Annotated in this window: 32 protein-coding genes (1 of these 32 only partly in view); 12 read left to right on the forward strand and 20 right to left on the reverse strand. The window is 38.2% G+C overall.

Annotated elements, in window-relative coordinates; all coding sequences use genetic code 11:
• Positions 1–1,758 carry the 5' portion of a WD40 repeat domain-containing protein gene (locus BI291_RS04200; RefSeq protein ID WP_074496493.1) on the reverse strand. 411 nt of this gene lie to the left of the window's left edge, so 1,758 of the gene's 2,169 nt are visible here — the first part of the coding sequence; it begins with the start codon at positions 1,756–1,758; its stop codon lies beyond the left edge, outside the window.
• Between the two features lie 232 nt (positions 1,759–1,990).
• On the opposite strand from BI291_RS04200, the gene BI291_RS04205 reads away from it, so the two are divergent.
• From BI291_RS04205 to BI291_RS04230, 6 genes are all read left to right on the forward strand, one after another.
• Positions 1,991–2,644: a methylamine utilization protein gene (locus BI291_RS04205; protein WP_074496533.1), complete on the forward strand. Its 654-nt coding sequence runs from the start codon at positions 1,991–1,993 to the stop codon at positions 2,642–2,644.
• Positions 2,634–4,964 carry a GGDEF domain-containing phosphodiesterase gene (locus BI291_RS04210; protein WP_074496534.1) on the forward strand — a complete coding sequence of 777 codons (2,331 nt, stop codon included), beginning with the start codon at positions 2,634–2,636 and terminating at the stop codon, positions 4,962–4,964. The genes BI291_RS04205 and BI291_RS04210 overlap by 11 nt, the downstream gene beginning before the upstream one ends.
• Positions 4,948–5,769, forward strand: a complete 822-nt coding sequence (locus BI291_RS04215; RefSeq protein ID WP_254849517.1) for a DUF3034 family protein — start codon at positions 4,948–4,950, stop codon at positions 5,767–5,769. The genes BI291_RS04210 and BI291_RS04215 overlap by 17 nt, the downstream gene beginning before the upstream one ends.
• Entirely contained in the window at positions 5,769–6,206 is a 438-nt protein-coding gene (locus BI291_RS04220; protein WP_074496495.1) for a group 1 truncated hemoglobin, read from the forward strand. The genes BI291_RS04215 and BI291_RS04220 overlap by 1 nt, the downstream gene beginning before the upstream one ends.
• Before the next feature lie 251 nt (positions 6,207–6,457).
• Positions 6,458–7,147: a hypothetical protein gene (locus tag BI291_RS04225; protein ID WP_074496496.1), complete on the forward strand. Its 690-nt coding sequence runs from the start codon at positions 6,458–6,460 to the stop codon at positions 7,145–7,147.
• Positions 7,148–7,161: 14 nt separating this feature from the next.
• Positions 7,162–7,650 (forward strand): hypothetical protein, encoded by a 489-nt coding sequence (locus BI291_RS04230; protein ID WP_139302551.1) that lies wholly within the window; start codon positions 7,162–7,164, stop codon positions 7,648–7,650.
• A 17-nt stretch (positions 7,651–7,667) separates the two neighbouring features.
• Here BI291_RS04230 and BI291_RS04235 read toward each other — a convergent pair whose 3' ends face one another.
• The 4 genes from BI291_RS04235 to BI291_RS04250 are packed head-to-tail and all read right to left on the reverse strand — an operon-like array spanning position 7,668 to position 16,416.
• Positions 7,668–8,108, reverse strand: coding sequence for a response regulator (locus BI291_RS04235; RefSeq protein WP_074496498.1), 441 nt, complete (start codon positions 8,106–8,108; stop codon positions 7,668–7,670).
• On the reverse strand, positions 8,101–10,698 hold the full coding sequence (locus tag BI291_RS04240; protein WP_074496499.1) for an ATP-binding protein: 2,598 nt from the start codon (positions 10,696–10,698) through the stop codon (positions 8,101–8,103). Before BI291_RS04240 ends, BI291_RS04235 begins: the two co-directional genes overlap by 8 nt.
• Positions 10,699–10,746: 48 nt before the next feature.
• Positions 10,747–13,767 (reverse strand): chemotaxis protein CheB, encoded by a 3,021-nt coding sequence (locus BI291_RS04245; protein WP_074496500.1) that lies wholly within the window; start codon positions 13,765–13,767, stop codon positions 10,747–10,749.
• Positions 13,768–13,788: 21 nt separating this feature from the next.
• A complete protein-coding gene (locus BI291_RS04250) occupies positions 13,789–16,416 on the reverse strand; it encodes a bifunctional diguanylate cyclase/phosphodiesterase (RefSeq protein ID WP_074496501.1) in 2,628 nt (875 codons plus the stop codon).
• Positions 16,417–17,154: 738 nt separating this feature from the next.
• Between BI291_RS04250 and BI291_RS04255 the strand changes: the two genes are divergently transcribed.
• Entirely contained in the window at positions 17,155–17,487 is a 333-nt protein-coding gene (locus tag BI291_RS04255) for a DUF3718 domain-containing protein (protein ID WP_074496502.1), read from the forward strand.
• A gap of 103 nt (positions 17,488–17,590) precedes the next feature.
• Here the strand turns inward: BI291_RS04255 and BI291_RS04260 are convergent, their stop codons facing one another.
• From BI291_RS04260 to BI291_RS04305, 10 genes are all read right to left on the reverse strand, one after another.
• Positions 17,591–18,391: a DUF1338 domain-containing protein gene (locus BI291_RS04260; protein WP_074496503.1), complete on the reverse strand. Its 801-nt coding sequence runs from the start codon at positions 18,389–18,391 to the stop codon at positions 17,591–17,593.
• Positions 18,392–18,502: 111 nt separating this feature from the next.
• On the reverse strand, positions 18,503–19,972 hold the full coding sequence (gene astD, locus BI291_RS04265; protein ID WP_074496504.1) for a succinylglutamate-semialdehyde dehydrogenase: 1,470 nt from the start codon (positions 19,970–19,972) through the stop codon (positions 18,503–18,505).
• 54 nt (positions 19,973–20,026) lie between these two features.
• Positions 20,027–21,043, reverse strand: a complete 1,017-nt coding sequence (gene astA / locus BI291_RS04270) for an arginine N-succinyltransferase (RefSeq protein WP_074496505.1) — start codon at positions 21,041–21,043, stop codon at positions 20,027–20,029.
• A gap of 47 nt (positions 21,044–21,090) precedes the next feature.
• Positions 21,091–22,308 (reverse strand): aspartate aminotransferase family protein, encoded by a 1,218-nt coding sequence (locus BI291_RS04275; protein ID WP_074496506.1) that lies wholly within the window; start codon positions 22,306–22,308, stop codon positions 21,091–21,093.
• A gap of 623 nt (positions 22,309–22,931) precedes the next feature.
• On the reverse strand, positions 22,932–24,083 hold the full coding sequence (locus BI291_RS04280; RefSeq protein WP_074496507.1) for an HDOD domain-containing protein: 1,152 nt from the start codon (positions 24,081–24,083) through the stop codon (positions 22,932–22,934).
• A 77-nt stretch (positions 24,084–24,160) separates the two neighbouring features.
• A complete protein-coding gene (locus BI291_RS04285; protein WP_074496508.1) occupies positions 24,161–24,748 on the reverse strand; it encodes an aminodeoxychorismate/anthranilate synthase component II in 588 nt (195 codons plus the stop codon).
• Positions 24,749–24,876: 128 nt separating this feature from the next.
• On the reverse strand, positions 24,877–25,821 hold the full coding sequence (locus BI291_RS04290; protein WP_074496509.1) for a biotin-dependent carboxyltransferase family protein: 945 nt from the start codon (positions 25,819–25,821) through the stop codon (positions 24,877–24,879).
• On the reverse strand, positions 25,818–26,531 hold the full coding sequence (gene pxpB / locus BI291_RS04295; protein ID WP_074496510.1) for a 5-oxoprolinase subunit PxpB: 714 nt from the start codon (positions 26,529–26,531) through the stop codon (positions 25,818–25,820). The genes BI291_RS04290 and pxpB overlap by 4 nt, the downstream gene beginning before the upstream one ends.
• Complete coding sequence (locus BI291_RS04300) at positions 26,518–27,249, reverse strand: 5-oxoprolinase subunit PxpA (RefSeq protein WP_074496511.1); 732 nt, start codon at positions 27,247–27,249, stop codon at positions 26,518–26,520. Before BI291_RS04300 ends, pxpB begins: the two co-directional genes overlap by 14 nt.
• Before the next feature lies 1 nt (position 27,250).
• On the reverse strand, positions 27,251–28,420 hold the full coding sequence (locus tag BI291_RS04305) for a YcbX family protein (protein ID WP_083601897.1): 1,170 nt from the start codon (positions 28,418–28,420) through the stop codon (positions 27,251–27,253).
• Positions 28,421–28,605: 185 nt separating this feature from the next.
• Between BI291_RS04305 and mpl the strand changes: the two genes are divergently transcribed.
• From mpl to hemE, 4 genes are all read left to right on the forward strand, one after another.
• Positions 28,606–29,973: a UDP-N-acetylmuramate:L-alanyl-gamma-D-glutamyl-meso-diaminopimelate ligase gene (mpl, locus tag BI291_RS04310; protein WP_074496512.1), complete on the forward strand. Its 1,368-nt coding sequence runs from the start codon at positions 28,606–28,608 to the stop codon at positions 29,971–29,973.
• An 8-nt stretch (positions 29,974–29,981) separates the two neighbouring features.
• Positions 29,982–30,602 (forward strand): flavin prenyltransferase UbiX, encoded by a 621-nt coding sequence (locus BI291_RS04315; RefSeq protein ID WP_074496513.1) that lies wholly within the window; start codon positions 29,982–29,984, stop codon positions 30,600–30,602.
• Positions 30,603–30,793: 191 nt separating this feature from the next.
• Positions 30,794–34,018 (forward strand): amidohydrolase family protein, encoded by a 3,225-nt coding sequence (locus tag BI291_RS04320; RefSeq protein WP_083601898.1) that lies wholly within the window; start codon positions 30,794–30,796, stop codon positions 34,016–34,018.
• Positions 34,019–34,596: 578 nt separating this feature from the next.
• Positions 34,597–35,664, forward strand: coding sequence for a uroporphyrinogen decarboxylase (hemE, locus tag BI291_RS04325; protein WP_074496537.1), 1,068 nt, complete (start codon positions 34,597–34,599; stop codon positions 35,662–35,664).
• A gap of 85 nt (positions 35,665–35,749) precedes the next feature.
• On the opposite strand, the gene sthA is transcribed toward hemE, so the two are convergent.
• A complete protein-coding gene (gene sthA, locus BI291_RS04330) occupies positions 35,750–37,177 on the reverse strand; it encodes a Si-specific NAD(P)(+) transhydrogenase (RefSeq protein WP_074496514.1) in 1,428 nt (475 codons plus the stop codon).
• Between the two features lie 99 nt (positions 37,178–37,276).
• Positions 37,277–38,395, reverse strand: coding sequence for a fatty acid desaturase (locus tag BI291_RS04335; RefSeq protein ID WP_083601899.1), 1,119 nt, complete (start codon positions 38,393–38,395; stop codon positions 37,277–37,279).
• A 207-nt stretch (positions 38,396–38,602) separates the two neighbouring features.
• Here BI291_RS04335 and fabR point away from each other — a divergent pair, with 207 nt between their 5' ends.
• Positions 38,603–39,235 (forward strand): HTH-type transcriptional repressor FabR, encoded by a 633-nt coding sequence (gene fabR / locus BI291_RS04340; RefSeq protein WP_074496515.1) that lies wholly within the window; start codon positions 38,603–38,605, stop codon positions 39,233–39,235.
• A gap of 1 nt (position 39,236) precedes the next feature.
• Here fabR and trmA read toward each other — a convergent pair whose 3' ends face one another.
• The 3 genes from trmA to BI291_RS18485 all read right to left on the reverse strand — a co-directional run.
• On the reverse strand, positions 39,237–40,331 hold the full coding sequence (gene trmA, locus BI291_RS04345) for a tRNA (uridine(54)-C5)-methyltransferase TrmA (protein WP_074496516.1): 1,095 nt from the start codon (positions 40,329–40,331) through the stop codon (positions 39,237–39,239).
• 370 nt (positions 40,332–40,701) lie between these two features.
• The gene (locus BI291_RS04350) at positions 40,702–41,142 is read right to left on the reverse strand and encodes an RNA-binding protein (protein ID WP_074496517.1); all 441 of its coding nucleotides are present in this window, start codon (positions 41,140–41,142) and stop codon (positions 40,702–40,704) included.
• Between the two features lie 117 nt (positions 41,143–41,259).
• The coding region (locus BI291_RS18485; RefSeq protein WP_217693807.1) for a hypothetical protein at positions 41,260–41,443 on the reverse strand (184 nt) is incomplete at its 5' end.

The following is a 41,443-nucleotide window of genomic DNA, read 5'->3' on the forward strand; positions in this document are numbered from 1 at the left end:
GTATTCATCTTCTTCTAATTCTCTTGCATTATCAGTTGCTTGATTCACTTGTGGGGCAAATGGATAAGCAATGATAAAGTCGTTATAACTGGCGATAGTGCCTCTGTCGTCTGCGAGCTCAAATGCGCGCTTATATAAGGTAAGTAACGCCTCTTGGGTGTGTTCACTTTGCGGGACATGCTTAATATACCACTGATACGACGCGATGTTATCAGCTTCTTTTACGCGTTGATAAACTTTGTTAAATACCGCGTTTGTCACACTTGTATCGTCATTAAATTTATCAGCCAAGGCTAAATAGTCAGTTAACTTTGTTGTATCTGGGTAACGTTCTATGGCATCAAGTAAGCTGTCTCTTTTTATTTGAGCAGGAATATAGTCAGATTCGGCAAGTGCAATTAATCTTTTATAATCATCGTTATTTTTTAAAACGCTATGCAACGATTGATAGGCGAGTACTCGATTTTCTTTGTTACCAAGCAAATCACTGTTAATAAGTGTTTGCAATAGTTGTACATTGCCATTGTTTTTCGCTTGGTTAATGTGCTGCTTGGCAAGTGTGTACCAGTCTGTTTTTAATTGCTCAATCCATTGCCTTCTCTCTGGAAAATAGCGACTTAGTGGTACATCATTTTGCTGATATAACGCGGCTAGTTTGGTTAGTTGCGCTATCCCTGTTAAATGCTTTGCTTTTTCAGTTTCTTCAAGCAGTTGCTCTGTGTATTTGCTAGAGGTAAGCTCGAGGGCATGTTTACGTAATTGATGATAATTATCGCCTGTTTCCCCTATCTTCATTAATCGTTTTTCTTGTTGCCAGTCGGCGATAAATACTTCGTACTTATCACTTTTTAGGAATTCTAGTGGCGAAAATACGGTAACCAAAGGTAAATTACCTTGGTCAATAAAATCTACTTTTGCATAATGCGTATCATTTGGTGATAGTTTTTTTGTTTTAAAGCGTTTAATTAATTGGCCTGTATTAACATCAAGTACAAAAATGCTCCCACTTACCGATAATGCCGTTTTGTTATCTTTGGAAAAGCGTAATTGCCCACTACCATAATTAGTGCCGGAAACCACGAAGCCAGATCGCTTACGAGTATTATGATTATAAAGATGCTTACCGGTTGCTAAATCCCAAGCGACAATACCGTATTCGACAGTCGAAATTAATTTAGTATCATCTGGCGTAATAGCGATTGATAACACTTCACGACTATTGTCGAATTTAGCATTTTCTAACGGTAGACGTTTGCCTGAATCAACGTCAAATACGGCTAAACGATTGTGGTTTTCAAGCACTAATCGTTTACCTGAAGCGGAAAACTCTGCTCTGTCATCCCAGTCTCCACCTTTTATTTTTTGAATGAGTTTTACCGGGTTGGTCTGATAGATATAAAAATAGTCTTCGCTACTGTTCCAGCGTTCAAACCAAAAACCGAAGCGTTCACCATTTGGTGCCATGGTAAAATTATAATATCGCCCCCCTATAGGGCTATAAGGGTTTTGATTATAATCAAGCTTATAAGAGACCTTATTTTCTTGGAAAATAATAGCGCCCGTTTCAAGGTTTTTAACTGTTACACCATTACAAGATGAAGCATGTCTTTTACAGGGCTTACCTGTTATGGCAATTTTTCCTGATTCGTCGGTTTGATTTAACACATTCTGATTGGTAGGTCTTGTAGATGCATCTACAAAGGGAGGTAGTATTGCAATTACCAAAGATAGCACAATGGCGATATTATATTTTTTCATCTTGACCGAATACTCCAATTAGACGTCATGAAAATATAGTTAAATATTTTGGCGGTAAGCTTATGATTTATAAACGTATCAAACTATATAGGAATATATTGTTGAGTACAACGAATTGGTATAATGCGTTGATTTGGCATTACTTATACTGCATTCATTTTCGTCAAAAATAGACACTGGCGCATAGCAAGGTTATGCTGACTTATAATGCTGTTATTTAATGGGTTTACTTATGCATGGTTTAAACATTACAGGTATGGTTGTTTTAGTAACTGTACTGCTTTCAATGTCTATCAAGGCGCAAACTGTACTACATGTTGAAAACCAAGCTAAAGAGCCTTTAAAATCGGCAATTATAGAGGTAAATACAAAAAAGGCATCAGCGCCTTGGACTGCTAACGATAAGACTTTTATCATGGATCAAGTCAATAAGCGATTCTCTCCTGAAGTATTAATTGTACCTAAAAGCAGTAACGTTAGTTTCCCCAACAGTGATGATATTCGTCATCATGTGTATTCATTTTCACCTACCAAACCATTTGAATTAAAATTATATGCAGGTAAACCTAAAGCGCCCATTCCTTTTGAAAAACAAGGTTTGGTTGTATTAGGGTGTAACATTCATGATGGGATGGTTGGTTATATTTATGTTACTGATAATAAAAATACCTTTATCAGTAATGAACGTGGAGAGGTGCACATTGATATACCTGCTGAGCAAATCACCGATATAACTGTTTGGCATGCTAACGCGCAGCAAGGTGTTGATTACCGTCAATCATTTGAAACATTTGAAGTGAAAAAGCAACGCATCACCTTGGCGATAAACACCACAGAACCGGCTAAGACAGATAGCTTTGAAGATGTATTTGGTCATGCTCACTAAATATCGCTTTAAAACCCAAATAACATGGCTATCAACGGGGTTGATATTGCTAACCGTTCTTTCTTTAACGGCAAGTTATTGGTTTCGCATTGCTGATTACGCCGAACAACAAATTAAACAACAGTTTAACTTCGCTGAAAATGTATTAAATCAAAACTTGATCACTCAAGAAAAAATGTTGATTACTGCTGCCAGTGTCTTAGCGGCTGATTTTGGTTTTAAACAGGCGGTAGCTTCGCAAGATAAAAATACCATTGACAGCGTGTTACTTAATCATGGTGAACGTATAAATGCGGACTTAATGATGTTACTTGATTTAACCGGTAATTTAATCACCACGAGTGCATCTAAAACGTTATCATTACAAGCGGTTACAGAAGGTATTCAATCGCTGCCCTTTCGTAATGTTCATGCGCAATTCTTACGGATTGATAATGAGGTTTACCAAGTGATTGTGTTACCGGTAAAAGCACCAAGAGTGATTGCTTATACGGTTATTGGCTTTGAGTTTGGCCAGACGTCGTTGGTTGAGTTAAAAGACATGATTTCGCTTGATATCTCTATTGTTCAACGTGAAAAAATATTGGCTACGACAATGAAAAGTCAGTATTCACCCGAACAAATTATGCAAGAGGCGATAGCACCGCCGTCAAATATTTTACTATCAAGTGCTGATTACTATCACCAAGTTAGACCCTTAGGCAATTCTAAAACTCTATCCGTGCTTTTGTCTGCCTCTTTGGTTCGAATTCATCATGATTTTAATCAACTAATCTCATCTATTTTGTTTATTGCATTGTTTGTTATTGTGATCGCAATAGCATTATCTCGATTATTATCAAATGGTTTGTCTAAACCCCTTAATATTTTGATGAATTTAACCCAACGAGTTGGACGGGGTGATTTAGTCATTCCAAAATTATCAGGGGATTTGCCTCGTGAATTTACTGAGCTATATCAGAGTTTTTCTGTGATGGGCGCAGAAATTGAAAATCGTGAAAAAGCGATAAAATATCAAGCAGAGCGTGACTTACTTACGGGGCTATATAATAGGCAAAAAATGTTGCAATCGTTGGAAGAAACAACCACGTATAGCAAACAGAGCACCTTAGTTGCTTTTAACATCAAAGATTTTAAAACGTTAAATGACACCATTGGTATTTCTAATGGTGATAAAATTCTTCAAGAGCTTGCACATCGAACATTTCATTACCTAGGGCCTTTATCAGCCGGAGATGTTAACGTGATAGGGGTTGCTCGAACGGGCGCTGATGAGTTTCTTGTCGCTATAGATACAATATCTACAGATTATATTGCTAAATTTTTAACGCATTTACAATCAGAATTAGATCGTCCTTATTGGGTGAGTGATATTAAAATCAACCTTTCGCTGTACTTTGGTATTGCTCAGTTTGATGAGCACATCAGCATTGATGCCGAACATATGATTCGTAGAGCTTCAATGGCCGTTTCGGCGGCAATTAATGAACAAGTGACAGTGCGCTATTATCAGCAAGGTGAAGATGAAGCTTATATGTATAAGCTCTCACTTATTGATGAGTTAAAGTCAGCTTTGGAAGCCGAAGATAGTCCCTTATTTATGAATTATCAACCTAAGTTAAACATGGCTACTGGACGAGTTGATAAACTTGAAGCGTTAATTCGTTGGATAAATAAAGAAGGTGATTTTGTGAATCCAGAGTTATTTGTTGGCTTAGCAGAAAAAGCAGGATTGATAGTTACCCTAACGCGCTGGGTAATACTTCATGTGGTTAAACAGATAGAGCATTGGAACCTGCAAGGCTATACGTTTAAAGTGTCTATTAACTTATCCGCGCAAGATATTCAACATGATACGTTTGTTGAATATTTATTAGATACCGTCGCAGCAAAACAAGTAGAACCGCAACAAATAACCTTAGAGTTAACCGAGCGGGATTTAGCTGAAAATGAGAACTTAGTCGCTTCTAGGCTTTCTTATCTTAAATCATTAGGTTTTCAAATATCGGTAGATGATTATGGTATTGGACAGTCGTCGCTGGCAAAACTTAAACATTTACCGGTGGATGAATTAAAAATTGATAAGTGTTTTATTTTAAATTTAGATAAAAATAAACAAGATCAAGATATTGTTATGTCTACCGTATTGCTAGGCCACCGTCTTGGGCTACAAGTCGTTGCAGAAGGTGTTGAAACGGCAGAAAGCTTAGCGTTACTCGATGAATACAAATGCGATTATGCACAAGGGTATTATTTATCAAAGCCGCTATCGGCGGAGAAGTTAATTGAATGGTATGAATGCTATGAAACGACAACTTAGTACATTGTTATTCTGCATGCCTTGCGTATGCTTTGCCAATGGAAAAATTTTAGCAACCCCAGGGGTTTCACAGGTTGAAGGTGCTGGCGGTGGCGGTATTGTTCCTTGGGCACAATTAGCGGGGTACGCTACTGAAGATGAAATAGCAGCATCGGTATTTTGCTCAAAAGCACAAGTACAAGACTTCCGCTTAGATAGCTGTGGTGCACAAGTTAATTTTTATGATCGTGTTGAAGTGTCTTATGCCAAACAGGATTTTGATGTTGAGCCACTTTCACTCACGCTTTCGCAAGAGGTTATTGGCATGAAAGTGCGCTTATACGGTGATTTGGTGTATAGCGATTGGCCGCAGATATCATTAGGCGTACAACATAAAATGTTAGAAACACCAGGCATTGCCTTTGCTTTAGGCGCCAAAGAAGATAAAGGCACTGATGTGTATCTCGCAGCGAGTAAATTACATTTAGGCGCTATTGCCGGTTATAATTTTCTCTGGAATGCCACGTTACGCTATTCATCAGCTAATGAAATGGGGCTTTTAGGTTATGGAGGCGCTGAAGGTAATGGTGCGCTACACCCAGAAATTTCAGCAGCGATTATGTTAAATAACCATCTGGCGCTTGGCACTGAGTATCGGGTTAAGTCTGAAAATCTAGCGGTAAAAGAAAGTAATTGGCATGATGTATTTTTAGCGTGGTTTCCGAATAAACACTTCAATATGACTGTGGCTTATTTAGATTTAGGGACTATTGCAAATATTGATAATCAGCATGGTTGGTATGTTTCAATGTCGGGGCAATTTTAATGTTTTCTTTAAAGCACGCAGAATGGTTAGTTTTACTTAGTCTCAGTGTTGTGTCATGTTCTACACAACAGTCGCTACAGCAGAATAATTTGTATAAAGCATTGGGTGAACGAGAAGGGCTAACGACACTTGTTGACCAGTTCATTGTTGAAATTGTGAAAGACAAAGAAATATTCCCCTATTTTGCGAAATCGAGTGTTAGCCACTTCCGAGAGGGCTTTATTAATCATATGTGTGCAATAAGCCAAGGCCCTTGCGAATATAAAGGTGATTCTATGATAGATATCCATACGGGCATGCACATCACAGAAGGTGACTTTAATCGAGTTGTTGAATTACTCATACGTGCTATGGAGCATACGGGAATTTCTTATCCTGTTCAAAATCGTTTACTGGCACGTTTAGCTCCTATGCGTGAAGAAGTGATTAAACGCTAAACTCCGCTATTAATGCTGAAGTTTAACTGTGAAAAACTGGCAAATTTCAGCATCAGTTCTAAAGTTAATTAATAATCGTTTTTACTCTGTTTAATTTATTCCATCTGTAGCATCAGCAAAGACATGTAAAATGAATAGAGTTTCAACGTTTGTAATCAAAGTGCATTAGTGTGTAACTTGATCATTACAATAATAAAAAACCGTTGAGTTTTGCTGGTGACTTCCCCTTAACGCATAGTAGGTGAACGGACATGACACTGGAAAAATCAATCGCAGTTATTATTATGATGTTGTTTGTTTCGGCTTCAAGCCAAGCAGCTTATATCACCATAAATGAAGAAGAACTAGATAGGATATATTCACAGGATTCGTTCGGTGATTTGCCCATTGATATTCGTATCGGCCAGCCCTCTGAAATTTTAGCCCCTAATTTATTAGATATCACCTCAAGAGAAGAAGTGCGCCAATTATTTAATATGCATTCAGGTGGTTTTAATATCGTTAATTTTTATTTTATCGATACCATTAGTGCCTGTGGCAGCTCTACTGGCACTAATATTGTGGGATGTGGTGAATATTTTGGTAATGATTTTGTTGTGGAATCAAGGTTTGCTGATAGTGGATATGGTAGCGAGTTATTAGCCCATGAGCTTGGACACAACTTAGGCTTACCTCATTTAAATGGCGGATTCCTCATGAATCCTAGTCTCAATAATAGAACGCTACTCACTGAGGCTGAAGTGGCACAAATTCGTCGAAGCCCGCTAGTGCAAAACATTGATAATACCTATTGGATTGATATTAACCCAGTATTGATAGTACGTGAGCTAACTAAAGTTTCAGAGCCGGCTACATTGGTGCTGTTTTTGTTGCTTGTTATTGCATTATTGTATCAACACAACGTGAAGGTAACCTATCAACCTTTGAGTCGTCGGTATTAAAAACGGTGCTGTTATTGAAACGAGGGCAGTTACTTGTCGTATTGCTATCAGGTCTGATGTCGTTAATGTTACAAGCGAAAGAAGGCTTAAGTTCACAATGCCATTCATTTACATTAGTTGATTGGCAGCTTACCTGTCCTAAAGAGGTTTTTTGTTTTAAACATCCTAAGACGTTTCAAACGCAAGACGTGATTGCTATTGATAGTCTTTCTGGCACATTAGAAGAAAAACAATGGGTACTGCAATATGACGTAGGACAATACATTAATGATTATTCGCATGTAAAGGTTATTAACCGGAGGCGATATTCAGTTGCAGCCGGTGAGGGAGAGTTGATAATTATGGTTGATAAAGTCGCTTTTATTATTGATAATATTCTACCTTCAGCGCCATTGCTGTTGGAAATGAGCCATAAACCATTACTATCAGGGAAAGTTAAAGGTAAAGGGGCATTAGATATACCTTTAGCTAAATGTATATTTTCAACAATAACCCAGTCATGAGAGGGCTCTTAAAAATGTTAATTAGCATGTTGTACCGGAGGTTCATTTATCTGTAGGTACTGATTGAGCATTGACCCCAATTCTGAATAGTCATGGTTTAGTGTAGATTTTAAAAAATACCCAGCAATATGGTGTTGATAAGCACTTGTTTTATCTTGTTCTCTATTCGATGTAGTGAGTACATAAACGATGTTATGTGAAAGTTTTGGATCTTCGCGCAATGCTTTAAGCATTGCTAACCCGTTCATTTTGGGCATATTTAAATCAAGTAAGATCACAAAAGGGCGTCCGCTTAATTCACTACGCATTAATTCAAACCCTTGTAAGCCGTCTTTAGCACGGTAAATGGGGTTGTTTGTATTTAACTTTGTTAACGCGCGTTTTACACTCACTGCATCAAGGTCGTCATCTTCAACAAGTAATATAGCCGTTTTATTGTTTTGGTTATGTTTAGTCATCAATTAACCTCTTTAATGTTGCTTCATCTGGCCAAGTAAAAACAAAGCACGTACCAGCATCTCCATTAGAGTCTATGGTAATGTTACAATCATAAGTATCAAGGATCTTTTTAACAATTGCTAAACCCATACCGCTGCCTTCTAACTCATCACGTGGCTTCAAGGTTTTAAAAATACCAAAAATTTGTTGGTGATATTGTGGTTCAATGCCAGGGCCATCATCACACACTGAAAATTGATATCCCTGCTCAATCAGTTTAATTGAGACAGTGATATGACCCGTTTCTTTATCGTGATGTCTAATTGCATTGTTAATTAAATTTCTTAATACTTGTTCAAGTGGCACAGCAATGGTATTGAAAGATACAATATCGCTGTTTATTTCTAGATGAATACTTGCCGGTGGGTTTAAAAGTTGAAAGGTATCAACTATTAATAAGTCCACATTGATCGTGGTAAGTTTTTCTACTTTTTCGGTTAATGTTGCGTATGAAAGCAAGTCATCAAGTAGCTTTTCTAGTCGAGAAGTTCTGCTTTGCATGAGCCGTAAGTATTCAGTTATCTGTGAATTTTTATTTTCATGTAGCTCTTCGTCAATCCAGTTGGATAATTGCATGATCCCTCTTAAGGGTGCTTTAAGGTCGTGAGAAGCAATATAGGCAAATTCAGATAACTCCTTATTACTACGTTCAAGTTCTTTTGTGTATTTAGCGAGTGCTAATTCAGTAGCCTTCTGTTGACTAATATCTCGAATAATCGCTGAAAAAAATTGCTCATCGTCTATAGTCATGTGCGCGATAGATAGATGGATAGGGAACGATTCTTGATTTTTCTTCTTCGCAATCACTTCGCGACCAACGCCAATAATTTTTGGTGTAGTGCCGCGTAAATTGTTAGCTATGTAGTCATCATGTTGGGAATGTTCTGGCTCTGGCATTAACAATCTTATATTTTTGCCAATTATTTCATCTTCGTTATAACCAAAAAGTGCCGTTGTGGCTTGATTGATACTTAAAATTCTTCCTTGATGATCGGCAAGCACAACACTATCTACCATACTTTGAAGTGTAGTTCTTAATCTATTTTCTTCGTAGCTCAATAATGCTTTCGTGTTTTCGTGTTGTGTTATTTCGTGTAATAACTTTTGTGAATGTAATGCGGCATCCCGCCATAGCTTCATAAAGAGTAAACTAATAAAAATAGCGAGCATTCCTGATATTAATATTACGTTAGGCAAACGTGAACGTAACGATATTGCATAGTTTTCGCTGAAGTTGAGTGTAACTTGCCAGTTAATACCATAAAATGATAAAGCCTGTGTGGAAGTGTATTGTTTATCGCTTTCTTTTTCTTGGTGATACTGTGCTATTTTTTGGTTATTTTCGGCGATAGATAACGTAAAATTATTAAGGTGGAAGTTATTCGCTAATACCTCGAGTAGTTCGTCGTAGGTAATGACAGCGACGAAATAACCATTTTTAGCTTGTTCGTTTTTTAAAGGCACTGTGATTAAAAAGCCAGGAGGTCCCTGAACTAAGTTAATTGAAGGTGAAATAGAAGCGCGCATCATTTTTTGAGAGCGCAGTAAAGTTGTATGTCTTTTACTCTCAGATGAAAGATCAAAATTAATCGCTTTTTCGTTTCCTGCTATTGGTACGACCCATTTGACCAACATATTGCTGTTAACCCACTCAATTGCTTTTATGTCTGGGAAGTCATTCACATAATGTAGGCTATCGTTCTCCCACTGTTTTTTAGTTAATGAATCATACACGTACCAGCGATGAGCTAACCTGTTTAAGGCATCAACACGAGTATCGATTAAGGCTTTTAACGCTTGTGTTACGTTTTTTGTGTGGGCGTTTAATTTCTCTTGGAGTTGCTGGTGTTGCCAACTTTCAACTGCCTGCGACAAAGCAAAAGTAAAGACAATTAAGGCAACTGTTAAGGTGCTTTCTTTCCAGTATTGTCCAAAGAGTACTGAAGAATCAGATGATAATGTTGACATCAATGTCAAAGCAATGCCAATTACAATAAAACCAATAGCGGTATGAACTGCCATGGCTGACAGATTGCCTAACCCGTAAGCAGTTTCAATACTGAAAATATAACCAATAAAGGCAACGGCTCCCATTCCACTTACGGCAGGACCAATAATTTTATGTATATGTAAGCGTGGATGAATGTTATGAGCGATAATTGTTGTGCCTGTTAGCATAAAACAAAGCGCTGTACTAATCGCCATACGACCAGGATGAGTTGTATTAGTGGTAATATAATGTTCAATAAATAATTGATCGATGTATAAATCAACTTGAGCAATATATTCGATAAAAGTTGTCGTGCTTATTAACACCACCAAAGATGCATAGCTTGTTGAAAGTTTTTTTTGTTGCAATGAATGAGCAAAAACGCCTATTCCGCAGAGTAAAAAGCATAGAGCAGTGTTAAACTGCATTGCCACAAAAGAGTGATGTATTTGAACTAATAAAGGTGTACGAGAAAACCAACCATAAATTACGATTATGGCTAGCATGGAAACGCAAGCACCGAGGTAACGACTTAATACAATATGATTGATATTAAACATTTTTATCCTTTCATGGTGCCAAGGCACAGGTTTTTTTACATCATTTTACTAGCTACAGGACTGCAAAAATTGGTTGGTTTTTTTATGAATCAAGGTGTAACTAATACTCCTTTGAATCAGTGCCGGTGTGATCTCGTCTTTCGCCAAAACATCATAAACCCCCAAAGCAAAAGCTTTTTCTCTTAGCGCTTGTGTCAGCATGCCTGACAACAGAATAAAAGCACTATTTGAGTTGAGTTGTTGTACCTTTTCAATCAGAACTAAACCATCATCGCCAGCTAAAAGATAATCTATAATGCAAACATCAAATTCTTTTTCGGTGAGCATTGTTAATGCATCAGCAGCATTATTAGCGGTTGATATATTAAAGGTATAATGATCTTCTCGTTCAATGTCTATATTTCTTCGTATAGCATGTAAGTCAACTTCATCGTCATCAACAATTAATAGGTTTATTACGTCTTTATTTTCTAAGAATAGTGATGCGCCTTGAGTTTGCTTTAGTCGCTGCCATGAGTCATGAAGTTGGCTTTTTAAGGTAACAATTTCAGTGATGTCAGTAATATTGATTACGCAACCTAATGCTACGCCATATTGGTCTCGGTATGGCGATATTTTAATTAATCGTTGGCCTTGATTATCAAGTCGATTAACTTGCACACTAATGTCATTATTTGTCTTTAATACTTCCGCTATATCATGAAGTAAATCATCGTAGTCAAGCGCATGAGAAATATGATGGAAAGGACGCCCTATATCACTATCCAATAAATTTACATCATTAACAATTGAAGGAGAAAATTTACGGATCAGTAGTGCTTCATCAAGAAAAATAAAGCCAATATCGGCTGATCTGATTACATTATCAGTATCAAGTTTGCTTTGAAGGGTGAGCTCCATTTTTTCTTGGTATTCACTATTTACAGTATATAACTCCTCATTAACAGACTGTAACTCTTCATTTGTGCTTTGCAATTCTTCATTAGCGGCCATTAACTCTTCATTAGAACTTTGCAGTTCTTCATTGGTTGTTTGCAATTCTTCAACGGTAACCTGTAGATGTTCCTGTTTGGTTCTCAACGCGTCTTCTAAATCAGAAATTATCTGCTTGTTATGATCCTGATTATTATTGTCATCAATGATCATGTTTTCATGATTAAGTTTAGGAGCTATTTTTTCTTGTTCAAAAAGTACGACAAAATAATGACTGGTTAATCTAGGAGAATCTAAATAAAGAACCCTTAGGTTGACACATTGTCTGTCACTATTATCGTCTTGATAATGTATCTTTTCGTAATGCACGTTTGAATTGAGTGACTGCGCTCGATATAACGCTGTAGAAACAGCGACGCTTAAACTTTCAATAATATAGTCTGAAAGTAGCGAGCTAAATTGCCCTGCACTTATTTTTCTAGTGTATGGACTTACATCACCAAAAACGTGAACCACGCTTTGCTCTTCAGATAAAATAATAGCTGGCGGTGAATATTCTTCTATGATTTTTTCTAATACGGGTGAATAATTTGGGCTTTTGGATGATTGCTGGTAGCTTGACAACAGCTGACTAATTGAAGGACTTTTATTGGTCTTCGCATTTTGTTGATCTAGTGGTGGTACTGACTCAATCATCATTTTTGAGTTGTCTATTTTTCGGTAAATACGCTGACGTTCATTCTCAACATGAAAATGCTGTTTCATTTCACCTAATGATTCTGAAGAGCCTAAGAATAAATATCCATCTTTGTTTAGTGAGAAGTGCAACAGAGTAAGGATACGTTTTTGTGCTTTGGGCTGAAAATATATCAATGCATTTCGGCACACGGCTAACTGACAATTAGAGAAAGGAGGATCAGTAAGTAGATTATGTGTAGCAAAAATGACCATTTTACGAATATTAGGTTTGATAACATAGTAGTCATCTTGTATATCAAAGTATTTTTCTAACCGTTCGGAGCTAACGTCATCTTCGATATTTCGCGCAAATCGGCCTAAACCAGCTTCAGCAATGGCATCTGCATCAACATCAGTGGCAAAGACGCGCACCGTCCGGTCAATGTTTTGTTTTGAGAGATATTCATCGATTAAAATAGCGAGACTGTATGCTTCTTCACCGGTTGAGCAGCAGGCACTCCAAATACGCAGAATATCGTCAGGGGATGATTGTTCAATTATGTTTGGGATAACACTGTTTAGAAAGTCATACGCGTCTTCATCTCTGAAAAATCGGGTAACGCCTATTAGCATATCTTTTGCGAGTGTTTGTAATTCTTTAGGGTTTTTTAATAAGTAAGTGTAGTAATCAGTTACACTCTCGACCATATTAATTCCCATTCGCCTTTCTATACGTCTAACGATGGTTTTACCTTTATAGTGGCTGAAGTCAATATCACTTTTGGCTTTTAACAAGCTGTATATATCAGATAACGCATGTTCAATACTTTTGTCGGGTTCAACGACAGGCTTTTCGCCAGAAATCACGGTATGGTTAGTATATTGAGTAATTTTAGTCATCATATTGTCTGCAGTGTCAACTATGTCAGCAAAGCCTGTTTTTACGGCATTAAAAGGCATGCCATCAAAAGTAGCATCGGAGGGCTCTTGAACTATGACTAATCCACCTACTTCTTTGATAGATTTTATGCCTCTTGAGCCGTCGCTGCCTGTACCTGAAAGTATAATAGCAATTGCTTGATTCTGTTGGTCTTCTGCTAGAGAATGAAAAAAAGCATCGATTGGAAAGTTACCTCCTGGCTTTTCCATTTGTTCTACGAGTAATGTATTTCCTTCCGCGAGTATGACATTTTTACGGGGGGGCGCTAAATAGATATGATTGGCTTCGATGAGCGTTCCGTCTTTAAGGTTTTCGATGGGCAAATCAGTATGCTTTGCGAGTAACTCAGGCATCATACTTTTAAAGTTAGGAGATAAATGCTGGATAATAATATAAGCGTGGTTAGTGTCATTAGGAATGGTATTGACAAAAGATCTTAATGCTTCTAGCCCGCCAGCAGAAGCACCAATGCCAATACAGTAATTCGGGGTGATACATGGTGTGTTGTGAACGTCCATTTAGTGATCCTATTTATCTTTCTAAGGCTTATAGTTATCAAATAAGGCTTCGATATCAATTGCGGGTAAGGGTTTGTTATAAAAATAGCCTTGACCTATGACACACTTCATTAGGATAATCTCGTCAAGTATTTCTTTGTTTTCAATGCCTTCAGCTACAACATCAATATTTAATGCATGTGCCATTGCAATCACTGCTTTAGTGATCTCTTGATCACTTTCATCGGTTAAAATATCGCTAATGAAACTGCGATCAATTTTTATTTCTGCAATTGGGTAATTTTTTAAGTGGCTTAAAGAAGAGTAACCTGTGCCAAAATCATCTAACGCTATTTTTATGCCGCAACTAGCAAGTTCTTTTAAAATAAAAGTTACTTCTTTATTATCTTGTAACAAGGTGGTTTCTGTTACTTCGAGTACGAGATTGTTCCCTTGTAACTTATTGTCATCAATGCATTTTAATATAAATTTAATGAGATCAGAGTCTCGAAATTGTTTTGGGCTTAAATTAACCGCCATCGCTACATTTTTAGTTAATTTTCCTGCTGAGATCCAAGCAGCGAGTTGCGTTAATGCTTGCTTAATAACAAATCTTCCGACGGGAATAATTAAACCAATTTCTTCTAATAACGGAATGAATTGTTCAGGCCCAATAAGTAATTCGCCATTTTTTCGCCATCTGAGTAATGCTTCAAGGCCGACAATGGTTTGTTCTGAGTTATTAATTTGTAATTGATAAAAAAGCTCAAACTCTTTCTGACTCACAGCTTTATGCAAGCTATTGCCTAACTCTAAACGATCGCGAGAAATTTTGTCTAAATTCGATGAATAGTACTGAATGGTATTACGACCCATGTCTTTTGCGTGATACATCGCAATATCTGCTTGTTTCATAAGCAGAGAACTTGTAGTTTTTTGTCCTGCAAGGGCGAAACAAATACCGATACTTGATGAGATAAATACTTCCTCAGATTCGATAATGAAGGGTTTATTCATTGCGTTTAAAATTTTGTTAGCAACTGCTGAAGCCACTTCAGAGTCCGCTAATTGTTCGAGTAACACAATGAACTCATCGCCGCCTAACCGCGCGAGAAAGTCTTCCTTACGCAATACCTTTAAAATCCTATTAGCAACAAGCACTAATAACTTATCACCAGCATCGTGTCCCATGGTGTCGTTCACGTTTTTAAAACCGTCTAGGTCTAAACTTAACATGGCCATGGCACCACGGCGTTCTACACGCTCTAGCGAATTGGCGAGCCTATTGGTTAACGCTAATCGATTGGGTAATTTTGTTAAATGGTCAGTCTCGGCTATATCCCTTAAACGTTCTTCAGTATTATGATGAAAAGTGTTGTCGACAATTGAGGCTATAAAGCCAGACAGATTACCTTGCATATCGAATAGCGGTCGAGCTTCAAAGTGGATCCATAATTCTTTTTCATAATTCGTGAAAATACTGCCTTCAAATTCAAAGGTTTGATGACAATTTAACGATTCATATAAGTTGGCTAAAATAGACTCAGCTTGTTCGGTGCTAAATAATTGAGTCCAATTAAGTTTATCAACATCCTGCCGTTCAATACCTAGGGTTTCTAGCCATTTATTGTTTACATATCGCGTATGCCAATTTTCATCCGTTTGAAGAATACCAATAGGTACAAGCTCAGATAACGCTTTGAAGCGTGCCAATTCTAGCTCGTAGCGTTGTTGTACAGAGTGATCTTCGTATTGATCAAGCATTAACACCAGAATGCGAACTTCGCCTGCTTCCATTATTTTTACAATACTACAGGACATATTTAACGGAACATTATCGTGCGTATTTATGGTGATGTGTTGTTTGTTTGCTTGACCAATATGTTGAAAACTTAGCGCGATTCTTAACTTATGCTGATGCTTATGGTGTTCAGGAATAATTTTACTAATGTGCTCATTCACTAATTGACTGTTGTCAAACCCTAATAAGGCCTCTAGGGAAGGGTTTATTCGGGCGATATTTAAATCTTTTTTAAGAATTAAAATTGGGTTAGGTGAAAGCGTCTCTAATAAGGAATAATTTTGCTTGAAACTTGGTTCTAGTTTGGTCAGTTTATGTGCATTAATAGGTGATGCTTTTAGTAAACGTCGCACATGGTTCAGTGCATTAAATAACGGAATATAACGAACAATTTGATTAATATGATAAGGCGATTTAGCGTCAAACAACATAAACATTGCTATAGGCTTTTCTACATCATGAACAGGAAACATTACCGCTTGCCGATTCTCTTCCCCGTGAGGATGAATTTCTGTTAATAGTTCGGCTTCATGCAGTACTGTTGGGCAATTAGCAACATAAGCTTTATAAAGCGGCTTGGTTCTAGTATTAATGGCGAGATGTTGAGTGCAGGGCAATGGTTGAGTACTTAGCGGTGTACTTTCAGCGGCAGCTATTCTTTCAAAATAAGGGGTTCTTTGATCATCAAAAGAAAGTTTAAACGCTAACACATGGCGTGATTCTGATAATTCACATAATAGTTCTGTCACTAATTGAATTAATTGTTTTTCAGATTGTAAATGTTGAAGTTTATTGTGTATGCGATCTACGGCAACCCTTAAGGAGCTATCTTGTCGTCGTGCACTACTTTCAAAGAACTGTATATCCATATTGTGTTCCTACATCATTACTTTACTGCTAATTAAATAATTGGCCGTGTCGCTGTTCCTAACTAAAACAACTGTTCAATATTTAACTATAGTAAAACAAATAGAAAATGGATAATAAAAATTGAATATAACGTTAAAAAACAATTCAAATAAAGTTTTTATAGCCAATAACTTAGCTGAACTTTCTTGATATTAGAACATTCAAACTTCAGAAGATAATCCATTTTATTCCTTAAAGTACCTATTGGCTTATTACGAACTAAAACATCACGGGTTTTCATTGTAGCGAAAAAAAATAATTGTGCGTTTGTACAATTTAAATTAGAAGTATGTAGAAGATGTAGTTATTTATATGGCTATTGTGATCATACTGAGTATAACTTGAACTGAAAGTTGCAATGAAAATATTCAACACTGTTTTAGATTAAATTTACCATCGTTCGTACGACAAAGCAGAAAGTTATCATGACTGTGTTGTTATTGAATAATTAATAGGCTTTACTTGATGAATGTAATCTTTTGTGTTTTTTTATAAGTTGTATAGTCAAGTTTGTTTTTGATAATTAAATCAGCTGGTTGCCATTATATTTTTTACGAATATTCTCGTAAACATTTAATAGTATTGACATGAATTATTACACTCTCAGTGCTTAAATAAACAACTTTATCTGATTTTATTGCCACTATATATACGAACAACATGTGTTGTGTTGTCAGTAATAAAGGGTGGAAGTGACTATGTTTATTAAAAAAGTATTAGTAAGTGCATTAATGATTACAGGTGTTGCCGCGACGGCGCAAGCTGAGAAGTTAACCGCTTCAGATGGCTCAATTGAAACAAGTTTATGTATGGCTGCTGCAAATGGAAATCGCGCGGTGATGCATAACCAGATCAAAGCCTCAGGGTATTCAGCTAAGTTTGTCGCTAAAAATATTGCGTGTAACGGTGAAAATATTTTAGCCTTCGTTGAAAAGCACGGTAAGCGTCCAGAAGTGATGATTCACATGATTGAACGTGGTGAACAACAAGTATCAATTACAGATATTGCTCAACATCAAGCACAAAAATAACAAGGGTAAATACTTTGATATGCTGAAAATTATGCTGAAAATTATGCTGAAAAAGCTCAGTTAGTTGGTTTACGCTAACTGAGCAGCATTCATATTATGTTTATTAAATTTTTGAGTTGGTACTTTCAAATATCTTGTCGGCTGAGGCAGCGACAAATCCCGTATACAATTTACCATTCTCTAAAGGATACCGTTTGGCAAACTCGTAAAAGCATGAGGGAATTTCAACGGTTTGATCAGAAAATTCAACCTTAGCTTTATCCGCCATGGTGGATGATTGTTCTAATTTCACTTCTGCGTTGCCTTTTATCTCACCGCCTGAAGCGTTCAGTGCGTAACCTGCATCTTTCAAGCATTGGTTAACTTGTTCGATGTCATCAAAGTTTTCTAAATAGTTGATGCTAACGGTGAAGTGGTTTGCGCGATACCCCCATGCTGACAACCAAGCGGCATATTCACTTTCTGCTAGCAGGGTTTGGTATTCTTCATAGCTTAACGGCCAGTTTCTACCTGAATACAGTAACTCTGGCGTTGCTACTAATGATGCATCAATATGGTCAACTACTTTATTGATAATAGCTTGAGCTTGCGGAGAAAACTCTTCCACTAATAATTCGCTAATAAACACTTTTGGCAACGTATCATCTTCATGCTCAAAGTGTTTTGCGTATAATTTTTTGGCTTCAAAGTGATACTCCCCACCTTCTTTATAGCCAAGTGCTAATAAATGTTGGGCAAGTTTCTCAATGTTTACTTTTTCGTGGTTAAAGGTGCGATATGCCACATGATCGTTGATCACATCGCTGCCCGAACCTAATAACTGATGAATTTTCTCAGCAGAGGGAGTAACTTGTAAATAATTTTGCCAAATATTATCGAATAATTTTTTTACTTCAACGCTCATGATATCTCTCACTACATTGTATTGGGTGCTAAAAATAACGTGTTTTTAGTATTTAGGGATTAATACGCTTTAACGAAGGCAGTGCTGGCTTCATTAAAGCGTGATCAGTCTTTATTTTATGGTAAGTCCTGGCGATAAGTTTTCAGGTAACGATACGGCGTTAGCTTCTACAGAAGCCACTGGGTATGCACAATAATCTGCTGCATAATAAGCGCTGGCTCTATGGTTGCCACTGTCTCCAATGCCACCAAAAGGTGCGGCGCTACTAGCACCTGTAATTGGCTTGTTCCAGTTAACAATGCCTGCTCTTATACGTGAGAAAAAGTGTTGATAGTCTGCTTCATTGTCTGCAAGTAAACCTGCCGATAAACCAAATGCGGTGTTATTTCCTTCATCAATGGCAGCGTCAAAGTCAGTATAACGATACACTTTTAATAAGGGACCAAAATGTTCTTCATCTGGAATATCTATACCAGTAACATCTAAAATACCTGGTGTTACAAACCCAGTACCTGCCTTTTTATGGGTTAATTCAACTAATGATTTAGCACCAAGTTTGATGAGTTTATCTTGAGCGCTTACTAATCCTAATGCGGCTTTTTCAGAAATCATTGAACCAATAAATGGTTGCTGTTCATCATCATAATAACCAACACTAATGGCTTTTGTTGACTCAATCAGTTTGGCAAGTATTGTATCGCCTTGTTCACCTGATTGAATAAATAGACGACGTGCACAAGTACAGCGTTGACCTGCGCTAATAAAAGCAGACTGTAAAATGTCATGTACTACGGCATCAGTGTTTTTAACATCTTTAATGATTAGCGGGTTATTACCGCCCATCTCTAATGCTAAAATTTTGCCAGGAAGACCACCAAATTGCTCATGCAATAATTTACCTGTTGTTGAGCTGCCGGTAAAAAATAGGCCATCAATTTGTGGATGGTTCGCCAGTGCCTTACCTGTTGAAACTTCACCTTGTACCATATTAAGTACACCTTCGGGAAGCCCGGCTTCTTGCCATAACTTTAAAGTGACCTCTGCCGTTAATGGCGTTAATTCACTAGGCTTAAATACAATAGTATTTCCAGCAATTAATGCAGGCACGATATGGCCATTTGGTAAATGACCAGGGAAATTATAAGGACCGAAAACGGCAACTACGCCATGAGGCTTATGACGAATAAATGCTTTTGCACCAGGCATTGGGTTTTCAACGGTCCCTGTTCTTTCATGATACGCTTTAACTGAAATGGCAATTTTACCGACCATTGCACCCACTTCGGTTCTGGTTTCCCAAAGTGGCTTTCCTGTTTCTTGTGCGATAGTTGTTGCTAATGTTTCTTTGTTATCAGTCAATAACTGAGCAAATTTTTCAGTTAAGGCAATACGTGACTCTACCGATTGAGAGGACCATGGAGTAAATGCATTGCGTGCTGCTTTGATAGCTTGTTCAACTTGTTGCTCACTTGCCGCATTCCCTTGCCATATTTCAGTGTTGTTTGCAGGGTTAACAGAGTTAAAGGCTGAGCCTTGTCCTTCTAGCCATTGGCCATTGATAAATTGTATTGGGTGCGTCATTGTTTTTCCTCATCACGACTGTTGCGTGTATTTTGTTGAATGCGAATGGTGCTGTTAATTTTTTATCACTCTGATCCAGTCACCATCCGAAACATGTAAGCTTTCAGCTACTTGTGGAGTAATTACTGCTTGATGAGCGGTTTCACGCATTAATATCGGTGCTTGTACAGCCCTAAAATCAGCAATTTTGTTGTTACATAAAATATAGTTATCATTGCTATCAACATCACCAACGATAACTTGGCAGCGTAGACTTTCATTAACTGAACGTATATCTCTCGTTTTAGCTTCAACGGTAGGACCGGCATCGAAAATATCAACGTAACCACGTCGGCTAAAACCTTCTGCTTCAAGTAATCTTAATGCTGGTACTGTTTTATCGTGTACTTTATCGATAACTTGTTGCGCTTCTTTACTGAGTAAATTGACATAAATAGGATATTTAGGCATTAATTCAGCAATAAACTCTTTCTTCCCAATGCCTGTTAAATAATCAGCGGTTGGGAAATCCATTGAAAAGAAGTGCTCTTCTAACCAATTCCAAAAAGGGGAACGGCCTTCATCATCAGAAACGCCGCGCATTTCAGCGATAACGGTATCTGAAAAGCGCTCTAAGTGTTCTGCGATAAACAGAAATCGCATTCGCGACAAAAAACGGCCATTGCTATTTTTTCGATGACTTTCTGATAAGAATAGGGTGCATATTTCAGTTGCCCCCGTGTAGTCATTACAAAGCGATAAGGTGTCAACCGTGTTATATACATTCAGCTCTCTAGAGCTATGAACCACTTTACCAACATGATAATGATAAAAAGCATCATCTAGACCAACAGCTGCTTCTATACCACTTGTGCCGACAACTTCTCCAGTGCCGGTATCTTCCATGACAAAAAGGTAGCCTTCATTGCCAGGGGATGACACTTCACGGTGGAATGAAGCTTCCGAATGCGCGATACGCTGTGAAAGTAGTTCTTCATTGACAGGTAATGAGGTAAAACCATGACCTGACTCTACGGCAATCTTATGCAGTGCATCATAGTCGTTATGTCGAATAGGGCGAATAATGATCATATCTACTTCTCAAGATAAATAGAGCCTCTGATAAGAGGCTCATAAAGCTATGCGTTAACGACTTTTGCTACAGCACGCTCAAATCGAGCTAAGCCTTCTTGGATATCTTCATCAGGAATCACTAATGAAGGTGCGAAACGAACGACACTGGCGCCCGCGACAAGAGTCATTACGCCTTCTTCCATCGCAGCAATAAGAAAATCCTTTGCTTTACCTTGGTAGTTATCTGACAATACACCACCAATTAACAAACCTTTTCCGCGAATTTCTTTGAATACATGGTATTTATCATTGATGGCATTTAAGCCTTCGTTATAGATAGCGGCTTTTTGACTTACGCCAGCAAGTACTGCTGAATCTTTCACAGTATCGAACGCTGCTTCAGCAACAGCACATGCTAACGGGTTACCGCCATATGTACTACCGTGTGTACCTATTTTTAAGTGCTTTGCTATTTCAGTAGTAGTAAGCATTGCACCAATTGGAAAGCCACCGCCAAGTGCTTTGGCTGTGGTTAAAATATCAGGTGTTACGCCAAGGCCCATATATGCGTATAAGTCGCCTGTTCTGCCAACACCGGTTTGCACTTCATCAAACACTAATAATGCATTGTGTTGATTACATAATTCACGTACACCTTTCACAAATTCGTCTGTTGGTGAAATAATGCCGCCTTCACCCTGCAAAGGTTCCATCACGATAGCACAGGTTTTTTCTGAAATTAGTGCTTTAACACTTTCTAAGTTGTTATATTCAGCATGTACTACATCACCTGGTTTTGGGCCAAAACCGTCTGAGTATGCAGCTTGACCGCCAACGGTTACGGTAAAAAATGTTCGGCCATGAAAGCCTTGCTTAAACGCGATAATTTGTGTTTTGTGATCGCCATGCACTTCAAGTGCCCAACGGCGGGCAAGTTTTAAAGCTGCTTCGTTAGATTCTGCGCCAGAATTTGCGAAATATACTTTTTCAGCAAATGTATTGTCGACAAGTTTTTTAGCGAGGCGTAGAGCAGGCTCGTTGGTCATTACGTTTGAAAGGTGCCAAAGTTTTTCACCTTGTTCTTTTAAAGCGCCTACTAGTGCTGGATGACAATGTCCTAAACAGTTAACTGCGATGCCGCCGGCAAAATCGATATATTCTTTGCCTTGTTGATCCCAAACGCGAGAACCTTCGCCTCGTACAGGAATTACTGCTGATGGAGAATAATTAGGTACCATAACTTCATCAAATAATTCACGGCTAACCGGTTGGTGATTACTCATTGTCTACTCCTTAAATTCGGAATGTTATCTTATAGGTTTAATACTAATATCAGCTAATGCTATTTTAGTCGTTAAATTACGTTTGTGTGTTTATCTTTGCAGTATAAACTTTGTACACGAAAATACTTGCTATGCTGAGCGTAAATATTGTGCGAAATAGATACGTCAAAGGTAAACATACCAGTGGCATTATGACAGATAAAAAGATAGTTGTCTTGCTTGAATGTGCTTGAAGGCCTTGTAATTCAAGGGGTTTATGGTTTTTATTCAATTATATTGCATAACTATAATTGATAAATGGATTCTATAAATTTGATAGAGCTTGAGTGTATTTGAGCATTTCTTGATACGTTAATAGAAGTTTACATTTCATAAATACTCAAAAAAAATGCTAATTTTATCGTACTTTTGTCGACATTTTTTTAGGTTTTTGTCGCATTTGAACGCAATGTTATAGCATTTTGTATAACTCTTTTTGTGTGCTTAGAGCGGCAAGATAACCTTAAAGAAACCTGTCACCTGTAAAGTTAATTGTTGTATTAAACAAGGACAGTAAGAATTTATAGATGAGCTGCGCAATTGATATCTTACATTAGGGTCTGTAACGTTAAAAGAAGTTGCCTTTAGGTGTGATCAAATGTCAGCTTAATATGATCAATATCTGACTTTTTCAATAGTGCTATTTCTGCTTTAGTCAACTGTACGCTAGTGAGTAATGTTTTCGCTTGTTCTGTAGAGATCATTTCATCGGCTGCTAAATTTCGGTACATCACATACGCCTTGGCTTTAACAATAAGTTGTGCGATGGGTGTCATTGTCTGTAAGTCATTGGTATAGGCAAGATCAAAAATAGGTTCAGTGATCATTAAACGGTCAAAGCGCATTAATTCCACTAGATCAGCACTAACTGCCGCACTTCTTGTGGTCAGTTGTTGATGCATTAATTCAGGTGATAAATCAAATTCAACTAATACATCATGTAAACGTTTATCTTTATTATCAAACGCTTTTTTTACTTCTTCTTTGTGTAAATCATTGTAGGTTTGAATATAACTTCGCGTAACAGCAAGTAAGCCTATATTACTAAACATGGCTGCAGAAAAGGCAGTAAAAGCGTCTAATTTATGGAGCTTTGCGAGTGTTTGTGCAGCAAGAGCGATGGTGAGTGAATCGTTCCATAGTTTTCTTTTCATTGCACCAAAAGGGGAGGTACTTGTCGGTAACCAATGTTTTAACATAAACGTGGGCATGACTAGTTTTAGGTTTTCTAAACCGATGTACGTTAAGGCTAAATTAGCATCGCTCACTTGAACATCTGCGCGCTTTCTGTACTGTGGTTTATTGACGAGTTTGATAAGTTCATCAGCAAGCCAAGGCAGTGATGTTACAAGAGGAGATATCCGTTTCACCGATGCAGCTTTTACGGCTAAAACTTCCATGATGGCGGGAGCCGCATCTTCTATCTGTAATAGATTGGTATATAGGCTTTCTTTTTGATCGAAGGCACTGTTTACCTGCGTATTCACTCGGGTAAAGAATTTGCTCATCATTTGATGTTTAAAATGACTTTTACCGTGCTCTTCAATGAGCCTGTCTTTATTTGCTTGTTCTTCTACGGCTAATAACTCTCTTCTTCGATTTTCTTGTTCACTGTTCTGTTTGGCAATAACCGAAGTTGCATTATGCTCACGCTCGACATATTCCTTCCCTATAGTTAGTGCAATTGCTTTTTGGTATATCGGTGAAAGGAGTTCGTTATCTTCAAATATTTTCATGGGTATCTATTTTTCAGCGTGACATCTTGCTATCGGCATCAGTAGCATAACGTTTAATTTTATGGGTTTAAACACAATTATAGAGGTTGTTGCGAAAGAAAGTTTTTTAATAATTGATGGCCTTGCTCAGTTAACACTGATTCCGGGTGAAATTGTACACTGGTAAGAGCGAGCTCTTTATGCGTTAGTGCCATTATTTCATCAATTTCGCCTTGCTCGTTCTCTGTCCATGCTGTTATTGCTAGCGTTGCTGGTAGGCTGTGCTTATCGACGATTAGTGAATGGTATCTAGTGACATTCAATGGTTGATTTAATGTTGTAAAAAGAGAATTCCCTCGATGATGCACTTGGCTCGTTTTGCCGTGCATAACGTGGCGTGCTTTGATTATTTTTGCACCAAAATATTGTGCAATACATTGATGTCCCAAGCAAACACCTAAAATTGGAATTTTGCCTGCAAAGTGTTTAACAACGTCAAGTGAGATACCAGCTTTGTCGGGATCACAGGGGCCAGGTGATATTACAATATACTGGGGTGAAAGCTGCTTAATGGCTTTAATGGTGATTTCATCATGACGAAAGACTAATACCCGCTGCTCGAGCGATTCAAAATAATGTACGAGATTAAAGGTAAAAGAATCGTAATTGTCGATCATTAATATCACAAAGAAACCTTATCGGAACAAGCAAGAAAACCGCGGCTATTCTAAAGTGATAGCGTTGATAATTCATCAACTATTTTGTGCCTGAGGTATTCATTTGTAGGTTTGATATAGTTCAAGCGCGTTTAGTGTCACGTTAACCCCATACGTCTTCTAAATGATAGTAATTGTGCTTGTGCTTGACTCATTGATGTAATGTTAAAATTTACCTGTTCACCTGGACGTTTTTGACTTAAACGCATGACATCGGTATGTATCACCACACCAAGTACCGGGTAACCGCCGATTGTTTGTCGTGCTTTCATTAAAATGATCGGTTGGCCATCAGGGGGTAATTGAATGGTGCCTAATGTCACTGGCTTTGATAATTCTGTTTTTGAGGATCCTTCAAGTGGCTCACCTGTAAGCCGATAACCCATTTTGTCGCTGTTCGTTGAGATTTGAAATATTTGAGTTAAAAATTCATGTTGATGTGTTTGTGTCCATGCATTAAACAAATTACTTGGAATAAACCTAAGTGTTAATGACTCTTTTTGCGATTGATGAAAAAGGTTTCTATCTTGGTTTGGCTTGCTACTGATAACTTTTTCATGTTTACTTTCCGTGGCTTTATTTGCTGATAAAGTAAATGCTTGCCCTTTATAAATGGGCTGAATGTGGCCTTTTATGTTACGTTCATTAGGTGTGTAACTCGCACTTCCTAGCCAGCTGCTGCAATCGAATCCGCCTTGTACACTAAGGTAGGTATATAGCATGTTACGGGGTGTTCGTAATTGTAATACATCACCTTTTGCTATGTTTAATAGCTGGTTATTTAATACGCTACGATTGTTTAGTCGTGAATGGCAATCTGCTCCTGTTAACATAAGGGTGCATGGCTGATTGAACTTAAAAGTAACATTACCTAAAAATATTTCAAAAACTGGTGTGTTAGCTTGATTTTCGAGAAGTAAATTGGCAAGCAAAAAGCTATATTCATCAGCAGCACCAGATGCACTAAAACCTAGATGCTGGGCTGATGGACGACCTAAATCTTGTATAGAAATGTTTTTCGTACATTCTGCAACAGTGATCATAAACAATCAACCTCATCAAGACTACCGCCCAAAGCGATAAATTTCTCTTTCGAAATCGCGGTAAAACGAACCACTTGGCCTAAATTAATCGTTGGCACAAATAATTGCTTTTGTGTTGTATACATTGCCATAGGTGTGTAGCCGATGATATGCCACCCTCCAGGGCTCGTATTTGGATATACAGCTGTTTGTTGTCCAGCAATTGCTACAGCACCTTTGGGTACGTTAGTGCGGGGTGTTGCTCGCCTTGGTAATTGCAGTTGTTTTACTAATGATGCTAAATAGCAAAACCCTGGTGTAAAACCATGTGCGTAAGCAATGTAGGTATTGGCACTATGGTGTTCAATAACGTCTTTAACACTTAACGACAATTGACTCGCTACATCGTTTAAATCGGCACCGTGGTAATACACTGGAATATTAAGTTCCGGCATATTGCTGGTATCGTCTCGTGACAGCGTGGAATTGGCAGTATGCTCAATGATGGTCTCAAGTAATTGTGAGTAGGTGAGTAAATCAAAGCGATAATAAATGAGCAAGCTACTGTAACTTGACACCATCTCAATTACTTTATACGACAGTGAAGCGTTTAAAGCCGTTTTTAATTGATGAATTGCCTGTTGAATGGTTGGCGAAATAGTTTCTTGCCATTCAACAAGTACCGCATCTTCAGCGATAGCTGAAATTTCAACTTGTTCAGCAGTGTTCATTTAGTAGCTGTCTTATTTGTTTGACGAGGGTAACCGCGTGTTGGTTATCACCATGAATACACAAACTATCTACAGTTATCGGTAACGCTTGACCTGACACTGACAATAGCTTCCCTGTTTTTAGTAATTGCGCAATATTTTGCTGAATGTGAGTTGCATCATGTATTGTTGCGTTAGCTTGTGTGCGAGGGACTAACAGACCGCTATCTTGATAGTTTCTATCTGCAAAAGCTTCTGTTATTAAGCTGATATTGTATTTTGCCGCAACTTGTTGAAATTTACTCATCTCAGGTAGCGCCTGTATCATGAGTGAAACATCGGTAAACAAATTGTTTATTACTTGGCAAATCACAGTAAAAATATCGAGATCTTTCATCATATCATTGTACAAAGCGCCATGTGGTTTTACATAGCGTAGTTGACCATCGTTAATTTTACATAATTGCGCAAATGCGGCTAATTGATAATGCAATACCGCTTCAAGTGAATTTTGGGGTAACACCATGGTTTTCCTGCCAAAGTTTTCTTTATCTGGGTAACTGGGGTGAGCACCAATATAAACCTTGTTTTTTATGGCGAGCTTTATGGTGTGATCGATAGTTTGCGGATCCGATGCATGCAAACCACAGGCTATATTTGCCTGATCTATGTATGGCATCAACAACGCATCATTGTGATGTACTTTTTCACCTAGGTCGCAATTAAGAAGTAGTGTCATATTAATGTGAATTTAAAACCAGGTCTGATTGTGGAATAGCGCTGCATGCTAATATATAACCTTGTTGTTTTTCTTCATCGGTTAAGCCATCGTCAGCTAATTGCTTTACCTCACCACTTTCAAGCTTGATTTTGCATCGGCCACACATACCGCCGCGACAAGAGTACGGTAATATCAATCCTGCGGCTTCTCCTTGATCTAAAATTGGTTCTTGGGTGTTTCCTTTGTGGAAGGTATCCCAAGAATCAAAACGTAAATTTACTTTTTTAGGAATTGCTTTTGTGGGCTTCGTTTGTGCTACTTGCTCAGGGGGGTTTTGAGTATTAGGTTTCATCGCTTTTGATGGCTTGCAGTATATTGGCGCATCTTGCTGTTTAATTATCGTTATGTTGTCACCTTGGCGAATAACGCCTTTATTAAGTGCCACCATGTTTTGGCCGAAAATAACGTCACCATTTTCCATTTGGCGGTATTGCTTTAAGGTATTTAACGGTTCCTGCTTGCTGTGTTTTTCACCTGTACTTGGGTCAACTGTGGTAAATATGCAACGGCTACATGGCTTAGTGATTTCAAATTCAACTTCACCAATACGGATATGTTTCCATGTGTCTTCGGCAAATGTCTCACTATTTTTTACGACAATATTTGGTCTAAACTGGCTCATACTGACCTGATGCCCCGTTAAGCGCTGGTTAAGATCATCTAGCGTTGCCTGTGTGGAAATAAGTAATGGGTAACCATCAGCAAAGGCCACTTGATTGTTTCTGTTTTTAACAAAGCGAGTTGAACGCTCAGCAAAGAAGTGCAACTGGCAGGGTATGCCTAAATATTGACTAAACCATTTATCGTAGTGTTGATGGCAATATAGCGCTTCGATGTCGTCATTCCATACCGTTACGTTATGATATTGTTCACTAAACTTCGCGACTATCACTTCGAGTACTGGCATGTCTGGCGCAGTTAACACTAACCCTTCGGGAGTTATATTGACGTTAATTAAGCATAGTGTCGGTTGTGTTCTAGCGGTGATAAATTGACCCTCTAATGTTGTTAAAACAAAACGACGATCAAAGCTTAACCCATAATTATCAACCCAAGCATGCGATAAACTAATACCCGATGCTGATTTTATTGGGTAGATATGTAACGACTGAACTTCTAGGTTAGGCACAATAATTCCTTTAGGTTTCTTTGTTATGATTTTGGCAAACAGAGTGCGTAAGTGCAATTGTAATTAAATGAATTATTAAGGAATTATTCGTATATATCGACAAAGGGTCATTTAATGGTGAGTTTATGGGTGATATCGGGTATATTGCTGACCATTACTGGGGCTCCCCGATAGATAGGAATTGTATGCATCTTCATATACTTGGCATTTGTGGTACTTTTATGGGCGGTATCGCAGCAATTGCAAAGCAGCTCGGTCACCGTGTAACGGGTTGTGATGCAAATGTTTACCCTCCAATGAGTACACAATTGGCTGCATTAGGTATTGAATTAAATCAAGGTTATCACGTTGAACATTTAAATGACGAACCGGATTTAGTGATAGTGGGTAATGCCATGTCTCGTGGAAATGAGATGGTTGAACACATTCTTGATCGAAATATTCCCTATATATCTGGGCCGCAATGGTTGTTAGAGAACGTCTTAAAAGATCGTTGGGTATTGGCAGTTTCAGGTACGCATGGCAAAACAACAACAAGCTCAATGCTTACGTGGATATTAGAATACGCCAAACTAACCCCTGGTTTTTTAGTTGGCGGTGTGTTGCAAAACTTTAGTTGCTCTGCTCGATTAGGCAATTCACCTTTTTTTGTTATCGAAGCTGATGAATACGATACGGCTTTTTTCGATAAACGCTCTAAATTTGTCCATTATCGACCACGAACGTTAGTGATCAACAATCTTGAGTTTGATCATGCTGATATTTTTAATGACTTAAGTGATATACAAAAACAATTTCATCACTTAATACGCATGGTACCAAGTAATGGTTTGGTACTTGCTCCAGCAAATGACGGTGCCATTGAAGAAACCCTTTCAATGGGGTGTTGGACACCAACAGAGTTTAGCGTTGATGATGTTAATCACCACCAAGGCTGGCATGCTGAAAAGCTCACGTCTGACGGTAGTCAATTTGTTGTCCGTTTTAAAGACGACATTCAAGGTACGGTTAATTGGTCGTTAATTGGCGACTTTAATATTGATAATGGCTTAATGGCGATCGCTGCTGCGCGCCATGCGGGTGTACCAAGTAAAGTAGCGATAGAAGCCCTCTCGGAATTTGTTAATACAAAACGTCGGTTAGAGTTACGCGGTGAGATAAATCAGATAAAAGTATTTGATGACTTTGCTCACCATCCTACAGCGATTGAAAAAACATTAAGTGCTGTTCGAGCAAATGTAGGAGAAGGGCGTATTCTTGCCGTGTTAGAGCCAAGATCGAACACGATGAAGTCAGGTGTACATAAAGATACCTTGGCTAAATCACTCTCAGAAGCTGATCTATCATTTGTTTATCAAGGAGATAAAATAACATGGTCGGTCGATAAGCTTATTCAAAATTGCCAACAGCCGTGTATTGTTGATAATGACTTATCGCGTTTTACCACTGCAATCATTGATCATGCGCAAGCTGGTGATACCATTGTGGTTATGAGTAATGGTGGTTTCGGTGGCATTCATGAGCAGTTGTTAACTGCATTAGCAACTAAATAATTGAGGTAATGATGAGCAATTTTACAGGAAAAATTACGTTAGCGATCACTGGCGCTTCCGGCTCACCGTATGCGTTAAGGCTCATTGAATGTCTTGTTGCGTCGAATTATCAAATTTATTTGTTGGTATCGAGTGCTGCCCGAGTGGTGCTTGATACGGAAGTTTCTTTGAAACTGCCTGCTGCACCAGACGCTGCCACATCATTGTTAACGTCACATTTTGATGCAAAAGCAGAGCAAATTACGGTGTTTGGTAAAGAGCAATGGTTTTCTCCTGTTGCTTCTGGCTCTGCGGCGCCTAAAACCATGATAGTTTGTCCATGTTCCACTGGCACATTAGCCGCCATTAGCCAAGGTATGAGTGATAATTTAATTGAGCGAGCCGCTGATGTGGTGATCAAAGAGCGTGGTCAGTTGATTTTAGTACCGAGAGAAACACCATTTTCGACTATACACTTGCAGAATATGCTGACGCTTTCGCAAATGGGCGTTACTATTATGCCAGCAGCGCCTGGCTTTTATCATAACCCTCAATCAATTAACGATTTAGTTGATTTTATGGTTGGTAGGTTACTTGACCATTTAAATATACCTCAAACCATCATGCCTCGTTGGGGCTACCAAAAATAAGTAATTCTTATATCTATTTGTATTAGGCGTTTACCGTAAAATTATTCTCGTCTATCTCAACTATATTGAAATTTTGTATACAACTGTGCTTTAGTGTTTACTATAACTGTTAAACGCTAAAGCACAGTTGTGTGTTAAATCGCCTCTGCTTAGTGATAAAAATTATAATGATAACCCTATAGGATATTCAAATGCCTCAAAAGCCACTACACATGTTGTCGACAGCGGCACTTGCTCTTGCATTATCTATGACCAGTGCAAGCAGTATTGCTGACGAAAAGCCCTCAACCGATAAAGATAAAAAATGGTCAGTCAACGAACCCCAAGGTGAGTTTACTATGGCTAATATCAATGTAAGCCAAGGAACTTGGATGAATGTTGATGTAAGCCCCGACGGAAAAGCGATTGTTTTCGATTTGTTAGGTGATATTTATACAATGCCGATTACTGGCGGTAAAGCAACGGCGTTAATGACAGATATCGCATGGCAAATGCAGCCGACTTTTAGCCCTGACGGTAAATATATCGCGTTTACTTCTGATCAAGATGGTGGTGATAATTTATGGGTAATGAAAGCAGACGGTAGTGATGCGAAACCTGTCACAAAAGAATCGTTTCGATTGCTTAACAGTCCTGCATGGTCGCCTGACGGAAACTATTTGGTTGGCCGTAAGCACTATACCGGCAGTCGTTCATTAGGGGCTGGTGAAGTATGGCTTTATCATAAATCAGGCGGTAGCGGTGTAATGCTAACCAAACGCCCCAATGAGCAAAAAGATTTAGGTGAACCAGCGTTTTCGCCTGATGGCCGCTATGTCTACTTTTCACAAGACTCAACACCGGGTAAATACTTTGAATACAGTAAAGATTCAGAGTCGGGTATTTACCGCATTAAGCGTTTTGAACTCGCCACAGGAAAAATTAAAACCATTATTGCTGGTAAAGGTGGCGCTATTAGACCTGTACCGTCACCTGATGGTAACTCGTTAGCCTTTATCAGCCGTGATGATTTTCAATCTAAACTTTATATTTATGACTTAAATAGCGGTGAAAAAACACTCGCATATGAAAACCTTGATCGTGATATGCAAGAAACCTGGGCGATTCATGGTGTATACCCTGATATGGCATGGCTGCCTGATAATAAAACCTTAGTGTTTTGGTCTGGTGGTAAAATCAATCGGCTAAATACTGAGAATGGTCAAGTGGAAGTGATACCGTTTCAGGTTAACACTCAAAAGAAAATTCAAACCGCGTTACGTTTTCAGCAAGACTTAGATCAAGAAACCTTTAACACGAAAATGATCCGAGATGTTGAAGTGTCACCTAATGGCAAACAAATTGTATTTGAGTCAATGGGCTATTTATATACCCAAAAAATGCGTGATGGCAAAGCGAGCGGTAAAGCGAAACGTTTGACAAAACAACGCGATTATCGTGAATTAAATCCGAGTTTTTCCCGCGACGGTAAAAAGATTGTTTACACAACGTGGGATGATAAATCACTTGGTCAGGTTATGGTGACCTCAAGCCGCGGTGGAAAAGGGAAATCACTGATTAAGGAACCAGGTAAGTATATTGAACCGAGCTTTTCGCCTGATAATAAAACAGTTGTTTATCGAAAAGTACGAGGCGGCGGAATATTAGATCCTAAATGGGGATTAAAAACCGGCGTATATCAAGTACCGGCAAAAGGTGGGAAGCCAACATTAATTACAGAGTCAGGCTCAGCGCCGCACTTTGGGGCGAGAAATGACCGAATTTACTTAACTCGTGGTGGTAAGAAAACGCAATTATATAAAATAGGTTTAGATGGTCAACACGAACAAGCGTTATATCAAGGCAAGTTTGCCACTGAATATCGCGTTGCGCCAAGTGGAAAGCATTTAGCCTTTGCCGAACGGTTCAAGGTTTTTGTTACGCCGTTTGCTGAACGTGGTTCGGTTATTGATACAGGGCCAAATGCGAAGAACTTCCCTGTTAAACAATTGTCGGTACGTGCAGGCGAAGGCATTAATTGGCACGGAAATTCTGCTGCATTATATTGGACCTTAGGTGCAGACTTATACCAGGCAAATGTTGCAAGCTTGTTTGATTTTACTAAGGATGACGAAAAAGAATCTGACGTTAAACCTACTGTTACTTCATTAAGCTATGAACACGCCATTGATAAGCCTGAGGGTAAGATTGCCTTTGTTGGTGGCAAGGTAGTCACCATGGATAAAAAAGGTGTGATTGATAACGGTGTTGTGGTTGTTGACGGTAATAAAATTATTGCTGTGGGTAATCAACAAGACGTTACTGTCCCTAATAATGCCAAAGTGGTTGATATTACTGGTAAGTCGATTGTACCTGGTTTAATTGATGCCCATGCTCATGGTGCTCAAGGGAGCTATCAAATTATTCCTGAGCAAAATTGGAAGAACTATGCTGGGTTGTCGCTAGGTGTGACGACTATTCACGATCCTTCTAATGATACAACCAGCTTTTTTGCTGCAAGTGAAATGCAAAAAGCAGGTGAAATTGTTGCACCACGCCTATTTTCAACAGGACGTATTTTATATGGAGCAACATCAGCTGGCGCTACGGCACACGTTGATAGTTTAGACGACGCAAAGTTTCACATTGAGCGTTTACAAAAAGCTGGTGCTTTTTCAGTGAAAAGTTATAACCAACCACGTCGTGATCAACGTCAACAGTTTATACAAGCAGGTCGAGAAGCAGGTGTGATGGTGGTGCCAGAAGGTGGCTCGCTTTTACAACATAACTTAACGATGCTGATAGATGGTCACACAACGTTAGAGCACTCTATTTCAACGGCTAAAGTTTATGATGATATTAAACAATTGTGGTCGCATTCTGAAATGGCTTATACACCTACAATGGGTGTTGCATATGGCGGTATTTCTGGCGAGCACTATTGGTACGACACAACTGAGGTATGGAAACACCCACGTTTAAGCAAATACGTACCGAGTGAAATACTAGAACCGCGCTCAATGCGCAGAACTAAAGCGCCGTTACATCATTATAATCATTTCAATGTTGCTAAAGTGGCTAAAGAAATGCAAGACATTGGTGTGTTAGTTAATGCTGGTGGACACGGTCAGCGTGAAGGCTTAGCAATGCATTGGGAAATTTGGATGATGGCACAAGGCGGTATGTCGCCTATTGAAGCGTTAAGCACTGCGACAATAGCTCCGGCTCAATCATTAGGGCTAGACAAAGACTTAGGTTCGATAACCCAAGGAAAGCTTGCTGACTTAATTGTTATCGATGGTGATATCACAACCGATATTCGTTTATCTGATCGTGTTACTTATACCATGATTAATGGCCGACTATATGACGCTGCAACTATGAATGAAATTGGTAACTATGATAACAAACGCTCAAGGTTTTATTTTGAGCAGTAATTATCGTTAAGTATAAAAAAAACCGACGTTAAAACGTCGGTTTTTTTGTGAGAGAGATAAAAAACATTATTTTAGGCAATAAAAAAGCCTTACCGAAGTAAGGCTTGAAATGCTCGCTGTATGGTCTAGTTTTACTAGCTTCTTATTAATTTTTGTTTTTTTATTATTATTGTTTTCCGTTAGCGCGGGACAATTTATAGCAAAGGGATTATTGCCATGCAACAACTTTATTAGAGCATTTATACCACGAGTTTTTTCGTATAACGGCTTGTTAGCACAATGTTAATGGGTAATAAAAAAGCACTCAAATTAAGATGCTTTCTAATGTTGCTGAATTCATTGAAATTTATCTATATAACAGTCTGGTTATATATTAAACAGCATGGGGAATTGATCGCAAAAGTATCATTAAAAAAAAGTTAACAAAAATTTATTTTATTTTATTGAATAGTTAAATATTTACATTCTGTATGAATTCCTTTCATAAGTTTTTCGCTATAACAATTTGACATAGAACATAGATCAATAAATAGCGCAGTGGTAGAATGCGCGCATTATTTTTATTGGATGCATTTTTAATGACTGAATTGAAAAACGACACGTATTTACGCGCCTTATTACGTCAACCTGTTGATTACACGCCGGTATGGATGATGCGACAAGCAGGTCGTTACTTACCAGAATACAAAGAAACACGTAAAGATGCGGGCGATTTCATGGCACTGTGTCGTAATACAGAGCTTGCTACTGAAGTCACGTTACAGCCATTAAGACGATTCCCTTTAGATGCGGCGATTTTATTCAGTGATATTTTAACCATTCCAGATGCAATGGGCTTGGGGTTATATTTTGAAACGGGTGAAGGCCCTAAGTTCGAACGTCCTATTACGTGTAAAGCAGATGTTGAAAAAATAGGTCACCCTGATCCGGAAGGTGAATTGCAGTACGTGATGAATGCAGTACGGTCAATCCGCAAAGCTCTTGATGGCAATGTGCCATTAATTGGTTTTTCAGGAAGTCCATGGACTTTAGCCACTTATATGATTGAAGGTGGCAGCTCTAAAGCCTTTACCAAGATTAAAAAAATGATGTATGCAGATCCGCAAACATTACACTTGTTACTTGATAAATTAGCTGATTCTGTGATTAGTTATCTTAATGCTCAAATTGCAGCAGGTGCTCAATCGGTTATGGTTTTTGATACATGGGGTGGCGTGTTATCTCCACGTGACTACAAAGATTTTTCTTTGCAATACATGGCAAAGATTGTTGATGGGCTAACGCGTGAAAATGACGGTAGACGTGTACCGGTGACACTTTTTACTAAAAATGGCGGTATGTGGTTAGAGTCTATCGCGGCGACTGGTTGTGATGCTGTTGGTTTAGATTGGACGATCAATATTGAAGATGCCAAGGCTCGAATAGGGGACAAAGTTGCGCTACAAGGTAACATGGATCCATCAATGTTATATGCGCCTAAAGAACGTATTGAGCAAGAGGTCGCAACGATATTAAAAGGTTTTGGCCAAGAAAAAACAGGACATGTTTTTAATTTAGGGCATGGCATTCACCCTGATGTGAACCCTGAGCATGCTGGTTATTTTATTGATGCCGTACGTCGTTTAAGCACGCCTTACCATAAATAATGAAAAAAAGGGGTCAGGTACAATTTAGGCTTAAATTGTACCTGACCCCTTTTTTTTGACTCATTTTTTCGTTTTTGAAAAAATGTTAAAAAAGTCGGTTAAGGCCGTTTAAGGCGGCAACGCGAAAAGCCTCAGCCATTGTAGGGTAGTTGAAGGTAGTATTGACAAAATACTCTATCGTATTGCCTTTACCCTTTTGCTGCATAATTGCTTGGCCAATGTGAATAATTTCGGCCGCATTTTCGCCAAAACAATGAATGCCGAGTATTTCTTTTGTTTCGCGGTGAAATAAAATTTTCAATGAACCCACTAAACTATTCGCAATTTGTGCTCTGGCTAAGTGCTTAAATTGCGAGCGACCAACTTCATAAGGAATTTTAGCTTCCGTTAATTCTTGTTCCGTTTTACCTACTGAACTGATTTCAGGAATTGTGTAGATGCCTGTGGGAATATCAGCAATGAGCTTTGCTGTGCTCTTGTTATCCATCATGGCATATGCTGCAAGTCGACCTTGATCGTAAGCTGCGCTGGCTAAACTCGGGTAACCAATTACATCGCCGACCGCAAAGATGTTATCTATTTCTGTTTGATAAAGGTCATTGACTTTGAGTTGTCCTCGACCATCAGCTTTTAACCCTGCGTTTTCAAGGTGTAACGCTGCTGTATTGCCAGTACGACCATTGGCCCATAATAGGCAGTCAGCCTTCATTTTTTTACCTGACTCTAAGTTAACAATTACGTGATCATCGGTAGCGTCAACGCTCTTGATTTGCTCTCCGTGCCTAATGACTACACCGTTGTTCCAGAAGTGGTAGCTTAATGCATCAGACATTTCATCATCTAAAAAGGATAATAAGCGATCACGGGTGTTAACTAAATCTACTTTAACACTCAACCCTCTAAATATTGATGCGTATTCACTTCCTATGACACCTGCGCCATAAATAATTACCGAACGAGGGTCATGTTGAAGCGATAAAATGGTGTCAGAGTCGTACACTCTAGGGTGGTTGAAATCGATATCATCAGGGCGATATGGATGAGATCCTGTAGCAATCACTATTTGTTTAGCGGTTACTGTTTCAATAGAGCCGTCAGGTTTAACTATTTTTAGGGTATGTTTATCAATGAAAGAAGCTTCACCAACAATATGTTCTACACGGTTCCTGTCATAAAAACCGCTACGAAGCTGTACTTGCTTACGTATAACGGCAGATGCGTGGCTTAAGATATCGGAAAATGTCAGATGTTTTGCTTTTTCATGTTGCCTAAATAGCGGGTTTGAATTGTATTCTATAAGCCGAGAGACACTTTGTCTGAGTGCTTTAGACGGAATAGTACCCCAGTGTGTACACCCGCCGCCAACTTCTTTATAACGTTCTACTATTGCGACACGTTTATTTTTTTTGGCAAGCTCCATTGAAGTACCTTCGCCACCTGGGCCTGTACCTATAATAATGGCGTCAAAATCAAATGTTATTTTTTTGCTTTTAGGGGAAGTGCTTTTAGCCAAAAGGGTTACCTTAATTCCTGCTGATAATCGAAAATTTTAGCAGGAATTAAGAGTTAGGTAAATTTATTGCTTCGAAATTATGCTTAGGTAACTTGTTATTTATGCAACTTTTTCTAGAAAAAATTGCCAGCTACGTTGTTGTTGTTGAAAGTTAAACTTAATCTCTTTATAGCGTAGTAATAGTTCAGATTTTTCCACGTCTGCAATGATCTGTTCTCTTTTGCTTAAAAGTACCTGTTTTTTTACCTCGTAAAAATCATTCAACTTTACAATTAAATGATCGTATTCTTGTTGTAAGCGCTCTAGTAACTGATCTGCATTAGGGTGCGCTGCAAGTTTGAGCTGCTTACGTTTTAATTCCATTGAAACACGTGCTTTGATTATTTTGTCTTCTGGACTTACGCGTAATTTCTTCGTTAAATTTAGATATTCACAACCTTTTATTAACCATTTTGTTGGATCGAATTGCCACCAACGAATACCATTACGATAATCATTCTCGAAGTTATGATGGAAATTGTGGTATCCCTCACCAAAGGTGAACAATGCGAGTAAGCCATTATCTCTAGCCGTGTTTTTTTCGCTGTAGGTTTGTTTGCCCCAAATGTGTGCCAACGAGTTTATGAAGAACGTTGTATGATGACTTAATACCAATCTAAAAAAGCCGATAAGTAATAAACTACTAATCACATCACCGTGCCATATACCAAACATTAGAGGAATGCCAATATTGGTTAATAACACAAGTGGCAAATAGTATTTGTGTTGCCACATCACGATTGCATCTTTTTGTAAGTCTCTTACATTCTCGTAATCGTTATACCGATGAGATTGATATTCCCGTAACATCCAACCTATATGTGAAAACCAAAAGCCGCGTTTAGCCGAATACGGATCAACATCATTTTTATCAACATGCTTATGATGAACGCGATGATCTGATGACCAATGTAATGCGCTATTTTGTAAGGCAAATGCTCCGCCAATTGCATAAATGAGCCTTAATGACCAATGTGCTTGGTAGGTTTTATGTGACCACAATCGATGGTAACCAGCAGTGATAGACATTCCGCAATAACAAAAACACGCCACTGCCATTAATATTTCGGCTGCATCAAAGCCATGAGTTAAGGCTCGGTAAGGAACGGCAATGGCTGCGAATAAAAAGGTGATGACAAAAACGGCTACATTGAGCCAAATAATCTTAGGTTTTTTCACTAATCGCTCGATTAATTTATTTTCAGTGTACAAGTGTAAGCTATTTTAAATTTCCTTCATCTATAGTCAAGTATTGTTTTAATAAGTTTTGAATATAAATTGTTCAATTTTTAAGAGTACATGTGTATGTATTTGTTTATTAGAAATTTCCCCTGCGTGAACTATTTGAGTATTATAGTGAAATGTATTTCAGAACAATGAATCAGTATGAGTGGTATTCGAGCACAACAAAAAGAAAAAACGCGCCGGTTGATTATTAATGCCGCGTTAAATCAATTAAGTGCAGAGCGTAGCTTTTCTAATTTAAGCCTACGTGAAGTGGCTAAAGAATCAGGCTTAGCACCTACTTCTTTTTATCGACACTTTTCAGATATGGATGAACTTGGTTTAACCTTGGTTGATGAAGCCGGACTTACCCTTAGACAATTAATGCGTCAAGCGCGCCAACGTATTGAAAAAGGGGGATCTGTTATTCAAATATCCGTGTTAACCTTCATGGAATTTATAGAGAATAACGGTAATATTTTCCGACTTTTACTCCGAGAGCGTTCTGGTACGTCACCAGCATTTCGTGCTGCAGTTAACCGTGAAATTAGCTATTTTACTTTAGAGCTATGTGATTATTTACAACAAGCCAATCGACTTGATGCTGAAATAGCATATTTACAAGCAAATGCTGCGGTTACTATTGTGTTTAGCGCTGGATCAGATGCCCTTGATGCCGATAGCAAAGAGCGCGAGCTATTATCAGAAAGAACGATTCACCAACTACGCTTTATCGCACGTGGCGCTATGGAGCTCGCTAATCGTATCGAAAACACTAAGCCTGAACAAACATAAACTACTTCCGCGTTAAAATAACACCCGTTTCTATGTGATGGGTATATGGAAACTGGTCAAACAACGCCATCTTTTCAATATTATGTGTTTTTGTTAATTGTTGTAAGTTATCAGCTAGTGTTTCAGGGTTACACGAAATATAAATGATAGTATGAAAGCGACTCGCTAACTCTACACTATCAGGGTCTAGGCCTGCACGAGGTGGGTCCACTAACACTGTTTCATACTGATAGCTGGTTAGGTCTAAATCAGCTAATCGACGGAATGATTTTTCACCGTTCATTGCTTGGCTGAATTCTTCACTCGACATGCGAATAATTTCAACATTCGTTAATTGGTTATCTTCAATATTTTTTTGTGCAGACTTAACAGATGTTTTAGATATTTCAGTACCAAGTACTCGATCAAAGTTCTCTGCTAGCGCAATACTAAAATTGCCGTTACCACAATATAACTCTACTAAATCGCCGCCTTTTTCTTTGGTTTCATTTTGTGCCCAAGTAAGCATTTTTTCATTGACGCCTGCATTAGGTTGCGTAAAACTATTTTCAATTTGCTGATAGACATATCGTTTATTATTCACAGACAAACGTTCATTAACATAATCTTTTTCAACAATCACTTTTTGTTTACGAGCACGGCCAATAAAGTCAATCGGACAAATAGTAGATAACCGTTGTTTCAATTGTTTACATTCTTCATGCCAGCTTTCATCGAGCTGCTTGTGGTATAACAAGCTTATAACTGCCTCACCACTTATGGTTGTGAGAAAATCAACTTGAAATAACTTTCGGCGTAACGTTTCATTGTGACGGATATCGTCAAGTAAGGCTTTCATTAAGGTATTAATTAATTCACTCGCAACAGGAAAGGTATCAACACGATATTTTTGTTTAGTCTGTTGATTAAACATTATATAGAAGAGATCGTCTCCCTCATGCCAAACACGAAATTCAGCACGTTGACGATAATGTAAAGGTTCTGAACTAAATACTTCAAATTCAACGGATGAAAAAGGGTGAAAAAGTTCAGTCATTTCAACGGTCTTTTCAGTAAGTTGTGCTTGGTATAGTGCTGGATCAATATGACTAAACATGATGTGCCTTAATAGTGAACGTGTTTAAAAGGCGCAAAGTGTAGCGTGCCTTGTCGCTTTGTCTAGTATTAGTGCCCATTTTCTTTAGACTTACGTTTATTAAACAATATAAATGTAGTCGGCCAGAGATGCTGAAAGTCTGGGAGGATTTAGACTACGGTTAATAATAACGCTCTACATATTATTATTGAAAGGCATAAGAATAGTGTTTATATCGTGCATTTAGATTGAAATACATTATTAACAGAAGTGAGTGCAAGTTAATAATTGAATTGCTGTTTTTGCTTCTTAGGTATATTAAGTGAATTTAATAAAATAAAGTCGCTGTATATAGCGACTTTATAAATGTACCTATAATATAAAGGACGTGTTATTCGTCGTCGTGTTGTTTTTCTGGCCTTTCTTTAGCTTCTCTTACTTTCAGTGTTCTTTGTTGAAACTCTGAATCATTAAGTTGTTTAATAGCGCCATCAGCATCATTTGATGCCATTTCAACAAAACCAAAGCCTCTTCGTTTGCCTGTATGTTTGTCTTTCATTAACCTGACAGAGTGCACTTTACCATATTCTGAAAAAAGTGCTCTTACTGCACCTTCGTTTGCTCTATAAGGCAAATTGCCAACGTAAAGTGTTTTTACGTCGCCTGTTGCATTGTCAGCACCTTCAGAGCCTAAAAGGCTAGTTAAGATTGAGCACACAAAAGCAATAGTAGCAACAATTGCTGGGCTTAGTTCTATACTGATAGCAATAAAGTAAACAATAATAGCAAATATTATTGCTGCTACTATCTGTGTAGTTTTCGGAGAAGTCATATAAAGATTACCTAATTATTATTTTTAAAATACAAATTTTAATTGCAATTACATGTTACCGAGCTTTTCTTATTGTGCAACTGATAAGCGTAATAAATGCCCTGTTTTTTAATCAAGTTATAGTATAAAAGTAGAAAATAGATATTTTGAAGGTGTTTTTTTTGCAAATTTAGCGATAAATACAGCAGTTTGTTTATAAAACCTGCAAACAAACAAAATAATGAAAAAAGTACTTGATCCATTTCTGAAGTTCTCTACAATGCGCTCCACTTCTCGGGGACAAGCCAAGAAGCGGTTTTGA

Source organism: Thalassotalea sp. PP2-459 (assembly GCF_001913705.1).
Classification (GTDB): domain Bacteria; phylum Pseudomonadota; class Gammaproteobacteria; order Enterobacterales; family Alteromonadaceae; genus Thalassotalea_C; species Thalassotalea_C hakodatensis.

Coding starts and splice junctions, on each gene's coding strand:
- mpl (WP_074496512.1), top strand. CDS start 28,606: ATGCATCTTCATATACTTGGCATTTGTGGTACTTTTATGGGCGGTATC.
- BI291_RS04210 (WP_074496534.1), top strand. CDS start 2,634: ATGCTCACTAAATATCGCTTTAAAACCCAAATAACATGGCTATCAACG.
- BI291_RS04245 (WP_074496500.1), bottom strand. CDS start 13,767: ATGGACGTTCACAACACACCATGTATCACCCCGAATTACTGTATTGGC.
- BI291_RS04220 (WP_074496495.1), top strand. CDS start 5,769: ATGTTTTCTTTAAAGCACGCAGAATGGTTAGTTTTACTTAGTCTCAGT.
- fabR (WP_074496515.1), top strand. CDS start 38,603: ATGAGTGGTATTCGAGCACAACAAAAAGAAAAAACGCGCCGGTTGATT.
- BI291_RS04250 (WP_074496501.1), bottom strand. CDS start 16,416: ATGGATATACAGTTCTTTGAAAGTAGTGCACGACGACAAGATAGCTCC.
- BI291_RS04300 (WP_074496511.1), bottom strand. CDS start 27,249: ATGACACTACTTCTTAATTGCGACCTAGGTGAAAAAGTACATCACAAT.
- BI291_RS04240 (WP_074496499.1), bottom strand. CDS start 10,698: ATGTTTAATATCAATCATATTGTATTAAGTCGTTACCTCGGTGCTTGC.
- BI291_RS04275 (WP_074496506.1), bottom strand. CDS start 22,308: ATGAGTAATCACCAACCGGTTAGCCGTGAATTATTTGATGAAGTTATG.
- trmA (WP_074496516.1), bottom strand. CDS start 40,331: ATGTTTAGTCATATTGATCCAGCACTATACCAAGCACAACTTACTGAA.
- BI291_RS04280 (WP_074496507.1), bottom strand. CDS start 24,083: ATGAAAATATTTGAAGATAACGAACTCCTTTCACCGATATACCAAAAA.
- BI291_RS04320 (WP_083601898.1), top strand. CDS start 30,794: ATGCCTCAAAAGCCACTACACATGTTGTCGACAGCGGCACTTGCTCTT.
- pxpB (WP_074496510.1), bottom strand. CDS start 26,531: ATGAACACTGCTGAACAAGTTGAAATTTCAGCTATCGCTGAAGATGCG.
- astD (WP_074496504.1), bottom strand. CDS start 19,972: ATGACGCACCCAATACAATTTATCAATGGCCAATGGCTAGAAGGACAA.
- BI291_RS04260 (WP_074496503.1), bottom strand. CDS start 18,391: ATGAGCGTTGAAGTAAAAAAATTATTCGATAATATTTGGCAAAATTAT.
- BI291_RS04235 (WP_074496498.1), bottom strand. CDS start 8,108: ATGACTAAACATAACCAAAACAATAAAACGGCTATATTACTTGTTGAA.
- BI291_RS04225 (WP_074496496.1), top strand. CDS start 6,458: ATGACACTGGAAAAATCAATCGCAGTTATTATTATGATGTTGTTTGTT.
- astA (WP_074496505.1), bottom strand. CDS start 21,043: ATGATCATTATTCGCCCTATTCGACATAACGACTATGATGCACTGCAT.
- BI291_RS04255 (WP_074496502.1), top strand. CDS start 17,155: ATGTTTATTAAAAAAGTATTAGTAAGTGCATTAATGATTACAGGTGTT.
- BI291_RS04290 (WP_074496509.1), bottom strand. CDS start 25,821: ATGATCACTGTTGCAGAATGTACGAAAAACATTTCTATACAAGATTTA.
- BI291_RS04215 (WP_254849517.1), top strand. CDS start 4,948: ATGAAACGACAACTTAGTACATTGTTATTCTGCATGCCTTGCGTATGC.
- BI291_RS04350 (WP_074496517.1), bottom strand. CDS start 41,142: ATGACTTCTCCGAAAACTACACAGATAGTAGCAGCAATAATATTTGCT.
- hemE (WP_074496537.1), top strand. CDS start 34,597: ATGACTGAATTGAAAAACGACACGTATTTACGCGCCTTATTACGTCAA.
- BI291_RS04315 (WP_074496513.1), top strand. CDS start 29,982: ATGATGAGCAATTTTACAGGAAAAATTACGTTAGCGATCACTGGCGCT.
- BI291_RS04205 (WP_074496533.1), top strand. CDS start 1,991: ATGCATGGTTTAAACATTACAGGTATGGTTGTTTTAGTAACTGTACTG.